Source organism: Streptomyces lusitanus (assembly GCF_042647945.1).
GTDB lineage: Bacteria > Actinomycetota > Actinomycetes > Streptomycetales > Streptomycetaceae > Streptomyces > Streptomyces pseudogriseolus.
Genome location: NZ_JBHRWL010000026.1, coordinates 57070 through 110348, shown reverse-complemented (window position 1 = coordinate 110348; position 53279 = coordinate 57070). Strand labels below are relative to the sequence as shown.

The following is a 53279-nucleotide window of genomic DNA, read 5'->3' as shown; positions in this document are numbered from 1 at the left end:
CACCCCGGGCGCCCTCGGCACGTCCGCGGCGTCCTGCCCCGTCACCGCTTGTGCGCCAGTGCGAGCGTCCGGTGCGCCGCCGTCACCACCGCCGCGTCCACGAACGTGCCGTCGGGCAGCGCCTGCGCGCCCTGCGTGCCGGCCGCCGCCTTGAGGACCGTCTCCGCCTGCTCGATCTCCCGCTCCGTGGGCAGATAGGCCCGCTCGATGACCGGGAGCTGACGCGGATGGATCGCCGCCCTGCCCAGGAAGCCCAGGGCGCGCCCGCGCACGCAGGACGCCTCCAGGCCCTCCAGGTCGCGGATGTCCGGGTGCACGGACTGGGCGGGCGGGGCCAGTCCCGCCGCGCGCGCCGCGACCACCACCCGCGCCCGGCACCAGTCGAGACCGGCGTCCTCACGCATCCCCAGATCGGCCATCAGGTCCGCCTCCCCGAGCGCGATGCCGCGCAGCGCCGGGTGCGCGGTGGCCACGGCGTGGGCGTGCTCGACGCCCAGGGCGGTCTCCAGCAGGGCGTACAGGGGCGGGGAGCCGCCCCGCGCGGAGACGGCCCGGCGCGCGACCCGCACCACGTCGGACGGTGCGGACACCTTCGGCAGCCGCAGCCCCGACAGACCGGGCGCGGGGGCCAGCGCCGCCACGTCGGCCGGCCCCCAGGGCCCGGTGAGGGCGTTGACCCGGACGTGCACCGGCACCGGCTGCGGGTCGCGCAGCAGCTCGGCGGTGGCCGCCCGGGCGTACGCCTTGCGGTCCGGCGCGACCGCGTCCTCCAGGTCGACCACCACCACGTCCGCCCCGGCCGCCAGCGCCTTCGCCACCACGTCGGGGCGGTCGCCGGGGGCGTACAGCCAGGTCAGCGGGACGCTGCTCACAAGGCGCCCTCCGCCCGCAGCTCCGCCAGGTCGGCCGGGGTGAGTCCCAGCTCGGTCAGCACCTCCTCGGTGTCCGCGCCGTGCGGGCGGCCCGCCCAGCGGATCGACCCCGGAGTGGCGGAGAGCCGGAACAGCACGTTCTGCATGCGCAGCGGGCCCAGCTCCGGGTCGTCCACGGTGGTGACGGTGGACAGGGCCTGGTACTGCGGATCCTCCATGACGTCCCGTACGTCCTGGACCGGGGCGACGGCCGCCTCCGCCTTCTCGAACGCGGCCAGCACGTCGGCGCGGGTGTGCCCGGCGATCCAGCCGCCGACCGCCTCGTCGAGCACGTCGGCATGCCGGGCCCGGCCCTCGCCGGTGGCGAACCAGGGCGCGTCGATCAGGTCCGGGCGGCCCACCAGGACCATCACCCGCTCGGCGATCGACTGGGCGGAGGTGGAGACGGCGACCCAGGTGCCGTCGGCAGTGCGGTAGGTGCCGCGCGGGGCGTTGTTCTGCGACCGGTTGCCGGTGCGCGGCTGGACGTACCCGAGCTGGTCGTACCAGGTGGGGTGCGGGCCGAGCACGGCCAGGATCGGCTCGATCAGCGCCATGTCCACGACCTGCCCCTCGCCGGTGCGGTCGCGGGCCGCGAGCGCGGTCATGATCGCGTACGCCGTGGTGAGGCCCGCGATCGAGTCGGCGAGCCCGAAGGGCGGCAGGGTCGGGGGCGCGTCCGGTTCGCCGGTGAGCGCGGCGAAGCCGCTCATCGCCTCGGCGAGGGTGCCGAAGCCCGGCCGGTGCGCGTACGGGCCGAACTGGCCGAAGCCGGTGACCCGCGCCAGCACCAGCCGGGGGTTGGCCGCGGACAGCTCGGGCCAGCCCAGGTCCCACTTCTCCAGGGTGCCGGGGCGGAAGTTCTCCACGACCACGTCGGCGGTGCGCACCAGGCGCAGCAGGGTGGCCCGGCCGCCCGGCGTGGACAGGTCCAGGGTGACGGTGCGCTTGTTGCGGCCGAGCACCTTCCACCACAGGCCGACGCCGTCCTTGGACGGGCCGTGGCCGCGCGAGGGGTCGGGTCTGCGGGGGTGTTCGACCTTGACGACGTCGGCGCCGAAGTCGCCGAGCAGGGTGGCCGCGAGGGGGCCGGCGAAGAGGGTGGCAAGGTCGAGGACGCGCAGGCCGGTCAGCGGGGGAGCGGCAGGATCGGGGGTGGGGGCGGCGGTGGCCGGGTCGGGGGGAGTCATGGGCGGGACGCCTCCAGATGGGTGAGACGGGCCAGGGTGTCGAAGCCGGTGCCGTCGAAGTCGCCGACGGAGGTGGCCAGACGGTTCTTCAGCGGGGCCGTCCAGCGCTCGGGGAGGGCGCGGGGCGTGCCGGCGAGCAGCCCGGCGACGCTGCCGGCGGTGGCGCCGACCGAGTCGGTGTCCCAGCCGCCGGACACCGCGCGGCAGATCGAGGCGGTGAAGTCCCCGTCGGCGTGGGTGAGGGCGGCGGCCAGCAGGGCGGTGTTGGGGACGGCGTGCACCCAGTGGTGGGTGGCGCCGTGGGTCTCGTGCAGCAGGTCGACGACGGTGTCGAAGTCGGTGTGCTCGCGGGCCAGCCGTACGGCGTCGCGGACGGCGCGGGCGAGCCGGGAGCGGGGCGGGACGACGGTGAGTCCCGTGCGCAGACAGGCGTGCGCGTCGCGCTCGCCGCCGGCCGCGGCGGCGATGACGGCGGCGGTGAACATGGCCGCGTAGACGCCGTTGGCGGTGTGGGTGAGGGCGGCGTCCCGGTGGGCCTGCACGGCCGCGGCGCCCGGGTCGCCGGGGTTGGTCCAGCCGTGCACGTCGGCGCGGATCAGGGCGCCGATCCACTCGCGGAACGGGTTGCGGTGGCGGGCGGTCAGCGGCGGTTCGAGTCCGCAGAGCAGGTTGCGGTAGGCGATGCGCTCGGCGGTGAAGGTGCGGCCCGCGGGCAGCTCGTCGAGCCAGACGCGGGCCACGTCCGCGGTGGTGAAGCGGCGGCCGTGGCGGCGCAGCACCAGCAGGGCGAGCAGCGGGTAGTTGAGGTCGTCGTCCTCGGGCATGCCGTCGATGTTCTCGGCGAGCGAGGTGGCGGCGGAGCGCCGGTTCCAGGGGTGCTCGGCCAGCAGCTCGGCGGGGACGCCCCGGGCGGTGAACCAGCCGGCCAGCGGCCAGTTGCCGGCGGCGCGGGCCAGGGCGCGGATGGCGGCGAGGGGCAGCTTCTCCACCGGCTTGCCCAGCAGGCAGCCCGCCGCCCGGCCGAGCCAGGCCGCCTCCAGACGCGCCTCGAACACGGGCCCGTCCCAGGCGGCCGGGGCTCCGGGGGAGACGGGCCACTCCGGGCACAGCGCCTGGATCGCCGCCAGGTCGGAGGGCTCGTCGTCGGCGAGGGTGCTGGGCAGCTCGGCCAGCTCGTCCAGCAGGTCGTTCGCCAGCAGCCGGAGGTAACGGGAGACCGGGCGGGGGGAGGCGCCGGCGGCGAGCGGGGCCGGGGGGCCGCCCGCCGCGTGCCAGCGGGCGGCGACCGCCGACGCCTCCCGGCCGTCGAGCGCGGCCTGGCGCAGCTCGTGGCCGACGAGGTCCTCGGGCTGGACCCAGGTCAGTCGGAGCATCCGGCGCCTCCCAGCCGCGCGAACGCCCGCTCGTGGGCGCGGCGGCGCTCCACGTCCCGGGCGAAGACCTCGCGGGCCACCGCGGTGAGCGCGGCGGCCGGCTCCCACAGGTCGAGACGGCTGGCCTCCGCCACGGTCTTGGCCCACTCCTCGGGCACCGGGGAGCCCAGTGCGCCGGTCACCGCTCCGGCCATCGTGGCGATGGAGTCGCAGTCGCGGCCGTAGTTGACCGCGCCCAGCACCGCATGGCGGAAGTCGCCGCGGGCCGCCACCACCATGCCCAGCGCGACGGGCAGCTCCTCGATCGCGTGCAGCCGGGACGGGCGCCGGGCGCCCAGCGAGGGGGAGCGGTAGTCGGGCCCGACGGTGTCGTACGGGGCGACCGCCTCGCGCAGCGGGCGCAGCGCCGACTCGACGTCGGTGTGGTGCGACGCCTCCTCACAGACCTTCTCGATCGCCTCCCGGGTGCCGTCCTTGGCCAGGGACAGGCACGCGGCGACGACCGAGTCCGGGGTCGCGCCCGGAGTGCAGGCCGCCGCCACGGCCGCCGCGAACACCCCGGCCGCCTCCCTGCCGTACGACGACTGGTGGGCGCCCGCCACGTCCAGGGCCTCGGCGTACGCGGCGGCCGGATGGGCGGCGTTGACCAGGCCGACCGGGGCCATGTACATCGCGGCGCCGCAGTTGACGATGTTGCCCACGCCCGCCTCGCGCGGGTCGACGTGGCCGTAGTGCAGCCGGGCCACCAGCCACTTCTCGGCGAGGAAGATCCGGTGCAGCGGGATCGTCTCCGCCTCAAGCTCCGGGATCCAGCGCGGGTTGGTCATCAGGTCCGGGACCAGGTGGTCGGCGATCGCGTAGGCGTCCAGGTGGTCACGGACCCGCGCGTACACCCGGACCAGCGCGTGGGTCATCAGGGTGTCGTCGGTGACGTGCCCGTCGCCCTTGTGGTACGGCGCGATCGGCCGGGCGGTGCGCCAGTCGTCGCCGTGCCACGGGCCGACGACGCCGTGGACGCGGCCGCCGTGGCGTTCGGCGATCTGCTCGGGGGAGTACCCCTCGACCGGGCCGCCGAGGGCGTCGCCCACGGCCGCGCCCACCAGGGCACCGGTGATCCGCTCGTCCAGAGAAGGGGTGTTTTCGGTGTTTTCAATGTCTTCGCATGTCATGCCGGGATCATCCTCCGGGTGCGGTCGGTTGGGCGGCTTCCAGCAGCCCGGCGAGTTCCACCAGGTCCGTCCCGGTGAGCCGGGGGAGCACGCAGCCGGACAGGGTGCGGCAGCTCTCCCGCCAGGACGCGGGGATCGCGCCGCTGCCGCCCAGCGCGCCGGTGAGGGCGCCGGCCAGCGCCGGGGCGGAGTCCGCGACCCGGGACAGACAGGCCGCCGCCGGGACCGCCTCCGCGATCCGGCCGCGGGCGGCGGTGGTCAGGGCGAGGGCGACCGGCACGGTCTCCGCGGCGGCCACTCCGTAGCTGTAGACGTGGTCGACGATCTGGTGCTCCAGCGGCGGCACCAGCGCGAAGGCGCTGTCGGCGTCCGCGGCGAGCGCCAGGGCGTGCCGTGCGTTGCGGCCGATCTCGGTGTCCTCGGGCAGCTCGGCGCAGGCGGCGGCCGCGCAGGCGTCCGGGTCGGCTCCGGCGAGCGCGAGGGACACGGCGGCGGCCATGGCGCGGGCGCCGTGCACGCCGTCGCCGTCCTGGGTGTAGCGGGCGTCGAACTCGGCGAGGTCGGCGGCGGCCCGCGGGTCGCCCGGGTGCGCCACGGCCAGCACACAGGCCCGGACGCAGGCCGCGTCGTCGAAGTAGTGCGGGTTGTCGTGGCCGGTGGCGGGCGGGCGCAGCCCGGTGGCGAGGTTGCCGAGACCGGCGCGCACGGAGATGCGGGCGCGCAGCGGCAGCACGGCGGACTCCGTCTCGGGGGCCCGCTCGGTGGCGGCGGCGACCTCGGCCGCGATCGCGTTCCAGGTGAGGTCGATGGCGGCGCGGGTACGGCGCTCCCGGCTCAGGTCGCCGAGCACGGTGTCGTCGCCCGCGCGTAGCACCGCCTCGGCGGCGAACGCGGCCCACTCGGCGTCGTCGGAGGGGCCGAGGCGCAGCGGCTCGGGAGGCTGGTTGAGGGCGATGGGGACGGGGAGCGTGGTGGTGGCGTTCTGCTCGGCGAAGGTGTCCAGCTCGCGGGTGAGGCGCCGGGTCCACTCGGGCATACGGGCGGCGCGATGCCGGGCGGCGGGCCAGCCCGCGGCGTCCCCGGCGGCGAGCCCGAGCAGCAGCCCCTCGACGGCCTCGCGGCGCGGACGGGGGGAGAGCGAGGGCGCGGCGGGCGTCCGCGGCACCGGGGCCGCGTCGTCCCGCCGGGGTGCGGGGGCGAGGGCGCCGTCCTGCCCGGGTGCGGGGACGAGCGGGTCGTCCCGCTCAGGTGCTGGGGCGAGAGGGACGTGGGTGGCCGGGGCTGGGGCGAGAGCGTCGTCCTGCCCGGGCGCGGGGGTGAGAGGGTCGTCCCGCTCAGGTGCTGGGGCGAGCGGCTCGGCGGTGGTCGGTGCGGTGGCGAGGGCGTCGTCCTGTCCGGGTGTGGGGGCGAGCGGGCCGCCGGGTGTGGGGGCGAGCGGGCCGCCCCTCCGGGATGCGGGGGCGAGGGCGTCGTCCTGTCCGGGTGCCGGCCCGAGAAGGCCGTCGGGCGCCGGTCCTGGGGCGAGAGCGTCGTCCCGTCCCGGTGCCGGAGTGGGCGGGTCCTCGGCGGCCGGTGCCGGAGTGGGCGGGGCCTCGGCGGCCGGTGCCGGGGCGGGAGGGTCGTCGGTGGTCGGTGCGGGGGTGGTGGAGGTCATGAGGGGGTCTCCGGGGTCAGCAGGTCCGCGATGTCGAGGACGTGGTGGCCGGCCATGGCGGGCAGACAGGTGCCGCGGGCCGGGGTGATGGCCGCGGCCCAGTGCTCAGGGACGGCGGCGACACCCTGGGTCGCCCCGGCCAGCGCGCCCGCCACCGCCGCCGTGGTGTCGGCGTCGCGGCCCATGTTCACGGCGGTCAGCACCGCCTGTTCGAAGTCGCCGTCGGCCGCCGCGTAGGCGCCGAAGGCCAGGGCCACCGCCTCCGGGGCGAGGTCGGTCCAGGGGTAGCCGCCGATCACCACCGCGGCGCGGACCGCCCGTTCGCCGCGGTGGGCGGCGGTCACCGCGCGGCGCAGCGAGCGGGCGGTCCAGGAGTCGTCCGGTACGACCGCGAGCGCCGAGGCCACGACCGTGACCACCGGCGCCCCGGCCATGGCCGCCGCGACGCCCGCCGCGACGGCCCGCCCGCCGTGGATGCCCTCCCCGTCGTGGCTGACCGAGCCGTCGATCGCCGCGAGCCGGGCCGCCTCGTCGGGCCGTCCGGCCGCGTGCACGCCGTAGGGCGCCGCCCGCATGGCCAGTCCGTCGCTCCAGGCGTGCCGGTGCTGGGCGGAGATGGGCGCGGCCAGACCCCGGCGCAGGTTCTCCAGCGTGCCGCGTTCGCTGAACCCGGCGCCGCGGAAGGGGCCTTCGGCGCGGTCCGCGATCCACTCGTGCCAGGCAGCCTCGACGTGCGCGGGGGTGAGCGCGGAGCCGTGCCGGGCGGCCAGCAGGCCCGAGAAGATCGCGTACTCGGTGTCGTCCGTGCCGGCCGGGGGGTCGTTCACATAGCCCGTGATGCGGCCCCACTTCGCGCGGATCTCGGAGGGCTTCATGTTCTCGGCGGGCGCGCCCATCGCGTCGCCGACGGCCAGGCCGAGCAGCGCGCCGCGGGCCCGTTCGCGGAGCCCGAGGGCGTCCCCGGGCGCGGGCGCCGAGGGGATGCGGGCGGTCGATGCCATACGCGGCTCTCCTCTCAGGCGCGCCCCGTGGGGCGCGGGCCCTTTGCGGAACTGTCCCCGGTGCCGTGTGCGCCGCAGCCTGGTGCGCCGGAGCGTCACCCGGACGAGATGCGCGGGGCGGCCGAGCGGACATGCGCGGGGCGGCCGGGCGGACCGGGGCGGGAGACAAAAGCGCTGGTTAGCGCAGCCTTTCCTTGCTGGCGGGGGCTGGAGGCGAGGCGTAGACTGGGTCGCGTCGAAAATTGGAACGAGTCCAAAGAGAGTGGCGCGGGCGTCCGTGGACGAGGGCGCCCGGCAGAGTCCAGGGGGACCAGGCGTGGCCATCATCGAGACCGAGGCGACGCTCCACGAGGCGCACCGCGACAACCACACCCACCGCGACGTCAACGGCGGATGGCTGCGCCCCGCGGTGTTCGGCGCCATGGACGGGCTGGTGTCCAACCTCGCCCTGATGACCGGCGTCGCGGGCGGCGCCGTCGGCCATCAGACGATCGTCCTCAGCGGGCTCGCCGGACTGGCCGCCGGCGCCTTCTCCATGGCGGCCGGCGAGTACACCTCCGTGGCCTCCCAGCGCGAGCTGGTCGAGGCCGAGCTGGACGTCGAGCGCCGGGAGCTGCGCAAGCACCCCAAGGACGAGGAGGCCGAGCTGGCCGCGCTCTACGAGTCGCGCGGCGTCGAGCCCGCCCTGGCCCGCGAGGTGGCCCGGCAGCTCTCCCGCGACCCGGAGCAGGCGCTGGAGATACACGCCCGCGAGGAACTGGGCGTCGACCCCGGCGACCTGCCCTCGCCGGCCGTCGCGGCGGTCTCCAGCTTCGGTTCCTTCGCGCTGGGCGCGCTGCTGCCGGTGCTGCCGTACCTGCTCGGCGCGGGCAGCCTGTGGCCGGCCGTGCTGGTCGCGCTGCTCGGGCTCTTCCTGTGCGGGGCCGTGGTCGCGAGGGTCACGGCGCGCTCCTGGTGGTACAGCGGCCTGCGGCAGCTCGCCCTCGGCGGCGCGGCGGCCGGTGTGACGTACGCCCTGGGATCGCTCTTCGGCACCGCCGTAGGATGACCCCTTGCGGTTATGCGAAGCTTCGCATAAACAATCATTACTTGCTGGTTTCGAAAGTGTGACCAGTGGGCATGAGCCGTACGCGCCGGTGGCAACGAGGCCGGCGGCGTGCCCAGCGGAGGAGGCGAAGAAGCCTCCTCCCGCCCTCGGGCCGACGGACACCGATCTGTCCGGACCGGCCCCCCACCGCTTCCGTCGAGGGGCGCGGAACCCCGCCGCGACCCGCTCGATGTCCGCATGCTGGAACGGATTATCCCGGTTCCCGAGAGTCGTTCCATCATGTAACCTGCACGAAATTTAGCCACACGCAGAGGGCCAACGTCGTCCCTCGGCACTTGCACCAATGCCAATTGACGACGACGGGAGAGCCGATGCGTACGCCGCGCCAGCCGTCCCAGCATTCCTCGAACGACCGCGCGAGCTGGTCGTTCATGGATGCTCGCCCTGCTGCGCAGGGTATGTACGACCCCCGCAACGAGCACGACGCCTGCGGCGTCGGCTTCGTCGCCACCCTCACCGGCGAGGCGTCCCACACCCTGGTCGAGCAGGCCCTCACCGTCCTGCGGAACCTCGAACACCGCGGCGCCACCGGCTCCGAGCCGGACTCCGGCGACGGCGCGGGCATCCTCTCCCAGATCCCGGACGCCTTCTTCCGCGAGGTGGCCGGATTCGATCTGCCCGAGGCGGGCGGCTACGCCGTCGGCATCGCCTTCCTCCCCGAGGAGGGCGCCGGCGAGGCCGTCACCCGCATCGAGGAGATCGCCGCCGCCGAGGAGCTCACCGTGCTCGGCTGGCGCGAGGTGCCGGTCGCGCCCCAGCTGCTCGGCGCCACCGCCCGCTCCACCATGCCGGTCTTCCGCCAGCTCTTCGTCACCGACGGGGTCAGCACAGGCATCGCACTGGACCGCAAGGCGTTCGTGCTGCGCAAGCGCGCCGAGCGCGAGGCGGGCGTCTACTTCCCGTCGCTGTCCGCGCGGACCATCGTCTACAAGGGCATGCTGACCACCGGCCAGCTCGAGCCCTTCTTCCCGGACCTGTCCGACCGCCGCTTCGGCTCCGCGATCGCGCTGGTGCACTCCCGGTTCTCCACGAACACCTTCCCGTCGTGGCCGCTCGCGCACCCGTACCGCTTCGTCGCGCACAACGGTGAGATCAACACCGTCAAGGGCAACCGCAACTGGATGCGCGCCCGCGAGTCCCAGCTGATGTCCGACCTGTTCGGCACCGGCAAGGACCTGGCGCGGATCTTCCCGGTCTGCACCCCCGACGCCTCCGACTCCGCGTCCTTCGACGAGGTGCTGGAGCTGCTGCACCTCGGCGGCCGCTCGCTGCCCCACTCGGTGCTGATGATGATCCCGGAGGCGTGGGAGAACCACGACTCCATGGACCCGGCCCGGCGCGCCTTCTACCAGTACCACTCCACGATGATGGAGCCCTGGGACGGCCCGGCCTGCGTCACCTTCACCGACGGCACCCAGGTCGGCGCCGTGCTCGACCGCAACGGCCTGCGCCCCGGCCGCTACTGGGTCACCGACGACGGCCTGGTCGTCCTCGGCTCCGAGGTCGGCGTGCTCGACCTCGACCCGGCCAAGGTGGTCCGCAAGGGCCGTCTCCAGCCCGGCCGCATGTTCCTCGTGGACACCGCCGAGCACCGCATCATCGAGGACGACGAGATCAAGTCCCGGCTCGCCGCCGAGCACCCCTACGAGGAGTGGCTCGAGGCCGGCGAGATCGAGCTGTCCGACCTGCCCGAGCGTGAGCACATCGTGCACACCCACGCCTCGGTCACCCGCCGCCAGCAGACCTTCGGCTACACCGAGGAGGAGCTGCGCGTCCTCCTCGCGCCGATGGCCAAGACCGGCGCGGAGCCCATCGGCTCCATGGGCACCGACTCGCCGATCGCCGCGCTCAGCGAGCGCCCCCGGCTGCTGTTCGACTACTTCACGCAGCTGTTCGCGCAGGTCACCAACCCGCCGCTGGACGCCATCCGGGAGGAGCTGGTCACCTCCCTGCGCTCCTCGCTGGGCCCGCAGGGCAACCTGCTGGAGCCGACGGCCGCCGCGTGCCGCAGCGTCACCCTGCCCTTCCCGGTGATCGACAACGACGAGCTGGCCAAGCTCATCCACATCAACGCCGACGGCGACATGCCCGGCTTCAAGGCCGCGACCCTCTCCGGCCTGTACCGGGTGGCCGGCGGCGGCGAGGCCCTCGCCGCCCGCATCGACGACATCTGCGCCGAGGCCGACGCCGCCATCGAGAACGGCGCCCGCCTGATCGTCCTGTCCGACCGGCACTCCGACGCCGAGCACGCGCCGATCCCGTCGCTGCTGCTCACCGCGGCCGTCCACCACCACCTCATCCGCACCAAGCAGCGCACCCACGTGGGCCTGCTGGTCGAGGCCGGCGACGTCCGCGAGGTGCACCACGTCGCCCTGCTCATCGGCTACGGCGCCGCCGCGGTCAACCCCTACCTGGCCATGGAGTCCGTCGAGGACCTGGTCCGCGCGGGCACCTTCCTGCCCGGCGCCGAGCCCGAGCAGGCCCTCCGCAACCTCATCCACGCCCTCGGCAAGGGCGTCCTGAAGGTCATGTCCAAGATGGGCATCTCCACGGTCGCCTCCTACCGCGGCGCCCAGGTCTTCGAGGCCGTCGGTCTCGAGGAGTCCTTCGTCGAGAAGTACTTCAACGGCACCACCAGCAAGATCGGCGGCGTCGGCATCGACGTGATCGCCAAGGAGGTCGCCGCCCGCCACGCCAAGGCGTACCCCGCCTCCGGCATCGCCCCGGCGCACCGCGCGCTGGACATCGGCGGCGAGTACCAGTGGCGCCGCGAGGGCGAGCCGCACCTGTTCGACCCGGAGACGGTGTTCCGCCTCCAGCACTCCACGCGCTCCGGCCGCTACGACATCTTCAAGAAGTACACGGAGCGCGTGAACGAGCAGTCCGAGCGGCTGATGACGCTGCGCGGCCTGTTCGGCTTCCAGTCCGGCCGGAAGCCCATCCCGGTGGAGGAGGTCGAGCCGGTCTCCGAGATCGTCAAGCGGTTCTCCACCGGCGCCATGTCGTACGGCTCCATCTCGCAGGAGGCGCACGAGACCCTCGCCATCGCCATGAACCAACTGGGCGGCAAGTCCAACACCGGTGAGGGCGGCGAGGACCCGGAGCGCCTGTACGACCCGGCGCGCCGGTCGTCCATCAAGCAGGTCGCCTCCGGCCGCTTCGGCGTGACGTCCGAGTACCTGGTCAACTCCGACGACATCCAGATCAAGATGGCCCAGGGCGCCAAGCCCGGCGAGGGCGGCCAGCTGCCCGGCCACAAGGTCTACCCGTGGGTGGCGAAGACCCGGCACTCGACGCCGGGCGTGGGGCTCATCTCCCCGCCGCCGCACCACGACATCTACTCCATCGAGGACCTCGCCCAGCTGATCCACGACCTGAAGAACGCCAACCCCCAGGCGCGCATTCACGTCAAGCTGGTCTCCGAGGTCGGCGTCGGCACCGTCGCGGCCGGTGTGTCGAAGGCGCACGCGGACGTCGTGCTGATCTCCGGCCACGACGGCGGCACCGGCGCCTCCCCGCTCACCTCGCTGAAGCACGCGGGCGGCCCCTGGGAGCTCGGCCTCGCCGAGACCCAGCAGACCCTGCTGCTCAACGGCCTGCGCGACCGGATCGTCGTCCAGACCGACGGCCAGCTCAAGACCGGCCGCGACGTCGTCATCGCCGCGCTGCTGGGCGCCGAGGAGTTCGGTTTCGCGACCGCGCCGCTCGTCGTCTCCGGCTGCGTCATGATGCGCGTCTGCCACCTGGACACCTGCCCGGTCGGCATCGCCACCCAGAACCCCGTGCTGCGCGACCGGTTCTCCGGCAAGGCCGAGTACGTGGTGAACTTCTTCCGGTTCATCGCCGAGGAGGTCCGCGAGCTCCTCGCCGAGCTGGGCTTCCGCTCCATCGACGAGGCCGTCGGCCACGCCGAGGTGCTGGACGTGACCCGCGCGGTCAACCACTGGAAGGCGCAGGGCCTGGAGCTCGAGCCCCTGTTCCACGTGCCCGAGCTGCCCGAGGGCGCCGCCCGCCACCAGGTCGTCGCCCAGGACCACGGGCTGGAGAAGGCGCTCGACAACGAGCTGATCAAGCTCGCCGCCGACGCGCTCTCCGCCTCCGGCGCCGAGGACGCCCAGCCGGTGCGCGCCCAGGTCGCCATCCGCAACATCAACCGCACGGTCGGCACCATGCTCGGCCACGAGGTGACGAAGAAGTTCGGCGGCGCGGGCCTGCCCGACGACACCATCGACATCACCTTCACCGGCTCCGCCGGCCAGTCCTTCGGCGCCTTCCTCCCGCGCGGTGTCACGCTGCGCCTGGAGGGCGACGCCAACGACTACGTCGGCAAGGGCCTCTCCGGCGGCCGTGTCGTCGTCCGCCCGGACCGCGGCGCCGACCACCTCGCCGAGTACAGCGTCATCGCGGGCAACACCCTCGCCTACGGCGCCACCGGCGGCGAGATGTTCCTGCGCGGCAAGGTCGGCGAGCGGTTCTGCGTGCGCAACTCCGGCGCGCTGGTCGTCTCCGAGGGCGTGGGCGACCACGGCTGCGAGTACATGACGGGCGGCCAGGCGGTCGTCCTCGGCGAGACCGGGCGCAACTTCGCGGCCGGCATGTCCGGCGGCGTCGCCTACGTCGTCGACCTGGACCGGGACAACGTGAACGCCGGCAACCTCGCCTCCGTCGAGGCGCTGGACGACGCCGACAAGCAGTGGCTGCACGACGTGGTCCGGCGGCACCAGGAGGAGACGGGCTCCACCGTCGCCGAGAAGCTGCTCGCCGACTGGGACACGGCCGTGGAGCGCTTCAGCAAGATCATCCCCAGCACGTACAAGGCAGTGCTCGCCGCCAAGGACGCCGCCGAGCGAGCCGGTCTCTCCGAGACCGAGATCACCGAGAAGATGATGGAGGCGGCGATCAATGGCTGACCCGAAGGGCTTTCTGAACCACGGCCGCGAGGTCGCCGCGTCCCGTCCGGTGGAGGAGCGCAGGAAGGACTGGAACGAGGTCTACGTCCCCGGCTCCCTGCTGCCGATCATCAGCAAGCAGGCCAGCCGCTGCATGGACTGCGGCATCCCGTTCTGCCACAACGGCTGTCCCCTCGGGAACCTCATCCCCGAGTGGAACGACTACGCCTACCGCGAGGACTGGGGCGCGGCGAGCGACCGGCTGCACGCCACCAACAACTTCCCCGAGTTCACCGGGCGGCTGTGCCCCGCCCCGTGCGAGTCGGCGTGCGTGCTCGGCATCAACCAGCCGCCGGTCACCATCAAGAACGTCGAGGTCTCCATCATCGACAAGGCGTGGGAGACCGGTGACGTCGCGCCGCAGATCCCCGAGCGCCTGTCCGGCAAGACCGTCGCCGTCGTCGGCTCGGGCCCCGCGGGCCTGGCCGCCGCCCAGCAGCTGACCCGGGCCGGCCACACCGTCGCCGTCTACGAGCGCGCGGACCGCATCGGAGGGCTCCTCCGGTACGGCATCCCCGAGTTCAAGATGGAGAAGCGGCACATCAACCGCCGCATCGAGCAGATGCGCGCGGAGGGCACCAAGTTCCGCACCGGCGTCGAGATCGGCCGGGACATGCCCGCCACCGCGCTGCGCAAGCGGTACGACGCCGTGGTCCTCGCCGTCGGCGCGACCACCGCGCGTGACCTGCCCGTGCCCGGCCGGGAGCTCAAGGGCATCCACCAGGCCATGGAGTACCTGCCGCTGGCGAACAAGGTGCAGGAGGGCGACTACGTCTCCCCGCCGATCACCGCCGAGGGCAAGCACGTCGTCGTGATCGGCGGCGGCGACACCGGCGCCGACTGCGTGGGCACCGCCCACCGCCAGGGCGCCGCGTCCGTCACCCAGCTGGAGATCATGCCCCGCCCGAACGACGAGCGGGACCCGGTCGCCCAGCCCTGGCCGACGTTCCCCATGCTGTACAAGGTCACCAGCGCGCACGAGGAGGGCGGCGAGCGGATCTACTCCGTCTCCACCACCCACTTCGAGGGCGACGAGGACGGCAACGTCCAGTGGCTGCACATGACCGAGGTGGAGTTCGTCGACGGCAAGCTGACCCAGAAGCCGGGCACCGAGCGCAAGATCCCCGCGCAGCTGGTCACCCTCGCCATGGGCTTCACCGGCACCGACCGGGACAACGGCCTGGTCGAGCAGTTCGGCCTGGAGCTGGACGCGCGCGGCAACATCGCCCGCGACGACGACTTCCAGACCAACGTGCCCGGCGTGTTCGTGGCCGGTGACGCCGGCCGCGGCCAGTCGCTCATCGTGTGGGCGATCGCCGAGGGCCGCTCGGCCGCCCGGGGCTGCGACCGGTACCTGACCGGGGCCAGCGCCCTGCCCGCCCCGATCCGCCCCACGGACCGCGCCCTGGCGGTCTGACACCCCCGAGAACGTGACGCACAACGGCGTGCGGAACACCGCGGCGCCTGCCCGCCAGTCCCCGACCGGACCGACTGGGCAGGCGCCGCACCATGTTCAGGACAGGGTGTAGGAGTCCCCGTACATCTCCCAGGTGAGCGGGGTGTCCAGGTCCAGGTTCCCGGCCTGGAGGAACCGGCGCTGCGCGGTGTCGATCCGGGAGGTGTCGCGGTCCGGGTAGCGGGTGAGCATGGCCTCGCGGCGGACGTCGAGGAAGGCGTCCAGGTACGTCTTCTCCGAGCCGCCGGCGGCGGGCGTCTTCGCCCGCTCCAGGACGCGCTCGCGCAGGGCGTAGAAGCCGTTCTCGTCGGTGCCGGTGCCGTGGAAGACCATCGCGTCGAAGTACACGAACTGGCCCAGGGTGCCCAGGCCGTCCAGCTTGGCGAGGCGGACCGCCGGCTCGAAGTAGACGCGGTCGCGCTCCTCCTCCTGCGCGGCGCGGAACTCCGGCAGCTGGGACTCCGCCTTCCACGCGTCGGTGAAGCCCGGGTCCAGCCCCTCGTGCGAGTCGGTGCCGTCGACCTCGCGCAGGGCGGGCAGATAGCGCGCGAGGCCGTTGCCGGGGTGGCTCTCGGTGTAGTGCTCCACCAGGGTGAGCAGGTCGTGGGTGCCGGTGCAGAAGCCGATGATGCCCGCGGTGTAGCCGCAGTCGTCGTCCCGGTCCTCGATGATCCCGTAGGTGGAGCGCCAGTCGGTGGTGGAGTGCTCGGCGCTCGACACCAGCCGGTGGGCCAGCTCCCGCTTGGCGGGGGCGGCGAGGCCCGGCGGCAGGGAGGCGATGACCTCGTCGTCCTCGTCCCGCTGCCGCTCGTGCTCCTGCTCGGCGCGGTCCTTGACGTCGTCGCGGGAGGACTGGGCGCTGACCGAGGAGGGGGCGGCGGGGGCGTCGGCGGCTCCCGACGGCAGGACGAAGTACACCGCCGTGGCGACCACGGGGACGCCAGCGAGGAAGAGCACACCGGCACGTTTCACTGGGGGATCCCTCCACCTGTCAGTTCCGACACCTTGGCCACCGCCAGGACGGCGAGCAGCACCACCAGCCCCGCGCACGCGCCGGCCTGCACCAGCACGCGGCGCCCGTCGCGCGGCGCCCAGGCGAACGCGAGCGCCACCAGCGCGCCCGTCAGCAGCCCGCCCAGGTGGCCCTGCCACGAGGTGAGGTACGCGGAGACCACCAGCCACAGCAGCAGCCCGGTCATGTAGCGGTTCACCCCGCGCATGTCGGCGCCCACCCGCCGGGACACCACGTAGAAGGCGGCCCCCACCCCGAACAGCGCGCCGGACGCGCCGACCGTGGGGTCCGAAGGCGCGAGCAGCAGCACCAGCACGGAGCCGCCCAGCGCGGACAGCACGTACAGGGCGACGTAGTGGACCCGGCCGAGCATCGGCTCGACCACCCGGCCCAGGTTCCACAGCATCGCCATGTTCATCAGCACGTGCAGGACTCCGAACGTCCCCTCAGTGGGCGGCAGATGCAGGAACGCGCCGGTCAGCAGCCGGTACCACTCGCCGCCCGCGACGCCCTCGGGGGTGAAGTCCGCGGGGTACGGCCGCGTCCACACGTAGTGGCCGCCGTCCGGGCCGAGCAGCCCCGCGCCCACCATCGCGAACCGGTCCACGACCTCCGGCCGGACGACCTCCGTCAGATACGCCAGCGCGTTGAGGGCGATCAGCGCGTACGTCACCACGGGCACCGCGGAGACCCGGCCGCCCACCAGGGTGCGAGCCTGCCGCATCGACCGGGCGCCCTCCCGCACGCAGTCGGGACACTGGTGGCCCACGGCCGCCTCGCGCATGCAGTCGGGGCAGATGTACCGCTCGCAGCGGACGCAGCGCACGTGGCACTCCACCCGCGGATGGCGGTAGCAGGTGGTGACGGCGGACTCGGGCTCCACAGGCCGGCTCCTCGGCGGGGTCGGGACGGAAACGGCCGGCGGGGGACGGCGGCGCACACGACTGCGGCGAACAAAATAGCGAACACCCGAGAAGTGGGCGAATGCCGGGGTGAAATGCCGCCTTTGTGACGGCCGTGAAAGCGGGGCGCCGGAGCCGGACGTCAGGTGTCGCACTCCAGCACGGACCGGCACAGACCGCACCGCGCCCGCACCCGCCCCGCCACCGGCACCCGGATCCGCTGGTGACAGGTGGGACAGGGGAACGACACCCGCAGCGGGCCGCGCCCGTCCGCCGAGAACCGGTACGCCGTCTCCCGCCCCGCCTCCGGCGCCCGCGCGTGCCCCGGCGTGTGCCCCTGCGCGTGCCGCCGGTCCCGCGCGTACCGGCGCCGCCCCGCCCACCCCGCCGCGCGCAGCGGCGGCTGCTCCGCGTCCCGCCGCGCCAGCCCCAGCCCCTCGCGGTACGCCGTGTACGCCTGCGGACTGGTGAACCACACCGACGGGTCCTCGCCGAACAGCAGCGCCCGCTTCGCCAGCACGTACCCGAACTCCTCCGGCGTGAGGTACCCGAGCTTCTGCGACGACGCCCCGTCCTCCCGGAACGCGTCCAGCAGCAGCCACCCCGCGCCCAGGTACGTCGCCGCGGTGTCCGTGAAGATCTCGTTCTCCCGCGTCGACGGGAACGACAGCCCCAGCCGGTGCAGGTACACGTGCGCCACCTCGTGCGCCAGCGCCGCCCCGATGTCCCGCCGATGGTTACGGAACCGGTCGTTCAGCTCGACGAAGTACTCCGGGCCCGCCGCCAGTTCGACGTTCGCCGCATGCGTCATCTCACGGAACCCGACGATCAGCCGCGCGTCCGGCAGCCGGTAGTGCGCCACCATCTCGCGCGCCACCCGCTGCGCCCCCAGATGCAGGTCGTCCACGTCCGCGAACGCCACGTCGGCCGGCGCCACGCTCACCGAGAAGGTCCGCACCGTGTCGTACGACAGCCGCCGGTACAGCGCCGTGACCGACTCCCGCACCGTCCGCAGATGCGGATAACCGTGCTCCACCGGTCCGCCGTTCGCCACGTCGCACCCCCGCCGCGCCTGGACACCGTCCACTGTACGGTCCGTGCCGCCGCGGGCGCCCGCCCGCCGTAGGCTGAACCGTCATGACCACCAGCAACACCGCCGGCCCCGAAGCCGACCCCGCGGTCCTCGACGAACTGACCCGCCTGCGCGACAGCATCGACAACATCGACGCGGCCGTCGTCCACATGCTGGCCGAGCGCTTCAAGTGCACCCAGCAGGTCGGCCGGCTCAAGGCCGAGCACCGGCTGCCGCCCGCCGACCCGGGGCGCGAGGCCCGCCAGATCGCCCGGCTGCGGGCCCTCGCCGAGAGCGCCAAGCTCGACCCGGCGTTCGCGGAGAAGTTCCTGACGTTCATCATCGCCGAGGTGATCCGCCACCACGAGAGCATCGCGGACGACGCCGCGGGCGGCACGGCCTGAGCGGACAGAAGGCGGGCCCGGGACGCGGCGGGGAGTGACAGGGCGGCCCGCGCGGTGCATGCTCGCTGTGCACGCCGTGTCGGCCGCCGAGCACCGTCCGTCAGCGTCCGGGCCCCGCGCCCGGCCCTGACGAGGAAGGACGTGCGCCATGCCGCCCACCGCCCGCATCCTCCTCGTCGACGACCACGAGGACACGCTGTACGCCCTGGAGAGCGCCCTGGCCCCGCTCGGACAGCCGCTGGGCCGGGCCACCAGCGGCGACGAGGCGCTCAAGCAGCTGCTGCGCGGCAACGTCGGCGTGCTCCTGCTCGACGCCCACATGCCCGGCACCGGCGGACTCGACGTGGTGCGCTGGATGCGGCGCCTGGAGCAGACCCGGCACATACCCGTCGTCCTGCTCACCGGCTTCGCCCGCGACCACCGGCTCGGCGCCGCCGCCTACCGCCTCGGCGTGGCCGACCTCGTCACCACCCCCGTCGACCCCTGGGCGCTGCGCACCAAGGTGCGCCACCTCTACGACACCCACCAGCGCGGGCTCGCCCTTCAGGCCGAGGTGCGCGCCCTGCGCGCCCGGCTCGACGCGGCCGGCGCCCCCGCCGTACGCCCCGCGCCGCCCCCGCCGCACGCGCACGTGCCTCCCGCACACCCCCCGGGGGCGCACACCGCGGAGCTCGGCGGGGACCGGACATAGGCCGCGTACCCCATCCTCCTCTGTGCCGGGCAGGAACCATCAGGCAGCATGGCGTGCATGTCCGTACTGACGCGCGACGAAGCGCAGAACCGAGCACAGCTCATCGACGTCCACCGCTACACGATCGCCCTCGACCTGACCGCCGGGGACGAGACGTTCGACTCCCGCACCGTCATCAGGTTCGGCGCCCGCGCGGACGCGGACACCTTCGTCGAGATCAAGCCCGCCGAGCTGCGCTCCGTCACCCTCGACGGACAGCCCCTGGACCCCGCCCTCCTCGACGACGGGCGGCTCCCGCTGAAGAACCTCACCGCCGGCGAGCACGAGCTGCTGGTCGACGCGCGCATGCGCTACTCCCGCACCGGCGAGGGCATGCACCGCTTCACCGACCCCACCGACGGCGAGACCTACGTCTACACCCAGCTGTTCCTCGACGACGTGCAGCGCGTCTTCGCCGCCTTCGACCAGCCCGACCTCAAGGCCGTCTTCGAACTCACCGTCACCGCGCCCGAGCACTGGACGGTCCTCGCCAACGGCGTCACCGAGCACACCGGCGGCGGCGTGTGGCAGGCCGCGCCCACCCCGCCCGTCTCCACCTACCTGGTCGCCGTCGCCGCGGGCCCCTGGCACTCCGTGCGCACCGAGCACCGCGGGCTGCCCTTCGGCCTGCACTGCCGGCGCTCCCTCGCCCCGCACCTCGAGGCCGACGCCGAGGAACTGCTCGACATCACCCGCGCCTGCTTCGACCGCTACCACGAGAAGTTCGAGGAGCCCTACCCCTTCGACTCCTACGACCAGGCCTTCGTGCCCGAGTTCAACGCGGGCGCCATGGAGAACCCGGGCCTGGTCACCTTCCGCGACGAGTTCGTCTACCGCTCCGCCGTCACCGACACCGAGCGGCAGCGGCGCGCCATGGTCGTCGCCCACGAGATGGCCCACATGTGGTTCGGCGACCTCGTCACCCTGCGCTGGTGGGACGACATCTGGCTGAACGAGTCCTTCGCCGAGTACATGGGCTACCAGACCCTCAACGAGGTCATCCCCGCCAACCCTGGCGCACAGCCGCCCCGCTGGCGCGGCGACGGCACCTGGACCGACTTCGGCGTCTCCCGCAAGACCTGGGGCTATGACGCCGACCAGCGGCCCTCCACCCACCCCGTCGCCCCGGAGCACGTCGAGGACACCGCCTCCGCGCTGCTCAACTTCGACGGCATCTCCTACGCCAAGGGCGCCTCCGCGCTGCGCCAGCTCGTCGCCTGGCTCGGCGAGAAGGACTTCCTCGCCGGCATCAACACCCACTTCGAGCGGTACCGCTTCGGCAACGCCGGCCTCGCCGAGTTCATCGACTCCCTGGCCTCCGCCACCGAACGCGACGTGCACGCCTGGGCCGACGCCTGGCTGCGCACCAGCGGCGTCGACACCCTCACCGCCACCGTCGACGCGGTGCCCGGCCGGTGGACGCTCACCCTGGACCGCGAGGGCAGCCGCCCGCACCGGGTGACCGTCGGCGTGTACGACCGCGACCTCAGCGACGGACGCACCCTCACCCTGCGCGAGCGCTACGAGGCCGACGTGCCGCACACCGACGCCCCCGAGCCGCGCCCCGGCACCCGCCCCGCCCTGGTCGTCCCCAACGACCTGGACCTGACCTACGCCAAGATCCGCCTCGACGAGACCTCCCTGGAAACCGTCCTGCGCGGCCTCTCCGGCATCCCCGACGCGCTCACCCGCGCCGTCGTCTGGAACAGCCTGCGCGACATGGTCCGCGACGGCGACCTCGCCCCCTCCGACTTCCTGGCCACCGCCGCCGCCCATCTGCCCGAGGAGACCGACGTCGCCCTGGTCCAGGGCGTCCTCGCCTTCGCCTCGACCGAGGTCGCCGACCACTACCTCGCCCCGGACCGGCGGCCCGCCGCGCTCGCCACCCTCACCGACCTGTGCCGCGCCCTCATCCGCCGCACCGAGGACGGCGACCACCCGGGGCTGCGCCTGGTCGCGGTGCGCCACTGCATCGACGCCGCGGGACGCCCCGAGACCATCGCCGCCTGGCTCGCCGACGGCACCGTCCCCGGCGGCCCCGAACTCGACCCCGAACTGCGCTGGCGGATCCTCGCCCGGCTCGCCGTGCTGGGCGCGGTGGACGAGAGCGCCGTCGCCGAGGAACTGCGCCGCGACCCGAGCGCCACCGGCCAGGAAGGCGCCGCCCGCTGCCGGGCCGCCCTGCCCGGCCCGGACGCCAAGGCCCGCGCCTGGGACGCCATGTTCGGCTCCGACGACCTGTCCAACTACCTGTTCACCGCGACCGCCCAGGGCTTCTGGCAGCCCGAGCAGGCCGACCTCGTCCGCCCCTACGTGGCCCGCTACTTCAAGGACGCGGTGGCCGTCGCCGCGCGCCGCGGCCCCGCCATCGCCACGGCCGCCGGCCGCTGGGCGTTCCCCGCCCACGCCGTAGAGGCCGAAACCCTGAGGCTCGGCGAGAAGACACTGCGCAAGGCCGACCCCGTGCCCGCCCTGCGCCGCCAGTTCACCGACCGCCTCGACGACCTGGCCCGCGCCCTGCGCGTCCAGGAGGCGTAGCCGACGCGCCGGGCCCGCCCGGAGCCGCGCCGCCTCGACGCGCTCCGGGCACCACTCACCGCCGGGCGAGGACCGCGGTCAGGCCGTGTTCGACGCGCTCGTCGAAGGCCTCCGGGGCGAGATGGCCGAGCACGCGGTGGAGGGCGGGACGGGCCGTCTCCGAGACCGCGTCCGCCAGAGCGGCGCCCGGCGCCCGGCCGCCTGCCCTGATCCGCCCCGACGGGCACATCGCCTGGGCCGGCACCGACCGGGACGACGCCACCCTGTGCGCGGCCGCGGACAGGGCCCTCGCCACTGTGCACCGGTAGACGCGACGGCCCCCGAAACGCGCCCGCCCCGCCCGGCGAGCCGTACAGCTCACCGGGCGGGGCGGGACCTGACCTCCCGTACGAAGGAACGGGCGTCAGAACACCGGCGTGCCGTCCCGGGTCAGCCGCCAGTCCTCCGACGCGAAGTCCTTCGGGTCCAGCACGCCCTTGGCCGTCGCCCACTCCGCGATCCGGGTGCGGATCTCCGTCGACTCCGCCCACAGCTCCGGCGCCGACGCCACGTGCGGGAACGCCCCGCCGCCGTTGGCCCGGTAGTTGTTCACCGCGAACACGAACTGCTGCGCGTCGTCCACCGGGGCGCCGTCGAACGTCAGGTTCTTGATCCGCGACCCGGCCGGCTGGGCGATGTCGATGTCGTACCGCACGCCCGACACGTAGTCGTAGTTGTAGTCCGGGCGGCCGTTCGCGTTCGTCAGCTTGTCGACGTCCACCGGGGCGCCGGCCGGGGTCTGGTTGAAGTACTCCGCCGAGTACTCCAGGTACGCCCGCACCTGAGCGCCCGTCATCAGCTTCGCCACCAGCGTGTTGTCGTACACGTAGAGGCTCGACAGGTCCCGGATGGTCACGTCGCCGGCCGGGATCTCGCTGGTCCGGGAGAACGGCGAGGCCTGCGACAGCACCGGCAGCGAGGCGTGCTCCGTGCCCGCCAGCGCCTCCCGGACCACGTCCTCCTGCACCTTGCTGATCAGGTCGATGATCGGCGCGTCCTTGTACCGCGCCTCCACCGTCGTCAGCGTCTCGGTCGCCGTCCCCACCACCTGGTTGACGTACGCCACCACCTGCGCGTGCTCGTCGCCCAGCAGCCGGGTGATCCGCGGGTCGTCCTCCACCGATGCCGCGTCCCGCAGCGACGCCTTGACGGACTCCACCTGCCAGCGGCCCCGCTCGAAGGTCAGCTCGACGTCGAACAGCGTCAGCCGTTCGGCGTAGCACAGCGGCTCCGACAGCACGACCTCCCGGCCGGTCCTCTCGTTCGTCACCCGCAGCTCCGCGATCTCCGTGTGCGCGTGGCCGACCAGGATGGCGTCGATGCCCGGCACCTGCCGCGCCACGTTCGCCGCCGCGTTCTCCACGTGCGGCAGCTGGTCACCGTAGGAGGACGTGCCGGAGGTGCCCGAGTGGGCCGACACCACCACGACGTCCGCGCCCATCGAGCGCAGCTTCGGTACCCACTTCGCCGCCTGCTCCTCCAGGCCCGGGAAGGTGAGCCTGCCCTGCACGTAAGCCTTGTCCCAGATGGCGATGCCCGGGTTGGTCAGCCCCAGCACCGCCACCTTCACCGGCGGCGCGCCCTTCACGCGGAACGTCTTGATGAAGTACGGCGGGAAGGCGGGCCTCAGCGTCTTCGCGTCCAGCGCGTTGGCGCCCAGCAGCGGGAAGTCGCACTGCTCCTCGAACTTCCGCAGCGTCTCGATGCCGTAGTTGAACTCGTGGTTGCCGAGCGCCACCGCGTCGTACCCGATGGCGTTCATCGCCTGCGCCATCGGGTGCACCGGACCGCCCTTGGCGGTGATCGGGTCCACCTTGGCGTAGTAGTACGTCAGCGGGGTGCCCTGGATGGTGTCGCCCGCGTCCAGCAGCAGGGTGTTCTCCCGGCCGCGCTCGGCGCGGATCCGGTTCACCAGGGTGGACACGCGGGCCAGGCCCTGCGCGTTGCCGGCCGGGTCCTGGTACTCGGCGTCCTTGTAGTAGTCCCAGTTGAAGACGTGACCGTGCAGGTCCGTGGTGCCCATCACGGTCAGTGCGTACCGCTTCACCGGCTTCTTCCCCCGTCCCGCGGGCGGCGCGGCCTCGGCCGCCGGGACGGCCACCGTACCCGCCAGCGCCACCCCCGCCCCCGTGACGGCGGACTTCTTCAGGAACTTCCGGCGGTCCAACGGCATGTCAGGCTCTCCTCGTACGACGGCGGCGCACAACGCGCGTAGATTCGCGCGACGATTCTGACCTGAACACGTCGACCTCGAACAGTCCTTCCAGGTTTCGATCCGGTGACCACCCCCCGTCCCGCTCGTCCGAGCGGCCTGGCGCACACTTCAACACTTGTCAATACCCCTTCACCCGCGCGCCGTTGACTCGTCACGCGCCGCCAAATCGCTACCCGCCGGTAAGCCCTAAGGTCGAACCATGCGCCGAGCGAAAATCGTCTGCACCCTGGGTCCCGCGACGGACTCGTACGACCAGATCAAGGCCCTGGTCGACGCCGGAATGGACGTGGCCCGCTTCAACCTCAGCCACGGCGAGCACGCCGAGCACGAGGAGCGGTACCGAAGGGTGCGCAAGGCCGCCGACGAGACCGGCCGCAGCGTGGGACTCCTCGCCGACCTTCAAGGCCCGAAAATCCGTCTGGGCCGCTTCGCCGAGGGCCCCGTACTCCTCGAACGCGGCGACTCCTTCACCATCAGCGTCGAGGACGGCGTCGAGGGCGACCGCCACATGTGCGGCACCACCCACGCCGGCCTCGCCGAGGACGTCACCCCGGGCGAGCGCGTCCTCGTCGACGACGGCCGCGTCACCCTCGAGGTCACCGCCGTCGACGGCCCCCGTGTCCGCACCACCGTCGTCGAGGGCGGGGTGATCTCCGACCACAAGGGCCTCAACCTCCCCGGCGTCGCCGTCTCCGTGCCCGCCCTCTCCAAGAAGGACGAGGACGACCTGCGCTGGGCGCTGCGCACCGGCTTCGACGTCGTCGCCCTCTCCTTCGTCCGCAGCGGACGCGACATCAAGGACGTCCACCGCATCATGGACGAGGAGGGCCGCCGGCTCCCCGTCATCGCCAAGATCGAGAAGCCCCAGGCCGTCGAGGCCCTCGACGAGATCGTCGCCGCCTTCGACGGCATCATGGTGGCCCGCGGCGACCTGGGCGTCGAGATGCCGCTGGAGCAGGTGCCCATCGTCCAGAAGCGCGCCGTCGAGCTGGCCCGGCGCAACGCCAAGCCGGTCATCGTCGCCACCCAGATGCTCGACTCCATGATCGACAACGCCCGGCCCACCCGCGCCGAGGCGTCCGACGTCGCCAACGCCGTCATCGACGGCACCGACGCCGTGATGCTCTCCGGCGAGACCAGCGTCGGCAAGCACGCCGTGGAGACCGTGCGCACCATGGCCCGCATCGTCGAGGCCGCCGAGGAGGACATCCTCGCCCGCGGACTCCCGCCGCTGACCGAGCGCAACAAGCCCCGCACCCAGGGCGGCGCCGTGGCCCGCGCCGCCGCGGAGACGGGCGACTTCCTCGGCGCCCGCTTCCTGGTCGCCTTCACCCAGTCGGGCGACACCGCCCGCCGGCTCTCCCGCTACCGCTCACCGATCCCGCTGCTCGCCTTCACCCAGGACCCGGCCACCCGCTCCCAGCTCAGCCTCACCTGGGGCGTGGAGACCTTCCTGGGGCCGCACGTCGAGTCCACCGACGCCATGGTCGACCAGGTCGACGAGCTGCTGCTGCGGTACGCGCGCTGCGCGAAGGGCGACACCGTGGTCATCACCGCCGGCTCCCCGCCCGGGGTCTCCGGCTCCACCAACCTGGTCCGCGTCCATCACATCGGCGAGGACGACAGTCCTCGGTAGCGCGGCCGGCCGGACGATACGCGAAGAAGCGGATGTTCACCGAAAAGGTGGACATCCGCTGGCAAATGGTGACCTTGGATTCTGAGGAAAAGTACCCCGGGTCGGATTCGAACCGACGCTGGATGGTGTTTGAGACCATTGCCTCTACCGCTGGGCTACCGGGGCGCCCTGCAAAACGAAGGTCGACGGTCACCCGCCGTGCCCCCACCTTACCGCAGCTGGGTACGCTCTTGTCAGCAGTACCGGCCTGCCTCGCAGCAAGGAGCCCACGTTGAGCGCCCCCGAGTCGCCCCAGCCCGCAGACGTGCCCGACGACACGTCGCACGTGCCGCCGATGACGACCCGCGTCGTCATCGCCGAGGACGAGGCACTGATCCGGCTCGATCTCAAAGAGATGCTGGAGGAGGAGGGCTACACGGTCGTCGGCGAGGCCGGCGACGGTGAGCGGGCCGTCGAGCTGGCCCGCGAGCACCGCCCCGACCTGGTGATCCTCGACGTGAAGATGCCCAAGCTGGACGGCATCTCGGCGGCCGAGAAGATCGCCGAGGAGTCCATCGCCCCGGTGCTGATGCTGACCGCCTTCTCGCAGCGCGACCTGGTCGAGCGGGCCCGGGACGCGGGCGCGATGGCGTACCTGGTCAAGCCGTTCAGCAAGAGCGACGTGGTGCCCGCGATCGAGATGGCGGTCTCGCGGTTCACGGAGCTGAAGGAGCTGGAGCGCGAGGTCGCCGACCTCAGCCAGCGCCTGGAGACGCGCAAGCTGGTGGACCGCGCCAAGTCGGTGCTCCAGACGCAGTACGGGCTGAGCGAGCCGGCCGCGTTCCGCTGGATCCAGAAGACCTCGATGGACCGGCGCATGTCGATGCAGCAGGTCGCGCAGGCGGTCATCGACGACGCCGACGAGAAGAAGGCCGCGAAGGGCAACTGACGGCCGGGCGCCGTACGGCCGCCGTACGGACGACGAAGGCCCGCACCCCGGGAGGACGGGGTGCGGGCCTTTCGCCTGCCGGTCAGTCCTCGCCGAGGTAGGCCTTGCGGACCGACTCGTCGTGGAGCAGGTCGCGGCCGGTGCCGGAGAGGACGATGTTGCCGACCTCCATCACATGGCCGTGGTCGGCCAGCGACAGGGCCGCCTGGGCGTTCTGCTCGACGAGCAGGATGGTGGTGCCCTGGGACTTCAGCTCGGCGATGGTCGCCATGATCTTCTGCATCATGATCGGCGACAGACCCATGGAGGGCTCGTCGAGCATGAGCAGCTGCGGCCGGGACATCAGGGCCCTGCCCATGGCGAGCATCTGCTGCTCACCGCCGGAGAGGGTTCCGGCGGCCTGCTTGCGGCGTTCCCCGAGGATGGGGAAGAGGTCGTAGGCGCGCCGGATGTCCTGCTCGATGCCCTGCTTGTCGCTGCGCAGGAAGGCGCCGAGGCGCAGGTTGTCCTCGATCGTCATGCGCGGGAAGATGTGCCGCCCCTCGGGGGAGTGCGCGAGACCCAGCGAGACGATCTTGTGGGCGGGGACCTTCTTCAGCGACTTCCCGTTGAACTTGATCTGGCCGCCGACCGGCTTGAGCAGCCCGGAGAGCGTGCGCAGGGTGGTGGTCTTGCCGGCGCCGTTGGTGCCGATCAGGGTGACCACTTCGCCGGCCTCGACGCTGAACGAGATGCCCTTGACGGCCTGGATCTTGCCGTAGGCGACTTTCAGGTCCTCGACCTCGAGGAGTGCGGTCATCGGTCGTTCTCCTTGCCGGGCGCGGCGTCGGTGGTGGCCTCGGCCTCCGTCTGCGCCTGTGCTTCTGTCTCGGCGTCCGCGGGGGCGTCGGTGTCCGCGGGGGCGTCGGCGTCCGCGTCGGGGGTCCCGGCCGTCTCCTCGGCCGTTTCCTCGGCGGCGGGCTCCGGGGCGCCGGCCGCCTTGGCGGGCGACTGGGGCCGGCCCGCCGCCTCGGCCGCCGCTTCCGCGGCCTCGACCTCGGCGGCCTCCGCGGCCCCGGGGTCGTCGGCCAGCGGCTCGCCGATGTACGCGGCGATGACCCGCTCGTCGCCCTGGACGGTGGCCGGGTCGCCCTCGATCAGCTTCTGGCCCTGCACGAGGACGGCGACGCGGTCGCACAGGTTGAAGATGAACCGCATGTCGTGCTCGATGACGAGGACCGCGGTGCCCTTGTCCCGGATGGCGAAGATGAGTTCCTCCGCCGCCCGGGTCTCCTGCGGGTTCATGCCCGCGGTGGGCTCGTCGAGGAGCAGCAGCCCCGGCTCACTGGCGAGCGCGCGGGCGATCTCCAGCTTGCGCTGCTCTCCGTAGGGGAGGTTGCGCGCGAGCTGCTCGGCCTTCTCGGCGAGGCCGACGAACTCCAGCAGCTCCATGGCGCGGGCGCGGGAGGCGGCCTCGGCCTTGTGGAAGCCGGGCCCGCGCAGCACGGCCGACCAGAAGCCCTCCTTGGTGCGGGTGTGGCGGCCGACGAGCACGTTCTCCAGGACCGTCATGTTGGCGAACAGCCGGATGTTCTGGAACGTGCGGGCGATGCCGGCCGCGGTCACCTTGAAGGACTTGGGCGGCAGGACCTTGTCCTTGTAGCGCACCTCGCCCTCGGTCGGGATGTACAGGCCGGTGAGGCAGTTGAAGAAGGTGGTCTTGCCGGCGCCGTTGGGGCCGATCAGACCGACGATCTCGCCGCTGCGCACGGTCAGGTCGACGTCCCGGACGGCGGTGAGGCCGCCGAACCGCATGGTGACGCCGCGCGCGTCGAGGACGACGGTGCCGGGGGCGGGCGCGCCCGCGGCGGTGTCCTTGGTGGTGGTGTCGGTGGTCATGGTGGTCAGGCCCCCGTCTTGCTCAGGACTGTGGGCGCGTCGGCCTCTTCGTGGAACTCCAGCTGGCGGCGCCGGTTGGGGATGAGGCCCTCGGGACGGAAGCGCATCAGCAGCACGAGCGCGAGTCCGAACGCGAGGAGCTGGTAGTCGCCCAGGAACTGGAGCTTGTTGGGGATCAGGAAGAGCAGCGCCGCACCGATGAGGGGTCCGGCGATGGTGCCCATGCCGCCGAGCACGACCGCGGCCAGCAGGAAGGCGGAGTTGGGCGGGGTGGTGCCGGCGAACAGGTACTGCTCGGGGGTCACGGTGTAGGTGACGTGCGCCTGCACCGTGCCGGCGAGACCGGCCAGGGTGGCGCCCACGGCGAAGGCGATGAGCTTCACCCGGAAGCCGTTGATGCCCATGGCGAGCGCGGCGGTCTCGTCCTCGCGGATGGCGACCCAGGCGCGGCCGATGCGGGAGTCGCCGCTGCGCCGGAAGACGAGGACGACGACGGCCGTGATGAGCAGCATCAGGAAGAAGTAGTTCGCGAACCGGCCGATGGTGAAGCCGGCGATGTCGTGCGCGACGCCCAGGTCGAAGCCGAGGATGTTCAGGTCCGGGATGGACGCGATGCCGTTCGAGCCGTTGGTGAGGTCCGGGCCGGAGGTGCCGTCGGTGTTGTTCACGGCGATACGGAAGATCTCACCGAAGCCGAGGGTCACGATGGCCAGGTAGTCGCCGCGCAGTCGCAGGGTCGGGGCGCCGATCAGCACACCGAAGACCAGCGAGGCCAGGGCGCCGACGAGGACGGCGGCCCAGAAGGGGAAGTGCACGCCGAACGGCGAGCTGGGCGAGCCGGAGACGAGCGCGGCCGCGTAGGCGCCGACACCGAGGAAGGCGACGTAGCCGAGGTCGAGCAGACCGGCGAGGCCGACGACGATGTTCAGGCCCAGGGCGACGGTGGCGAAGATCAGGATGTAGACGCCGAGGGTGGCGTACTGGTCGTCGGTCTGGGTGAAGGGGAACAGCGCCGCCGCGACGAACGCGCCGCACACGGTGATGTTCTGGTGGCGCGCGCTGATCTGGGAGGCGTGGGCGATCAGGCCGGAGCGGTTCAGCGCGCTGAAGCCGAAGCCGGCGGTGATCAGGAAGCCGACGAACTGCTCGTCGTACTCGGTGCCGATGCCGTAGGTGAAGACGACCAGGGCGATCGCCAGGACGGCGACGATGACGAGGATCTCGGCGTAGGACGGCAGCGTGCGCACGGGGCGCGGGGAGCCGGAGGCGAAGGCCGCGCGCAGCACCGCCATGGCGTGCCCGGCGTCGTGCCTGAACTGCTCCCAGCCGCCGGCCTCGGGGTCGATCGGGTCGGGCTCGGGCCGCTCGAAGGGGAGGGCCAGGGCGCCGAGGAGGGCGATCAGCGTGGCGGCGGCGACGACGTAGCCGCCGGGCTCCAGGTTGACGACGCCGCCGAGCTCGACGCTGATCGATATGACGGTGTACCAGGCGGTGGCGAAGGTGCCGAGGACGGCGTACTTCACGGCCGCGTCGGCGCCGGCCGGGGTGAGCCAGCCGAGTCCCTTGACGCCGTAGGAGGCGAGGCAGAACAGGGTGGCGAGGGCGCCGCCGACGAGGACGAGCACCTGGAGGCCGCCCGGGTAGCCGTAGACGGTGAGGTCGCCGGGGTAGGCGGCCGTCCAGGTCCAGGCGAGGAAGGTGGACACGACGGCGAGGACGCTGCCGCCGGTGGCCAGGGCCCGCCCGAGGTCGGCGGGGATGCCGATGAGCCCGGTGGGGGTGTTCGGGCCGGGTGCGGCCACGGTCTTGGCTGCGGTGGTCTGTGTGGTCATCGGTGTCACGCCCTGTCCGCGACGCGCTCGCCGAGCAGGCCCTGTGGCCGGAACAGGAGCACGAGGATGAGGAGGATGAAGGCCCAGACCTCGGCCCAGGACTGGCTGCCGAACTGGTCCAGGCCGGGGATGTCCGCGATGTAGGCGGTGGCCAGGGTCTCGACGACGCCGAGGACCACACCGCCGATCATGGCCCCGTAGATGTTGCCGATGCCACCGAGCACTGCCGCGGTGAAGGCCTTGAGGCCGAGGATGAAGCCCATCTTGAAGTCGATCTGGCCGTACTTCAGACCGCTGGCGACACCGCCGACGGCGGCGAAGACGGCGCCGAGGGCGAACGCGATCACGATGATGCGGTCGGTGTTGACGCCCATCAGCTTCGCGGTGTCCGGGTCCTGCGCGGTGGCCTGCATGCCGCGGCCGGTGCGGGTCCGCATCACGAAGTAGGCGAGGAAGGCCATGCTGACGGGGGCGGCGATGATCAGGAAGATGTCGCCGGTCTGGATCGTGGCGCCGCCGATGGAGAAGGGGCCGCCCTCGATCTGCGGGAAGGCCAGCTTGGACTTGGCCTCGGGGTAGAAGGCCCAGACGGCCTGCTGGAGCGCGAGGGAGAGTCCGATGGCGGTGATCAGCGGGGCCAGACGGGGCGCGCCGCGCAGCGGGCGGTAGGCGAAGCGTTCCGCTCCGATGGCGACCAGCACCGAGGTGATCATGGCGCCGATCAGCATGAGCGGCAGCGCGATCCACATGGAGGTGCCGTCCGGCAAGATGTACAGATGCACGGTGATGGCGCCGAAGGCGCCGACCATGAAGATCTCGCCGTGGGCGAAGTTGATGAGCTGGACAATGCCGTAGACCATTGTGTAGCCGATGGCGACCAGGCCGTACATGGATCCCAGTAGCAGGCCGTTGACCAGCTGCTGCGGCAGTTCGTTCACCGCATGTCCTCCGAGACTTTCGGAACGTTCGACGGATGGGCCGGATGCGAGTCCGCGCGGAGCGCCAGTGGAACAGCGCCCCGCGCGGCTCGGATGAGTGGTGCGGCGGAGATCAGCCGGTGAAGGTGCCCGACTTCACGGTGGCCCAGTCGCTGCCCTTGACGGTGTAGACGGTGAGCTGCTTGTTGGTCGCGTCACCGAACTCGTCGAAGGAGACCTTGCCGGTCACACCGTCGAAGGAGACGTTCTGCATGGCGTCGACGACCTTGGCGCGGGCGTCGTCGGGCAGCTTGCCGTCGTTGTCCTCGACGACCTTCTTGACGGCCTCGATGATGGCCCAGGCGGAGTCGTAGGAGTAGCCGCCGTAGGCCTCGTAGGCCTCCTTGTAGCCCTCGGCCTTGTAGTTCGCGACGAACTCCTTGGCGGACGGCAGCGACTCGACGGGCGCGCCCACGGAGGTGGCGAGGTCGCCGGCGCCGGCCGCGCCGGACAGCTTGATGAAGTCGGCGCTGTAGATGCCGTCACCGCCGACCAGCGGGATCTTCGCGCCGGCTTCCTTGATCTGCTTGCTCAGCGGACCGGCCTGCGGGTACTCACCGCCGTAGTAGACGACGTCGGCGCCGGAGTTCTTCACCTTGGTGGCGACGGCGCTGAAGTCCTTGCTCTCCGGGTTGATGTGCTCGGTGCCCACGACCTGGCCGCCGAGCTCCTTGAACTCCGCGGTGAAGGTGGCGGCCAGACCGGCGCCGTAGGTCTTCTTGTCGTCGATGACGAAGACCTTCTTCTTCTTGGCCTCGTTGAAGACGTACTGCGCGGCGAACGGGCCCTGGATGGCGTCCGTGGTCGCGGTGCGGAAGTACGACTTGTACGGCCGCTCCTTCTTGGTCTGCCAGTTCACGCCCTGGGTGAGGGCGGGGTTGGTGTTCGCCGGGGAGACCTCGACCAGCTTGGCGGTGTCGAACACCTTCTGCATCGACTCGCCGACGGAGGAGTTCAGCGGGCCGACGACGCCGAGCACGTCCTTGTTGGCGACGAGCTTGGTGGCGTTCTGCTGGCCGACGGAGGCCTGGCCCTGGTCGTCGAGCGCCTCGATCTTGAAGGTGACGCCCTCGACGTACTTCTCCTTGTTGGCGATCTTCGTGGCGAGGTCCACGGAGTTCTTGATGCCCAGGCCGAGCGCGGAGAGGTCGCCGGTCAGCGGCGCGTCGACGCCGATGACCACGGTGGTGTCACCGTTGCCCGAGTCCGAGCCGCCGCCGTTGTCGTCGCGTGAGCCGCAGGCGGTGAGGGTGAGTGCACCCGCCGCCAGGGCGGCGGTGATGGCGATGAGCGAACGTTGACGCACGATCCAGTCCTTTCCCCTGACAGCCGCTTCCCGGTGGAAACGGCCGAGTCGAGCGCTGGGCCGAGTGAGAATCAGGCTCCGCGGTGACTGGCCGTGACTCTAAGCGTGTGTGGGGAATGCGGAGGAGACTCTGGCCAAGGCTGTGACGCTCTTGTTATGACACGACGTATTGCAGAGCGGTACTGAGTGGGGGGAAGAGCAGAATTCCCGCCGTTTTGCCCTGTCCGCATGGTGAGAAACCGCAGGAACCGGCAGGGGTGGTTCAGGTGTATCAGGCGTTTTGCTGATTACCGCTTTTCGTAGCCGCAGGCTACCTCCAGGGCCGTGGACAGGTCCCTTGCGTACCGGGCGCCGAGGATGTAGCTGTGTGCCTCCTTTGCGCGCGTGTTACGCAGTGTTACGTCCAGGAAAGGGAGTCCGGCGTTCCGTGGCACTTTTCCGCATTCCGCCACCCGGACGGTCACGGTGATCTTGCGGGACGCCCCACCTTTCACCCGTAAAGGAGTGGCGGGCGTGGAGGCCAGGGACAGGCCGGCGTAGGGCTGGGTAATGGACAGGACGGTCACCGGAGCGTCGGATTCCGTAAGCGCTTGTATAGTGAATTCAATTTCCGGGGAAGTCGTCCCTGCGCCTCTGACCTGCATGTACAGATACCGGAAGGACGTCGTCTGGCTCGGGAAACGGGGTTCGGGCGGTGGCTCGGGGCGCGGGCGCGTGAGGTGGAGGAGCGTCCCGGCCGCGAGTACGGCCACGGCGACGAACGCGGTCGCCGCGGCTGCCCGGTGACGTCTCGACAGGCGTGGCGGAGGCGCGTGGGCCGGGCGCGGGGTGGTGGGCGGCGGGTCCAACGGGCGTGTGTCGCCGTCCGGTTCGACGGGGCCGATCCCGCTCATCGCCACGGCCCCTCGGTGGGCCGGCCGTCGCGGTACCGGGCGGCGCACCTTTCGCGTGCCTGACGCTCCATCAATACGTCCACACTGTGGGGAGTTGTGGTTCCGCTACGGAGGGCGGCGCGGCCCGCGTCCACGACCTCGCGCAGGATGTCGTACTGGCCGCCGGACATCCCCATCGACTGGTAGTCGCCGTACCCGCGGCCGTCGAGCACCTCGCGCGACCAGTGGACGACGATGCTCACGCACAGGTCGGCGTCGGACGTCACCTGAGGCGAGGGGGAGTCGGGGGACGCGGGAGACGCGGACGACGCGGCTGCCGCGTCAGAGGGCGTGCGGGAGTTGTGCGTCGTGCACCCGGTCAGGGTCAGGGCCGCCGCGAGTACGGCCAGGGTCGCCGCCTGTACGGCGAGGAGGGGCGCGCGGAACGCCCCGGTGCTGCGAGAGGTGCCGCCCCGTCCCATGGCACGGAACGCTAGAGCGCCCGTCGGCCGGGGGCAATGGCGGCGACGGGCGCGGTGCTGCGGGGGCGGGGGGGTGGGGGCCCCGGGAAGCTGCCTGGGCCCCCGCCGTCGTCAGCCGGCCGCCTTCTCCGCGTCGCCCGGGCGGACGTCCCGCAGCAGGCAGGTCAGCCGGGCGGTGCACACCCGCTTGTCCGCCTCGTCCGTGATCACGATCTCGTACGTCGCCGTGGACCGCCCCCGGTGCACCGGAGTGGCGACCCCGGTGACCAGGCCGGAACGGACCCCGCGGTGGTGCGTGCAGTTGAGGTCCACCCCCACCGCGATCTTGTTCACCCCGCCGTGCAGCATCGAGCCGACCGAGCCCAGCGTCTCCGCCAGCACGGCCGACGCGCCGCCGTGCAGCAGGCCGTAGGGCTGGGTGTTGCCCTCCACGGGCATCGTCCCGACGACCCGCTCCGCCGACGCCTCCGTGATCTGCACGCCCATGCGCGTGCCCAGATGGCCCGCCGAGAACAGCGCCCGGAGGTCCACGCCGAGCGCCGCGTACTCGTCGATGACCTCCTGCGGGAACTTCACCTGCTGCGGCTCTCCCATGGGCCCGGCTCCTATCGTGCGTCGGTACGTCGGTACGTCTGTGCCCTGAGCGAACGCTCAGTCGGTCGCCGATTGTTCCAGACGCACCACGACCGACTTGCTGGCCGGGGTGTTCGAGACGTCCGCGGTGGCGTCCAGCGGCACCAGCACGTTGGTCTCCGGGTAGTACGCGGCGGCGCAGCCCCGTGCCGTCGGATAGTGCACGACACGGAAACCGGGCGCCCTGCGCTCCACACCGTCCTTCCACTCGCTCACCAGGTCGACGTAGGAGCCGTCCGCAAGCTTCAGCGCCCGGGCGTCGTCGGGGTTGACGAGCACGACGCGGCGCCCGTTCCTGATCCCCCGGTAGCGGTCGTCCAGGCCGTAGATCGTGGTGTTGTACTGGTCGTGCGAGCGCAGCGTCTGGAGCAGCAGCCGGCCCTCGGGCAGGTGCGGGTACTCGACCGGCGCCGCCGTGAAGTTCGCCTTGCCGGTGGCGGTGGGGAAACGGCGCTCGTCGCGCGGGGCGTGCGGGAGCGCGAAGCCGCCCGGGTGCGCCACGCGCGCGTTGAAGTCCTCGAAGCCCGGCACCACGCGCGCGATGCGGTCGCGGACCGTCGCGTAGTCCTTCTCGAACTCCTCCCACGGCACCTCGTCCTCCGCGCCGAGGACACGGCGGGCCAGCCGGCACACGATGGCCGGCTCGGAGAGCAGATGCGGGCTCGCGGGCTCCAGGCGCCCGCGTGAGGCGTGCACCATGCCCATGGAGTCCTCCACCGTCACGAACTGCTCGCCGCTCGCCTGGAGATCGCGCTCGGTGCGGCCCAGCGTCGGCAGGATCAGGGCGCGCGCCCCCGTGACCGCGTGCGAGCGGTTCAGCTTCGTCGACACGTGCACGGTCAGCCGCGCCCGGCGCATCGCCGCCTCGGTGACCTCGGTGTCGGGGGACGCGGAGACGAAGTTGCCGCCCATCGCGAAGAACACCTTCGCCTCGCCGTCGCGCAGCGCGCGGATCGCCCGGACCACGTCGTAGCCGTGCTCCCGGGGCGGCGCGAAGCCGAACTCCCGCTCCAGCGCGTCCAGGAACGCCGGCGCGGGCCGCTCGAAGATGCCCATCGTGCGGTCGCCCTGCACGTTGGAGTGGCCGCGCACCGGGCACACGCCCGCGCCCGGACGGCCGATGTTGCCGCGCAGGAGGAGGAAGTTGACGATCTCGCGGATCATCGGCACCGAGTGCTTGTGCTGGGTGAGGCCCATCGCCCAGCAGACGACGATGCGCTCCGAGTCCAGGACCATGCGCAGGAAGCGTTCGACGTCCTCGCGGGCCAGGCCGGTCGCGGCGAGCGTCTCGTCCCAGTCGGCGGCGCGGGCGGCCTCGGCGAACTCCGTGAAACCGTGGGTGTGTTCGCGGACGAAGTCGGTGTCGACCGCGTTCGGGGTGTCCAGGATCAGCTTGTTCAGCAGACGGAACAGGGCCTGGTCGCCGCCGATGCGGATCTGGAGGAACAGGTCGGTCAGCGCGGTGCCGGCGGTCAGTCCCTTGGGCGTCTGCGGATTCTTGAAGCGCTCCAGGCCCGCCTCGGGGAGCGGGTTGACGCTCACCACGCGCGCGCCGTTCGCCTTGGCCTTCTCCAGGGCGGACAGCATGCGCGGGTGGTTGGTGCCCGGGTTCTGCCCGGCGACCACGATGAGGTCCGCCCGGTACAGGTCCTCCAGCAGCACGCTGCCCTTGCCGACGCCGATCGTCTCCGACAGGGCCGAGCCGGACGACTCGTGGCACATGTTGGAGCAGTCGGGGAGGTTGTTGGTGCCGAGCTTGCGCGCGAAGAGCTGGTAGAGGAACGCGGCCTCGTTGCTGGTGCGGCCCGAGGTGTAGAAGACGGCCTCGTCGGGGGACGACAGCGCGGTCAGCTCCTCGGCGACGATGTCGAAGGCGCGCTCCCAGCTCACCGGCTCGTAGTGGTCGGCGCCCTCCGGGAGGTACATGGGGTGGGTCAGCCTGCCCTGCTGACCCAGCCAGTAGCCGCTGCGGCGGGCGAGGTCGGAGACCGGGTGTGCGGCGAAGAACTCCGGGGTGACCCGGCGCAGCGTGGCCTCCTCGGCGACCGCCTTCGCGCCGTTCTCGCAGAACTCCGCCTTGTGCCGGTGCTCGGGCTCCGGCCAGGCGCAGCCGGGGCAGTCGAAGCCGTCCTTCTGGTTGACGCTGAGCAGCGTCAGCGCTGTGCGCTTCACACCCATCTGCTGGTGGGCCATGCGCAGGGTGTGACCGATCGCGGGGAGCCCGGCGGCTGTCCGCTTCGGCTCGGCCACGGTCGGCGCGTCCTGGACCGGGTCACCCTGGGGAGGCTTCGTTGCCATCGCGCACTCCTGTTCGCGCACACGTGTGAGGTGGATCTCCGATCCTCGCACGCGGGGGTGGAGCTGGGACCGTCCGGTGGGGGCTGAGGTGCGGGTGCCTGCGGCGCAGGGTTGCGGTGCGGTGGGGGTGCGCGTAGCGCCCAGGGTGGGGTGGTGGTGCGGGGCCGCGGCGGGGGTGGACGTCCTCGGTCTGGCGCGAGAGTGCGTACTTGTATGTGACGGGCGCGGACGCGCCAGCCGCTGCGGGCGCCCACCCCCACCCCGCCCCCTCCCCGCCGCGGGCGGCTGCAACGCCGCTAGCCGCGGGCATTCGTGCCGCTGGGGCGATGGGGGTACCTCCCGCTCGAGCGAAGCCGAGAGTGGGGGAGGGTGGGCGCGGCGGCACCTCGTTGGCGCCGAGGTGCGCAAACACCCCCCGGCCCGCACCAGGCACCGGTGCCTGTCCCCCCCGGGGTGGTGGGGCCGGGCCCCGGTGTCAGCGGGGCGTGGCAGGATCGGACACGTGGCAGAGACAGCAGCGAAGAAGACCGACCAGACCCCCGGCGGAAGCCGCCCGCGCCTGATGCTCATGGACGGGCACTCCCTGGCCTACCGCGCGTTCTTCGCGCTGCCCGCGGAGAACTTCACCACCGCGACGGGCCAGCCGACGAACGCGATCTACGGCTTCGCGTCGATGCTCGCCAACACCCTGCGTGACGAGGCGCCCACGCACTTCGCGGTCGCCTTCGACGTGTCCCGCAAGACATGGCGCTCGGAGGAGTTCACCGAGTACAAGGCGAACCGCTCCAAGACCCCCGACGAGTTCAAGGGCCAGGTCGAGCTGATCGGCGAGCTGCTCGACGCGATGAGCGTGCCCCGCTTCGCCGTCGAGGGCTACGAGGCCGACGACGTCATCGCCACGCTCGCCACCCAGGCCGAGGCCGAGGGCTTCGAGGTGCTGATCGTCACCGGCGACCGCGACTCCTTCCAGCTCGTCTCCGACCACACCACGGTGCTGTACCCGACCAAGGGCGTCTCCGAGCTGACCCGCTTCACCCCGGAGAAGGTTTTCGAGAAGTACGGGCTGACGCCCGCGCAGTACCCCGACTTCGCCGCCCTGCGGGGCGACCCGTCGGACAACCTGCCCGGCATCCCCGGCGTCGGCGAGAAGACCGCCGCGAAGTGGATCAACCAGTTCGGCTCCTTCGCCGAGCTGGTCGAGCGGGTCGACGAGGTCAAGGGCAAGGCCGGGCAGAACCTCCGCGACCACCTGGAGTCCGTCAAGCTCAACCGCCGGCTCACCGAGCTTGAGCGCCAGGTCGACCTGCCCAGGGGCGTGCGTGATTTGGACCGCACCGCCTACGACCGCAAGGCCGTGGCGATGATCCTCGACACCCTGGAGATCAGGAACCCGTCGCTGCGCGAGCGGCTGTTCGCCGTCGACCCGGGCGCCGAGGAGGCCGAGACCACCCCGGTCGTCGCCGACGGCGTGGAGATCGACGGCACCGTGCTGGGCACCGGCGAGCTGGCCGGCTGGCTCGCCGAGCACGCCGCGGGACCGCTCGGCGTCGCCGTCGTCGACACCTGGGCGCTCGGCACCGGTTCCGTCGCCGAGATCGCGCTGGCCACGGCGGAGGGACCGGCCGCCTGGTTCGACCCGGCCGAGCTGGACGAGGCCGACGAGCAGGCGCTGCGTGCCTGGCTCGGCGACGCCGCCCGGCCCAAGGTGTTCCACAACGCCAAGCGCGCCATGCGGGTCTTCCCCGAGCACGGCTGGACGGTCGAGGGCGTCACCATGGACACCGCGCTCGCGGCCTACCTGGTCAAGCCCGGCCGCCGCTCCTTCGACCTGGACGCGCTGTCCCTGGAGTACCTGCACCGGGAGCTGGCCCCCGCCGCCGCGCCCGACGGGCAGCTCGCCTTCGGCGCGGACGACGGCGCCCAGGCGCACGCGCTGATGGTGCAGGCGCGAGCTGTTCTGGATCTGGGGGAGGCATTCGAGGGCCGCCTCGCGGACGTCGGCGCCTCCGACCTGCTGCGCGACATGGAGCTGCCCACCTCCGCCCTGCTCGCCCGCATGGAGCGGCACGGCATCGCGGCCGACCGGGCGCACCTGGAGGCCATGGAGCAGATGTTCGCCGGCGCCGTGCAGCAGGCGGTGAAGGAGGCGCACGCGGCGGCGGGGCACGAGTTCAACCTGGGCTCGCCCAAGCAGCTCCAGGAGGTCCTCTTCGGCGAGCTGGCCCTCCCCAAGACGAAGAAGACCAAGACCGGTTACACCACGGACGCCGACGCCCTCGCCTGGCTCGCCGGCCAGACGGACAACGAACTGCCGGTGATCATGCTGCGTCACCGTGAGCAGGCGAAGCTCCGCGTCACCGTCGAGGGCCTGATCAAGACGATCGCCGCGGACGGCCGCATCCACACCACGTTCAACCAGACCGTCGCCGCGACCGGCCGGCTGTCCTCCACGGACCCCAACCTCCAGAACATCCCGGTCCGCACCGACGAGGGCCGCGCCATCCGCCGCGGCTTCGTGGTCGGCGAGGGCTTCGAGTCGCTGCTCACCGCCGACTACAGCCAGATCGAGCTGCGCGTGATGGCGCACCTCTCCGAGGACGCCGGCCTGACCGAGGCGTTCACCTCCGGCGAGGACCTGCACACCACGGCCGCCGCCCAGGTGTTCTCCGTCGACCGGACCGCGGTGGACGCGGAGATGCGCCGCAAGATCAAGGCGATGTCGTACGGCCTGGCCTACGGGCTGTCCGCCTTCGGCCTCTCCCAGCAGCTGAACATCGAGGCGGCGGAGGCGCGTGCCCTGATGGACGCCTACTTCGAGCGGTTCGGCGGCGTCCGCGACTATCTGCGCCGCGTCGTGGACGAGGCGCGGGCGACGGGGTACACGGCGACCCTCTTCGGCCGCCGCCGCTACCTGCCCGACCTCAACAGCGACAACCGCCAGCGCCGCGAGGCGGCGGAGCGGATGGCGCTGAACGCGCCGATCCAGGGCACCGCGGCGGACATCGTCAAGATCGCCATGCTGCACGTCGACCGCGCCCTGCGCGAGGCGGACCTGCGCTCCCGCATGCTGCTCCAGGTCCACGACGAAATCGTGCTGGAGCTGGCCCCCGGCGAGCGCGAGCAGGTCGAGGAGCTCGTCCGGCGCGAGATGGCCTCCGCGGTCGACCTGCGGGTTCCCCTCGGTGTCTCGGTCGGCGTCGGCCCGGACTGGGAGTCGGCGGCCCACTGAGGACGGACCCGGGTGCGGCTCCTGGAGCCACGCCCGGCTTCCGCGTTCCCGTGGCGGGGGCCCGCCGTTCGGTGACCCTCGCGTGAGAGCGTACGCCCAGGTCAACGGCCGTGCAGGAGGGTGTCCCGGTGGGCGTCGGGCCTGCGTGATGTCACTCGCGTGGCCCCCGCAGGGGAGCCCGCGTCCGGGTGGGCGGCGAGCATGCCAGGCATGGGTATACGCATGCTTCACCGCAGAGCGGCACCCCCGCGGGCCGACGCCGACGGACCCACCACCCAGGCGTTTCCGCCGGTCCCGGTCTTCGCGGCCGCCGCAAGTACCGCCCGCATCCCCGGCGGCCTCACGGCCGCCCTCCGCGACACCGCCGCCCGGCTCGGCCGCCGCGTCACCGACGGCCGGTGGAGAGCCGGCCGCATCCCCGCCGCCCCGGACACCGGGACCGGCCGGCCCCCGTGGCTGCTGTGGGCCGAGCTGGCCCGTGCCTACCTCACCCTCGTCCTCACCCTGCTGCCCCGGCCCCGCCCGGTCCGCACGGTCACCGTGTTCGTCGCGGCGAGCGAGACCCTCAGCGTGCGGCCGTACGGTCCGGCTCCCGCGTATCCGCGCGTCCAGGGGCCCGAGCGGCCGGGGCCCGACGCCGCACCCTGACCGCGACGGCGTACACCGGCAGCGCGGCCACCAGCCCCGCGCCCGCGCCGAAACAAACGGTCGGGATCAGCTCGTAGGGCTTGGCCATGTGACCCCAGTAGGCCCACCACCGCACGGCCCGCAGCACCGCCGCCACGACGGCGCACCCGCCGAGCAGCAGGGCGGCCCCCCACCGGTCGCCCGCCGACAGCACCGGCACCCCCGGGGGCACCGCGCCCCCGGGGACCGCACGCCGCAGCGCCCGCGCCGCGAACACCACGAGGACGACCGCGGCCAGCAGCGACGTCCCGTACTGCGCGTACCAGAACACCGGCGAACCGCCGATCTCCTCGCCCAGCACCGGGATCAGCCGCGTCCCCCACCGGTCGTGATGGGTGAACGCGTCCCACACCACGTGCGTCAGGGCCCCCAGCACGGCGGACACGTACCAGCGCGCCACCAGGGACGCCCGGACCCGCGCCCGGGGCGCGCCGCAGCGCGTCAGCGCCGCCACCCGCCCCTGGCGGGGCCGCGGCAACAGGGCCACCAGCGGTTCCCGCACCACCAGCCACAGTCCCACCAGCGCACAGGCGATCAGCACGTCCACGGTGAACACGCCCCACCACGCGTGCGTCACGTCGCCGAACTCCATCGCCCCGGACACGACACTGGCCGCGTAATAGGTCATGTCGGGCGCGAAGCTGCCCGCGACCAGCACCGCCGGGACCAGCGGACCGCGCCCCGTGCCGTCGGTGCGGACGGCAGGCAGCACCGCCGCCGCGTGACTGAGGGTGAAGGGCAACGGGACTCCTCGCGGCAGGGGTTGACCGGGAACGCCCGGAGGGTCGCCCGGCGGGGCCCCGGTGCCGGGCGGATCCCAGTATCCGGCAGGCGGGGCGGTGGTAGTCCGTGACCCTGTGAACCGACCGGACGAGAAGATGGCCAACCGGTGAATACCGGGCATCAACGGGTGTCCGCGCAAGGGAAGTTGTCGTAGGGTCGCGAGGGTCGCCGAGCCGGTCCCGCATCCCGGGGAAACCGGCGGGGCGGGCAGAGCGTCACAACAGGGCGGACACAGCACACGGTGACGGGCGCCGACGGCGCCCACGGGGAGGGGTTCACTCCATGGCGGCGCACATCGGCAGGCGGCTGTGCAAGGGAGCTGCGACCACCGCCGTGGCCGCGGCGGCGGTGGCGGCCCTGTCCGCGTCCCAGGCCCCCGGCGTCACGGCCGACGACCAGGGCAGACAGAGCACCGGCGACGCCACCTCCGCGCCGGACACGGCCGCCGACGACAGCGCGACCGGCAACTCGCCGTACTACACGGACCTGCCGCCCCTCAACAGCCCCAACCCGTCGCCCTCCGCGGGCTCCGGCAGCGGCGCCGACGGGCACGCCGGCGAGGCCGGCATACCCGCGACCGTCCTCGACGCCTACAAGCAGGCCGAGGCGACGCTGCGCGAGAAGAAGCCCGGCTGCAACCTGCCCTGGCAACTCCTCGCCGCCATCGGCAAGGTGGAGTCCGGTCAGGCGCGCGGCGGCCGGGTCACCGCCGACGGCACCACCGTCACGCCGATCCTCGGCCCCGACCTCGACGGCAACGGCTTCGCCCTCATCCGCGACACCGACAACGGCGCCTACGACGGCAACCGGATGTACGACCAGGCCGTCGGCCCCATGCAGTTCATCCCCTCCACCTGGGAGTGGGCCGGCCGCGACGGCAACGGCGACGGCCGCGAGGACCCGAACAACATCTACGACGCCGCCCTCGCCGCCGGCCACTACCTGTGCCGCTTCGGCTGGGACCTGTCCGACCAGGGCGACCTGCGCAAGGCGATCCTCAGCTACAACAACTCGACGGACTACCTGAACACCGTCCTGTCGTGGCTGGAGTTCTACCGCAGGGGCACCCACGAGATCCCCGACGGCACCGGCGCCCTGCCCGAGGACCGCAGCGACGACACGGTGCGCCCCGGCGTGTCCCCGTCCGCACCGGGCGCCACCCCGCCGGCGCGGCCCGGCAAGCCCTCCGGCTCCCGGCCGCCGGCGGGCCCCGCCGCGCCCGGCGACAACGGCTCCGGCACGCCGACCACCCCGCCCGCGCCGAGCACCCCGCCGACGCCCACCGACACCGTGCACCACCTGGAGAACGCCGGCACCGGCACCCTCACCGCCATGGCGGGCCACACCTTCGCCGAGCGCGTCTCCGCCCGCGCGGAGACCGAGGCCGGCAAGGCGGTCGCCAAGGTGCGGATCCGCTTCACGATCGCCGGCGACACGGACACCGTCTTCTCCGGCGGCGAGAGCGTGGCGACCGTCACCACCGACGCGTCCGGCGTCGCGGTGGCGCCCGCGCTGGTGGCGGGGGAGCGGACCGGCGCGTTCACCGTCCAGGCCGCCGTCGTCGGCCGCTCGGTCAAGAGCGCCCCCTACAGGGCCACGGTCACCGAACGCGCCGCCGACGCCCTCGCCCGCGTCGGCGACAAGGAGCTGACCTGCGTCGCGGGCGGCGAGTTCGCCGAGCAGGTCGCGGTCAAGGCCACCTACCGCGGCACGGCCGCCGGGAAGGTCGCCGCCACCGCCACCCTCGTGACGTCCGCCGACGACCCCGCCGTGAACGACAAGGGCCCCTACTTCAAGGACGCCGACGGCAAGGCGGTCCGCACCCTGACCGGCCTCACGACCGACGCGGACGGGCTGCTGACCCTGCCGAAGCTGTACGCGGACGACACCGCCGGCACGTTCCTGCTCCGGATCACCACGGCCGGCGGCGCGACGCTCGACGTCACGCTCACCGTGGAACCGGCCGCCACGCCGACCCCGGACCCGACGCCCGACCCGTCCACGGACCCGGAGCCGTCGGCGGATCCGTCCACCGAGCCGTCGCAGTCCCCCGCCGGCTGAGCCGCGCCCTAACCGCGCAGCCGCGCGTTGGTGTGCCGGGTCGGCCGCGCCGCGGCCGGGTCCTCCGGCCACGGGTGCTTCGGGTAGCGGCCCCGCAGCTCCGCCCGCACCTGCCGGTAGCCCTCGCGCCAGAACGAGGCGAGGTCGGCGGTGACGGCGGCGGGACGGCCCGCCGGGGACAGCAGGTGCACCAGCACCGGCACCCCGGCCACCGTGGGCGACTCCTGCGCGCCGAACATCTCCTGGAGCTTCACCGCCAGCACCGGCTGCTCCGGGTCGGACCAGTCGACGCGGACGGCGGACCCGCTCGGCACGGTGATCCGTTCCGGCGCCAGCTCGTCGAGACGCGCCGCCTCGCCGGACGCCCACGGCAGCAGCCGCGCGAGCGCCTGCCCGGCGTCGATCCGAGCCAGGTCCGCCCGGCGCCGCGCCCGGCTCAGCTCCGGCTCCAGCCACTCGTCCACGCGCGCGTGGAGCGCCGCGTCGGACACGTCCGGCCAGGGCTCGCCCAGCCGGGCGTGCAGGAAGGCCAGCCGCTGCCGCAGGACCCCGGCCCCGGCCGGCCACCGCAGCAGCCCGAACCCCTCCCGGCGCAGCCCGTCCAGCAGCGCGGCGCGCACCAGCGCGGGGTCGGCGTCGGACAGCGGCCGTACGGCCAGCTCGACCGCCCCGAGCCGTTCGACCCGGCGCGCCACGACGTCCCCGTCGGCCCAGTGCACCTCCTCGCGCCGCTCGAGGAGCGTCCCCGCCGCCCGGCGCGCCACGTCCTCGTCGACGGCGGCCCCCAGCAGCACGCGCGCACGACCACGCCCCACGGGCCGGTCGGCCACGGCGACGGCGACCCACTCGGCCCCCCGCAGCGCGGACCCCGTTCCCACCTCGGCGCGCGTGCCGCCCACCATCAGGTACGACCCGCCGTCGGCCTGGGCCACCCGCTCCGGGAACGCCAGCGCCGCGACGAGCCCGACGGCCCGCTCCTCGGCTCCCGCGGCGTCCGGAGACGGCGCCTTGTCGTCACCGCCCGTGTCCCCCTCCGCCTCGGACGCCGCTCCCCGCAGCCTCCGTACCTCCGTGCGCCAGCGGGCCGCGTACCCGTCGCCGCCCCGCCGTGCCGTACGCAGCGCGGCGGACAGGTCGTCGCCGTAGTCGCGCGGGGGCTCCTCGGAGAGCAGGGCGACGATCTCGGACGCGAGCGCGGCGCCCACGCGGGGGGACGCGTCCAGCAGGGCGCGGCCCAGGCGCGGGTGCAGGCCGAGCCGGGTCAGGCGGGCGCCGCGTTCGGTGGGGCGCCCGTCCGGCCGTACCGCGCCGATCGCCGTGAGGACGTCCCGGGCCGCCGCCATCGCGCCGCCCGGCGGCGGGTCCAGCAGCGCCAGACCGGAGGCGTCAGGGTCGCCCCAGCAGGCCGCCTGGAGCGCGAACGCCGTCAGGTCGGCCACCTTGATCTCGGGGGAGGGGTACGCCGGAAGCCGCGCGTCCTCCGCCTCGGCCCAGCAGCGGTACACCGCGCCCGGCGCCTCGCGTCCGGCACGGCCCGCCCGCTGCCGTCCGGCCGCGCGTGACGCCCGTACCGTCGCCAGGGCGCTCAGCCCGCGCGCGTGGTCCACGCGCGGCTCGCGGGCGAGACCCGAGTCCACCACCACCCGCACCCCGGGCACCGTCAGCGAGGACTCCGCGACCGACGTCGCCAGCACCACCCTGCGCCGCTCCCCGGGCGACAGCACCGCGTCCTGCACGGCGGCCGGCGCCCGGCCATGCACCTGGAGCACGTCCACACCGGACAGGCCGCCCAGCATCCCGGCCACCCGGGAGATCTCCCCGACCCCCGGCAGGAACACCAGCACGTCGCCGTCCCGCTCCGCCAGCGCCCGGCGCACCACCGCCGCCACGTGCGTGAGCAGCGCCGGGTCGACCCACATGCCGTGCGGCGGCCGCACCGCGCGCGGAGGCGGCGCCCACACCACGTCGACCGGGTGCGCCGCGCCCCGCGCCTCGACGACGGGCGCGCCGCCCAGCAGCCGCGCCCAGCCCTCCGCGTCCGTCGTCGCCGACGCGGCCACCAGCCGCAGGTCCGGCCGCAGCGTCTCGCGCACGTCCCACAGGAACGCCGCCGCCGTGTCCGCGTCCAGATGCCGCTCGTGGCACTCGTCCAGCACCACCGCGTCCACCCCGGCCAGCTCCTGGTCGCGCTGGAGCCGCTGGAGCAGCACACCGGTCGTGACGACCTCCACGCGCGTGTCCCGCCCCACGGCCCGCTCCCCGCGCACGGTGAAGCCGACCGAGCCGCCCACCCGCTCACCCAGCAGCCACGCCATCCGGCGCGCCGCCGCGCGGGCCGCGATCCGCCGGGGCTCGGCCACCAGCACCCGCCGCGCGGGGCCCGCGCCCCACAGCCCCGCCAGCGCCAGCGGCATCAATGTCGTCTTGCCGGTGCCCGGCGGCGCCACCAGCACCGACGCGCCGTGCGCGGCCAGCGCCCCGGCGAGCGAGGGCAGGGCCTCGCGCACCGGGAGGGACTCCGCCGCCTCGTGACGGATCACGCGCTCAGTCCCGCACGCACACGAAGATCGCCGTGCCGGGGATCAGACCGCCCCGGAGCGGGGACCAGCCGCCCCACTCGGCCGTGTTCCACTCCGGCCACTCCGGTTCCACCAGGTCCACCAGCCGGAAACCGGAGGCGACCACGTCACGCACCCGGTCCCCGAGCGTCCTGTGGTGCTCGACGTACACGGCGTGACCCGTGTCGTCCTGCTCCACGTACGGCGTGCGGTCGAAGTACGACCCGGACACGCTCAGCCCCTCCGGGCCCGGCTCGTCCGGGAACGCCCAGCGGATCGGGTGCGTCACCGAGAACACCAGCCGGCCGCCCGGGCGGAGCACCCGGCGCACCTCGCGCAGCACCAGCCGCGGATCGGCGACGAAGGGCAGCGCCCCGTACGCCGAGCAGGCCAGGTCGAAGGAGGCGTCGGCGAAGGGCAGCGCGCCCGCGTCCGCGCACACCAGGGGGAACGCCCCGCCGATGCGCAGCGCGTGCTGGAGCTGGCGGTGCGAGATGTCCAGCGCCACCGGCCGGGCGCCCTGGGCGGCCAGCCACCGCGAGCACTGCGCCGCGCCGGCGCCCAGCTCGAGGACGTCGCGCCCCTTCAGCTCCTCCGGCGGGCCGAGCAGCTCCGCCTCCACCTCGTCCAGGCCCTCAGGACCCCACACGAAGCGGTCGTCGCCGAGAAAGGTGCCGTGCTCGTTCTGGTACTCGTCGGCGTTGCGGTCCCACCAGCCCCGGTTGGCCCGGGAGCTCTCCGTGACGCCGGCCTCCCGCCGGGTCGCCTCCGGTTCGGGGACTTCGGGCTCTTGGATGATCGGCTCCCTCGTCGTACTCTTCCGTCCAGCCGGGTCCCCCGGTGTGTCGCCGAGGGGTCTTCTTCGCCCCTGCATGGCCTCGGGAGACGGCAGTTGTGCCGGTTATGCGGCGATCCGCCCCGGGTGGGCGGCTTCGCGCATTGACCATGCCCGGCCGCCCCCGTATGCTACAAGTTGCGCTGCGGGCCTGCGCACCTCAGACGTAGCAGGCTGCGCTCGCATCTGTATGTATGTCCCCTCGGTTGTCGAGGCGCCACCGTATTGCTCCGGCGCTTCCTTGGCTGTCCGGCTTCTGCAGAGCGAAACGGGCTCCGGCGTAGCAGTACCTACGACTTCAATGTCCGTACCGGAGCCCTTTCCCACATGACGAGCAGCACCGAGACCACCGCCACCACCCCGCAGGTTGCGGTCAACGACATCGGTAACGAGGAAGCCTTCCTCGCCGCGATCGACGAGACGATCAAGTACTTCAACGACGGCGACATCGTCGACGGCGTCATCGTGAAGGTCGACCGGGACGAGGTCCTGCTCGACATCGGTTACAAGACCGAAGGTGTCATCCCGAGCCGCGAGCTCTCGATCAAGCACGACGTCGACCCCAACGAGGTCGTCGCCGTCGGTGACGAGATCGAGGCCCTGGTCCTCCAGAAGGAGGACAAGGAAGGCCGCCTGATCCTCTCGAAGAAGCGCGCCCAGTACGAGCGTGCCTGGGGCACCATCGAGAAGATCAAGGAAGAGGACGGCATCGTCACAGGTACCGTCATCGAGGTCGTCAAGGGTGGTCTCATCCTCGACATCGGCCTCCGCGGCTTCCTCCCGGCCTCCCTGGTCGAGATGCGCCGCGTCCGCGACCTCCAGCCCTACGTGGGCAAGGAGCTCGAGGCGAAGATCATCGAGCTGGACAAGAACCGCAACAACGTGGTCCTGTCCCGCCGTGCCTGGCTGGAGCAGACCCAGTCCGAGGTCCGCCAGACGTTCCTCACCACCCTCCAGAAGGGTCAGGTGCGTTCCGGCGTCGTCTCCTCGATCGTCAACTTCGGCGCCTTCGTGGACCTGGGCGGCGTGGACGGCCTCGTCCACGTCTCCGAGCTCTCCTGGAAGCACATCGACCACCCCTCCGAGGTCGTCGAGGTCGGCCAGGAGGTCACGGTCGAGGTCCTCGACGTCGACATGGACCGCGAGCGCGTCTCCCTGTCGCTGAAGGCGACCCAGGAAGACCCGTGGCAGCAGTTCGCCCGCACCCACCAGATCGGCCAGGTCGTGCCCGGCAAGGTCACGAAGCTGGTTCCGTTCGGTGCGTTCGTCCGCGTGGACGAGGGCATCGAGGGTCTGGTCCACATCTCCGAGCTGGCCGAGCGCCACGTGGAGATCCCGGAGCAGGTCGTCCAGGTCAACGACGAGATCTTCGTCAAGGTCATCGACATCGACCTCGAGCGCCGTCGCATCAGCCTCTCGCTGAAGCAGGCCAACGAGGCCTTCGGCGCCGACCCGTCGGCGGTCGAGTTCGACCCGACCCTGTACGGCATGGCCGCGTCCTACGACGACCAGGGCAACTACATCTACCCCGAGGGCTTCGACCCCGAGACCAACGACTGGCTCGAGGGCTACGAGAAGCAGCGCGAGGAGTGGGAGCGCCAGTACGCCGAGGCGCAGGCCCGCTTCGAGCAGCACCAGGCGCAGGTCATCAAGTCCCGCGAGGCGGACGCCCAGGCCGCTGCCGAGGGTGGCGAGGCCGCCGCTCCGGCCGCGTCCGGCGGCGGTTCGTACTCCTCCGAGGGCGGCGACCAGTCCGGCGCCCTGGCTTCGGACGAGGCGCTCGCCGCGCTTCGCGAGAAGCTGGCGGGCGGCCAGAGCTGAGCGCTCACCGCTGAGGGCTAGTGGTTGATCCTGAGGGGTCGCACCTTTCGAGGTGCGGCCCCTCGGGCGTTCCCCGCACCCGGGAAGGGGCGCCGGGAATGCCTGTGCTCCGTGCCACGTTGTGGTGGATGAAACACGAGGAGGAGCGGTCACTGTGCTTGATCCGCAGGGTTTGTACGCCTGGGAGCCGAAGGGTCTGAGCGTCGTCGACATGGCGCTGGCCCAGGAGTCGGCCGGACTTGTCATGCTCTACCACTTCGACGGATACATCGACGCGGGGGAGACCGGGGACCAGATCGTCGACCGGCTGCTCGACTCGCTGCCCCACCAGGTCGTCGCCCGGTTCGACCACGACCGGCTCGTCGACTACCGGGCGCGCCGGCCCCTGCTCACCTTCACCCGCGACCGGTGGACGGACTACGAGGTGCCGGCCATCACCGTGCGGCTCGTGCAGGACGCCACCGGAGCCCCCTTCCTGCTGCTCTCCGGGCCCGAGCCGGACGTGGAGTGGGAGCGCTTCGCCGCCGCCGTGCGGCAGATCGTGGAGCGCCTCCAGGTGCGCCTCGCGGTCAACTTCCACGGCATCCCCATGGGCGTCCCGCACACCCGCCCGGTCGGCCTCACCCCGCACGGCAACCGCACCGACCTCGTCCCGTCGAGCAGCAGCCCCTTCGACGAGGCGCAGGTGCCCGGCAGCGCCGAGGCCCTGGTCGAGTACCGGCTGATGCAGGCCGGCCACGACGTCCTGGGCGTCGCGGCGCACGTGCCGCACTACATCGCCCGCTCGCCGTACCCGGACGCGGCGCTGACCGCGCTGGAGGCCGTCACGGCCGCCACCGGACTGGTCCTGCCGGGCGTCGCGCACTCCCTGCGCACCGACGCCCAGCGCACCCAGACCGAGATCGACCGCCAGATCCGCGAGGGCGACGACGAACTCACCGCCCTCGTCCAGGGCCTGGAGCACCAGTACGACGCCGCGGCGGGCGCCGCGACCCGGGGCAACATGCTCGCCGAGCCCGTGGACATCCCGTCGGCGGACGAGATCGGCCGCGAGTTCGAAAGGTTCCTGGCCGAGCGCGAGGGCGACAACTGACGCCCGCCGGACCGCCGGTCACAGCGGAGCCCTAGGCTGCTGTCCATGCTGACAGTGGGCCTGACCGGCGGTATCGGAGCCGGCAAGAGCGAGGTGTCGCGGCTGCTCGTGGAGTGCGGGGCCGTGCTGATCGACGCCGACCGCATCGCACGCGAGGTCGTCGAACCCGGCACGCCCGGGCTCGCCGCCGTCGTGCGGGCGTTCGGCGAGGAGATCCTCGCCGAGGACGGCAGCCTGGACCGGCCCCGACTCGGCGCCCTCGTCTTCGGCGACCCGGAGAAGCTGGCCACGCTCAACTCGATCGTGCACCCCCTGGTCGGCGCCCGGTCGCGCGAGCTGGAGGAGGCCGCGCCCGAGGAAGCCGTCGTCGTCCACGACGTCCCGCTCCTCACCGAGAACGGCCTCGCCCCCCTCTACGACGTCGTGATCGTCGTCGACGCGAGCACCGGGACCCAGCTCGACCGGCTGGTGCGGCTGCGCGGCATGAGCGAGGCGGACGCACGCGCCCGCATGGCCGCCCAGGCCACCCGCGAACAGCGCCGCGCGATCGCCGACATCGTCATCGACAACGACGTGCCCCTCGACGCGCTCGAACGGCGCGTCAAGGAGGTGTGGGCCGACCTGGTGCGCCGCGCACGGGAACCCCGGCCGGAATAGGGGGCGCCGGGCGAGGCGTTGATCCATTCGAGCGAGGGAAGGATTCCGCCGTGCCCCAGACCAGTGGTCCGTCCGGACGTACGCCGGAGACGCATGTCATCGACTTCCGCGCCGCCGAGCACCTGCTCGCCTCCCGCGACCCGCGAGGCGCGGTGAAGCTGCTGGACGGCGTGATCGACGTCCATCCCGAGAACACGGCCGCGCGGCTGCTCCGGGCGCGCGCCTTCTTCGCGGCCGCCCAGCTGCGCCCGGCCGAGCTGGAGTTCTCCCTCGTCCTGGAGCGGGAACCGGACAACGCCTTCGCCCACTACGCGCTCGCCCGCACCTACCAGCGGCAGGGCAGGCCCCATCCCGCCAAGCGGCACTTCCGCCTGGCGGCCGCACTGGACCCGAACCCGGAGTACCTGAAGGCCGCACGCTTCGACGGGTGAGACGGGTGAGACGGTCGGGCGGGTGAGCGGGCGAGAGCCGCCGGGCCGCGCACGGCCGCGGCCTAGCGCCGGTCCGCCGGCGGCTCGTACGGAGGGACGTCGCGGCCCGGCTGGTAGTGCGGGCCCTGGCGGATGTGCCGCACCACGAACACCAGGTCCGTCACGACGAGCAGGAACAGCACCCCGCAGGCCAGCGCCCAGCCGGGATGCCCGGCGAGCGCGAAGCCCACGGTCCCGGCCACCGTCCAGATCACGCCCCACACGCTCAGCCAGAACCGCATGCGCAGGGGACTTCGCGCGGTCCTCGGTTCACTGCCCGTACGCATCGCGATCCTCACCCTGTCGGTCCCGAGCTCCTCGTACTCCGGGTGCCCGATCCTTCCGACCGCACCCCCTGTCACTCGTTCGGGTGGCATCGGCGGGGACGGGAACGGACGTGCGGGCGCGGCCCGTTCGACGGGCATGGAGCAGATGATGCGGGCAGGGTATGCGGGGACGGGACCCGGGGCGATCACCCCGGACGGCTGCGCGGTGGAGCTGTACGCGCGGCTTCCCGTGGGGGACGAGCCGGACGTGATCGCGGGAGCGGTGCCGGCGGGGGCGCGGATCCTGGAGCTGGGCTGCGGGGTGGGGCGGATGACCCACGCGCTGCTGGAGCGCGGCTTCGAGGTGACGGCGGTGGACGAGTCCGCCGAGATGCTGGAGCGGGTGCGCGGGGCACGGACGATATGCGGCCCGGTCGAGCGGCTCGACCTCGGTGAGACCTTCGACGTGGTGCTGCTGGCCTCGTTCCTGGTGCACGCCGGCGACCCGGAGGTGCGCAGGGGCATGCTGCGCACCTGCGCGCGGCACCTGGCGGAGGGCGGCTGCGTGCTGATCCAGCGGGAGGGCGCGGACTACCACACGAACGTGCCGCGCGAGCGCGTGGACCCGGCGGGCTTCACGGTGCGGATCGTCTCCGTGGAGCCGGCCGGCGACGGCGCCGACTCGGTCCACGCGGAGTACGTGTTCCCGGACGCCACCTGGACCCAGACGTTCCGATCCCGCCCGCTGACCCCGGAGCAGTTCGAGACGGCACTCGAGGAGGAGGGTCTGAGAGTGGACCGGTACCTGACGGAGGACGGGATGTGGGTGAGGGCGGTGCCGGTGCCTTGACCCCGGGCGGGTCGGATCGGGGGCCACGGGGCCGGTCACCTCGGCTTGGATACACCGTGCCGATGCTCGGCGGACGCCGGAATTCCGAGCCGCTGCTCAGGAACCCGTGCCTCAAGGCCGGGGCGTGCCTCCCGCGCCCTTGTTCCGGCCTCGGCGTCCGCCGCCGCCCGTCCCGCGGCCGCCCGTGCCGCCCGTGTTGCCCGCGCCCCCGCGGCTGCCCGGTGTGGCGCCCGGGCCTCCGAGGGCGGGCGGGGTCGCGAAGCCGCCGGACGGCCCGGGGCCGCCCAGGGCCCGGAGCCGTTCCAGCTCGCGGCGGTCCCGCTTCGTCGGGCGGCCCGCACCGCGGTCGCGGATGCCGGCCGGGGCGACGGCCTCGCGAGGCGGGGGCGGCGGGGAGTTGTCGATGTAGCACTGGACGGCGACCGGCGCCCCCACCCGCTTGCGGATCAGCCGCTTCACGACGACGACCCGCTCCCGCGTCTCGACCCGCACGCGTACCTCGTCGCCGACCCGCACGGAGTGCGACGGCTTCACCCGCTCGCCGTTCACGCGGACGTGCCCGCCCCGGCATGCGGCGGCCCCCATGGACCGCGTCTTGACCAGCCGCACCGACCAGATCCAGCTGTCGACCCGCACGGTCTCGCCGTTCTGCGGACCCGCAGCCTCAGCGGCGGCCACCGCCGCGGCGGTCTTCGCGTCCACCGGCTCGGGCGTGGCCCCCGCCACCGCCGCCTTCGGCGTGGCCGCCGCGCCGTCGGCACCCTCGTCCGCCATGGCGGTCCTGTCGTTCTGCGCACCCTCCGCAACCATGCTCCCGACCTTAGCCCGCCCGGCCCCCGACCGGACGCCTACCGTGGAGCCATGGACCCCGAAGGCCTCACCCGGCTCGACCGGCGTATCGCCGGCTGCCGTGCCTGTCCGCGCCTGGTCGCCTGGCGTGAGGAGGTCGCCCGTACCAAGCGGGCCGCGTTCGCGGACTGGACGTACTGGGGGAGGCCGGTGCCCGGGTTCGGGCCGCCCGACGCGCGGCTGCTGATCATCGGGCTGGCGCCCGCCGCGCACGGCGGCAACCGCACCGGCCGGATGTTCACCGGGGACCGCTCCGGCGACGTGCTGTACCAGGCGCTGTACGACGTGGGCCTGGCCTCCCGGCCGACCTCCGAGCACGCCGACGACGGGCTGGAGCTGTACGGGGTCCGCGTCACCGCGCCGGTGCACTGCGCCCCGCCCGCCAACAAGCCCACCCCGGGCGAACGGGACGCCTGCCGGCCCTGGCTGGTGCAGGAGCTGCGGCTGCTGCGGCCGACGGTCCGGGCGGCGGTCGTCCTCGGGGCGTTCGGCTGGCAGGCGGCGCTGCCCGCGTTCGCCGAGGCGGGCTGGACCGTGCCCCGCCCCCGGCCCGTC

The 53279-nt window shown here is 73.0% G+C and carries 41 protein-coding genes and 1 tRNA gene (1 of these 42 running past the window's edge); 17 read left to right on the top strand and 25 right to left on the bottom strand.

From position 1 onward, the window contains the following. Positions 1-41 precede the first annotated feature (41 nt). From ACFOSY_RS29505 to ACFOSY_RS29480, 6 genes are read right to left on the bottom strand one after another with little or no spacing between them, the layout of a single operon-like run. Positions 42-872, bottom strand: a complete 831-nt coding sequence (locus ACFOSY_RS29505) for an HpcH/HpaI aldolase/citrate lyase family protein (RefSeq protein ID WP_394312683.1) — start codon at positions 870-872, stop codon at positions 42-44. Continuing rightward, entirely contained in the window at positions 869-2101 is a 1233-nt protein-coding gene (locus tag ACFOSY_RS29500) for a CaiB/BaiF CoA transferase family protein (RefSeq protein ID WP_394312681.1), read from the bottom strand. Before ACFOSY_RS29500 ends, ACFOSY_RS29505 begins: the two co-directional genes overlap by 4 nt. Then, positions 2098-3474 carry an ADP-ribosylglycohydrolase family protein gene (locus ACFOSY_RS29495; RefSeq protein ID WP_394312679.1) on the bottom strand — a complete coding sequence of 459 codons (1377 nt, stop codon included), beginning with the start codon at positions 3472-3474 and terminating at the stop codon, positions 2098-2100. The genes ACFOSY_RS29500 and ACFOSY_RS29495 overlap by 4 nt, the downstream gene beginning before the upstream one ends. Continuing rightward, entirely contained in the window at positions 3462-4643 is a 1182-nt protein-coding gene (locus ACFOSY_RS29490) for an ADP-ribosylglycohydrolase family protein (RefSeq protein WP_394312677.1), read from the bottom strand. The genes ACFOSY_RS29495 and ACFOSY_RS29490 overlap by 13 nt, the downstream gene beginning before the upstream one ends. A gap of 7 nt (positions 4644-4650) precedes the next feature. Continuing rightward, the gene (locus ACFOSY_RS29485) at positions 4651-6297 is read right to left on the bottom strand and encodes an ADP-ribosylglycohydrolase family protein (RefSeq protein WP_394312674.1); all 1647 of its coding nucleotides are present in this window, start codon (positions 6295-6297) and stop codon (positions 4651-4653) included. Continuing rightward, positions 6294-7298, bottom strand: coding sequence for an ADP-ribosylglycohydrolase family protein (locus ACFOSY_RS29480; RefSeq protein WP_394312672.1), 1005 nt, complete (start codon positions 7296-7298; stop codon positions 6294-6296). The genes ACFOSY_RS29485 and ACFOSY_RS29480 overlap by 4 nt, the downstream gene beginning before the upstream one ends. Before the next feature lie 316 nt (positions 7299-7614). Between ACFOSY_RS29480 and ACFOSY_RS29475 the strand changes: the two genes are divergently transcribed. The 3 genes from ACFOSY_RS29475 to ACFOSY_RS29465 all read left to right on the top strand — a co-directional run bounded on the left by ACFOSY_RS29475 (position 7615) and on the right by ACFOSY_RS29465 (position 14772). Then, complete coding sequence (locus ACFOSY_RS29475; RefSeq protein ID WP_394312670.1) at positions 7615-8346, top strand: VIT1/CCC1 transporter family protein; 732 nt, start codon at positions 7615-7617, stop codon at positions 8344-8346. A gap of 371 nt (positions 8347-8717) precedes the next feature. Then, positions 8718-13316 (top strand): glutamate synthase large subunit, encoded by a 4599-nt coding sequence (gltB, locus tag ACFOSY_RS29470; protein WP_394312667.1) that lies wholly within the window; start codon positions 8718-8720, stop codon positions 13314-13316. After that, positions 13309-14772, top strand: a complete 1464-nt coding sequence (locus ACFOSY_RS29465) for a glutamate synthase subunit beta (RefSeq protein WP_031018463.1) — start codon at positions 13309-13311, stop codon at positions 14770-14772. Before gltB ends, ACFOSY_RS29465 begins: the two co-directional genes overlap by 8 nt. Before the next feature lie 96 nt (positions 14773-14868). Here the strand turns inward: ACFOSY_RS29465 and ACFOSY_RS29460 are convergent, their stop codons facing one another. From ACFOSY_RS29460 to ACFOSY_RS29450, 3 genes are all read right to left on the bottom strand, one after another. After that, on the bottom strand, positions 14869-15783 hold the full coding sequence (locus ACFOSY_RS29460; RefSeq protein ID WP_394312664.1) for a chitosanase: 915 nt from the start codon (positions 15781-15783) through the stop codon (positions 14869-14871). Then, on the bottom strand, positions 15780-16706 hold the full coding sequence (locus ACFOSY_RS29455; RefSeq protein ID WP_394312662.1) for a rhomboid family intramembrane serine protease: 927 nt from the start codon (positions 16704-16706) through the stop codon (positions 15780-15782). Before ACFOSY_RS29455 ends, ACFOSY_RS29460 begins: the two co-directional genes overlap by 4 nt. Positions 16707-16867: 161 nt before the next feature. Next, a complete protein-coding gene (locus ACFOSY_RS29450; RefSeq protein WP_394312660.1) occupies positions 16868-17779 on the bottom strand; it encodes a hypothetical protein in 912 nt (303 codons plus the stop codon). Positions 17780-17862: 83 nt separating this feature from the next. On the opposite strand from ACFOSY_RS29450, the gene ACFOSY_RS29445 reads away from it, so the two are divergent. From ACFOSY_RS29445 to pepN, 3 genes are all read left to right on the top strand, one after another. Beyond that, a complete protein-coding gene (locus ACFOSY_RS29445; RefSeq protein ID WP_394312658.1) occupies positions 17863-18201 on the top strand; it encodes a chorismate mutase in 339 nt (112 codons plus the stop codon). 148 nt (positions 18202-18349) lie between these two features. Continuing rightward, positions 18350-18892: a response regulator gene (locus tag ACFOSY_RS29440; RefSeq protein WP_394312656.1), complete on the top strand. Its 543-nt coding sequence runs from the start codon at positions 18350-18352 to the stop codon at positions 18890-18892. 48 nt (positions 18893-18940) lie between these two features. After that, on the top strand, positions 18941-21469 hold the full coding sequence (gene pepN / locus ACFOSY_RS29435) for an aminopeptidase N (protein WP_394312654.1): 2529 nt from the start codon (positions 18941-18943) through the stop codon (positions 21467-21469). A gap of 55 nt (positions 21470-21524) precedes the next feature. Here pepN and ACFOSY_RS29430 read toward each other — a convergent pair whose 3' ends face one another. Next, a complete protein-coding gene (locus tag ACFOSY_RS29430) occupies positions 21525-21764 on the bottom strand; it encodes a hypothetical protein (protein ID WP_394312652.1) in 240 nt (79 codons plus the stop codon). 108 nt (positions 21765-21872) lie between these two features. Further along, entirely contained in the window at positions 21873-23681 is a 1809-nt protein-coding gene (locus ACFOSY_RS29425) for a bifunctional metallophosphatase/5'-nucleotidase (RefSeq protein ID WP_394312650.1), read from the bottom strand. Between the two features lie 241 nt (positions 23682-23922). Here ACFOSY_RS29425 and pyk point away from each other — a divergent pair, with 241 nt between their 5' ends. Continuing rightward, the gene (pyk, locus tag ACFOSY_RS29420; protein ID WP_394312647.1) at positions 23923-25359 is read left to right on the top strand and encodes a pyruvate kinase; all 1437 of its coding nucleotides are present in this window, start codon (positions 23923-23925) and stop codon (positions 25357-25359) included. Between the two features lie 92 nt (positions 25360-25451). Here the strand turns inward: pyk and ACFOSY_RS29415 are convergent. Continuing rightward, positions 25452-25524: transfer RNA gene (locus ACFOSY_RS29415), tRNA-Leu, on the bottom strand. Between the two features lie 106 nt (positions 25525-25630). Between ACFOSY_RS29415 and ACFOSY_RS29410 the strand changes: the two genes are divergently transcribed. After that, on the top strand, positions 25631-26287 hold the full coding sequence (locus ACFOSY_RS29410; protein WP_394312643.1) for an ANTAR domain-containing response regulator: 657 nt from the start codon (positions 25631-25633) through the stop codon (positions 26285-26287). 82 nt (positions 26288-26369) lie between these two features. Here ACFOSY_RS29410 and ACFOSY_RS29405 read toward each other — a convergent pair whose 3' ends face one another. The 8 genes from ACFOSY_RS29405 to ACFOSY_RS29370 all read right to left on the bottom strand — a co-directional run bounded on the left by ACFOSY_RS29405 (position 26370) and on the right by ACFOSY_RS29370 (position 36565). Then, positions 26370-27086 (bottom strand): ABC transporter ATP-binding protein, encoded by a 717-nt coding sequence (locus ACFOSY_RS29405; protein ID WP_369155530.1) that lies wholly within the window; start codon positions 27084-27086, stop codon positions 26370-26372. Beyond that, complete coding sequence (locus ACFOSY_RS29400; protein ID WP_394312639.1) at positions 27083-28165, bottom strand: ABC transporter ATP-binding protein; 1083 nt, start codon at positions 28163-28165, stop codon at positions 27083-27085. The genes ACFOSY_RS29405 and ACFOSY_RS29400 overlap by 4 nt, the downstream gene beginning before the upstream one ends. A 5-nt stretch (positions 28166-28170) precedes the next feature. Next, positions 28171-29997 carry a branched-chain amino acid ABC transporter permease gene (locus ACFOSY_RS29395; RefSeq protein ID WP_394312636.1) on the bottom strand — a complete coding sequence of 609 codons (1827 nt, stop codon included), beginning with the start codon at positions 29995-29997 and terminating at the stop codon, positions 28171-28173. 5 nt (positions 29998-30002) lie between these two features. Continuing rightward, a complete protein-coding gene (locus ACFOSY_RS29390) occupies positions 30003-30935 on the bottom strand; it encodes a branched-chain amino acid ABC transporter permease (protein WP_394312634.1) in 933 nt (310 codons plus the stop codon). 112 nt (positions 30936-31047) lie between these two features. After that, positions 31048-32280 (bottom strand): branched-chain amino acid ABC transporter substrate-binding protein, encoded by a 1233-nt coding sequence (locus ACFOSY_RS29385; RefSeq protein WP_394312631.1) that lies wholly within the window; start codon positions 32278-32280, stop codon positions 31048-31050. 889 nt (positions 32281-33169) lie between these two features. After that, positions 33170-33634, bottom strand: coding sequence for a hypothetical protein (locus ACFOSY_RS29380; RefSeq protein WP_394312629.1), 465 nt, complete (start codon positions 33632-33634; stop codon positions 33170-33172). Positions 33635-33745: 111 nt separating this feature from the next. Continuing rightward, a complete protein-coding gene (locus tag ACFOSY_RS29375; protein ID WP_006135522.1) occupies positions 33746-34228 on the bottom strand; it encodes a PaaI family thioesterase in 483 nt (160 codons plus the stop codon). 57 nt (positions 34229-34285) lie between these two features. Beyond that, a complete protein-coding gene (locus tag ACFOSY_RS29370; protein ID WP_394312626.1) occupies positions 34286-36565 on the bottom strand; it encodes an FdhF/YdeP family oxidoreductase in 2280 nt (759 codons plus the stop codon). A 502-nt stretch (positions 36566-37067) separates the two neighbouring features. Between ACFOSY_RS29370 and polA the strand changes: the two genes are divergently transcribed. Together polA and ACFOSY_RS29360 are read left to right on the top strand one after the other, a co-directional pair. Next, positions 37068-39794 (top strand): DNA polymerase I, encoded by a 2727-nt coding sequence (polA, locus tag ACFOSY_RS29365; RefSeq protein ID WP_394312619.1) that lies wholly within the window; start codon positions 37068-37070, stop codon positions 39792-39794. A 210-nt stretch (positions 39795-40004) separates the two neighbouring features. Further along, on the top strand, positions 40005-40442 hold the full coding sequence (locus ACFOSY_RS29360) for a hypothetical protein (RefSeq protein ID WP_394312617.1): 438 nt from the start codon (positions 40005-40007) through the stop codon (positions 40440-40442). On the opposite strand, the gene ACFOSY_RS29355 is transcribed toward ACFOSY_RS29360, so the two are convergent. Beyond that, positions 40360-41223 (bottom strand): DUF4184 family protein, encoded by an 864-nt coding sequence (locus tag ACFOSY_RS29355; protein WP_394312614.1) that lies wholly within the window; start codon positions 41221-41223, stop codon positions 40360-40362. The two genes, ACFOSY_RS29360 and ACFOSY_RS29355, sit on opposite strands and share 83 nt — an antisense overlap. Before the next feature lie 323 nt (positions 41224-41546). Here ACFOSY_RS29355 and ACFOSY_RS29350 point away from each other — a divergent pair, with 323 nt between their 5' ends. Further along, positions 41547-43325 (top strand): lytic transglycosylase domain-containing protein, encoded by a 1779-nt coding sequence (locus ACFOSY_RS29350; RefSeq protein ID WP_394312612.1) that lies wholly within the window; start codon positions 41547-41549, stop codon positions 43323-43325. A gap of 8 nt (positions 43326-43333) precedes the next feature. On the opposite strand, the gene hrpB is transcribed toward ACFOSY_RS29350, so the two are convergent. Both hrpB and ACFOSY_RS29340 read right to left on the bottom strand, forming a co-directional pair. After that, complete coding sequence (gene hrpB / locus ACFOSY_RS29345; RefSeq protein ID WP_394312609.1) at positions 43334-45865, bottom strand: ATP-dependent helicase HrpB; 2532 nt, start codon at positions 45863-45865, stop codon at positions 43334-43336. A gap of 4 nt (positions 45866-45869) precedes the next feature. Continuing rightward, positions 45870-46757, bottom strand: coding sequence for a class I SAM-dependent methyltransferase (locus ACFOSY_RS29340; RefSeq protein WP_394312608.1), 888 nt, complete (start codon positions 46755-46757; stop codon positions 45870-45872). A gap of 288 nt (positions 46758-47045) precedes the next feature. On the opposite strand from ACFOSY_RS29340, the gene rpsA reads away from it, so the two are divergent. The 4 genes from rpsA (at position 47046) to ACFOSY_RS29320 (ending at position 50720) form a co-directional block, all read left to right on the top strand. Further along, complete coding sequence (rpsA, locus tag ACFOSY_RS29335) at positions 47046-48539, top strand: 30S ribosomal protein S1 (RefSeq protein ID WP_019525323.1); 1494 nt, start codon at positions 47046-47048, stop codon at positions 48537-48539. 154 nt (positions 48540-48693) lie between these two features. Continuing rightward, a complete protein-coding gene (locus ACFOSY_RS29330) occupies positions 48694-49632 on the top strand; it encodes a PAC2 family protein (RefSeq protein ID WP_394312604.1) in 939 nt (312 codons plus the stop codon). Positions 49633-49677: 45 nt separating this feature from the next. Beyond that, positions 49678-50289, top strand: a complete 612-nt coding sequence (gene coaE, locus ACFOSY_RS29325; protein WP_394312602.1) for a dephospho-CoA kinase — start codon at positions 49678-49680, stop codon at positions 50287-50289. A gap of 50 nt (positions 50290-50339) precedes the next feature. Next, complete coding sequence (locus ACFOSY_RS29320; protein ID WP_006135534.1) at positions 50340-50720, top strand: tetratricopeptide repeat protein; 381 nt, start codon at positions 50340-50342, stop codon at positions 50718-50720. Between the two features lie 62 nt (positions 50721-50782). On the opposite strand, the gene ACFOSY_RS29315 is transcribed toward ACFOSY_RS29320, so the two are convergent. Next, positions 50783-51046 (bottom strand): DUF6343 family protein, encoded by a 264-nt coding sequence (locus tag ACFOSY_RS29315; protein WP_394312597.1) that lies wholly within the window; start codon positions 51044-51046, stop codon positions 50783-50785. A gap of 148 nt (positions 51047-51194) precedes the next feature. Here ACFOSY_RS29315 and ACFOSY_RS29310 point away from each other — a divergent pair, with 148 nt between their 5' ends. Then, positions 51195-51875, top strand: coding sequence for a class I SAM-dependent methyltransferase (locus tag ACFOSY_RS29310; protein ID WP_394312594.1), 681 nt, complete (start codon positions 51195-51197; stop codon positions 51873-51875). Between the two features lie 111 nt (positions 51876-51986). On the opposite strand, the gene ACFOSY_RS29305 is transcribed toward ACFOSY_RS29310, so the two are convergent. Next, positions 51987-52685 (bottom strand): RNA-binding S4 domain-containing protein, encoded by a 699-nt coding sequence (locus ACFOSY_RS29305; RefSeq protein WP_394312591.1) that lies wholly within the window; start codon positions 52683-52685, stop codon positions 51987-51989. Positions 52686-52736: 51 nt separating this feature from the next. Here ACFOSY_RS29305 and ACFOSY_RS29300 point away from each other — a divergent pair, with 51 nt between their 5' ends. Next, positions 52737-53279, top strand: the 5' portion of a protein-coding gene (locus ACFOSY_RS29300; RefSeq protein ID WP_394312589.1) for a uracil-DNA glycosylase. Its footprint extends 198 nt past the window's final position; only the first 543 of its 741 coding nucleotides appear in the window; it begins with the start codon at positions 52737-52739; its stop codon lies off the right edge, out of view.

Coding starts and splice junctions, on each gene's coding strand:
- ACFOSY_RS29425 (WP_394312650.1), bottom strand. CDS start 23,681: ATGCCGTTGGACCGCCGGAAGTTCCTGAAGAAGTCCGCCGTCACGGGG.
- pyk (WP_394312647.1), top strand. CDS start 23,923: ATGCGCCGAGCGAAAATCGTCTGCACCCTGGGTCCCGCGACGGACTCG.
- ACFOSY_RS29440 (WP_394312656.1), top strand. CDS start 18,350: ATGCCGCCCACCGCCCGCATCCTCCTCGTCGACGACCACGAGGACACG.
- ACFOSY_RS29485 (WP_394312674.1), bottom strand. CDS start 6,297: ATGACCTCCACCACCCCCGCACCGACCACCGACGACCCTCCCGCCCCG.
- ACFOSY_RS29310 (WP_394312594.1), top strand. CDS start 51,195: ATGCGGGCAGGGTATGCGGGGACGGGACCCGGGGCGATCACCCCGGAC.
- ACFOSY_RS29360 (WP_394312617.1), top strand. CDS start 40,005: ATGGGTATACGCATGCTTCACCGCAGAGCGGCACCCCCGCGGGCCGAC.
- ACFOSY_RS29395 (WP_394312636.1), bottom strand. CDS start 29,997: ATGACCACACAGACCACCGCAGCCAAGACCGTGGCCGCACCCGGCCCG.
- ACFOSY_RS29305 (WP_394312591.1), bottom strand. CDS start 52,685: ATGGTTGCGGAGGGTGCGCAGAACGACAGGACCGCCATGGCGGACGAG.
- ACFOSY_RS29495 (WP_394312679.1), bottom strand. CDS start 3,474: ATGCTCCGACTGACCTGGGTCCAGCCCGAGGACCTCGTCGGCCACGAG.
- ACFOSY_RS29480 (WP_394312672.1), bottom strand. CDS start 7,298: ATGGCATCGACCGCCCGCATCCCCTCGGCGCCCGCGCCCGGGGACGCC.
- ACFOSY_RS29380 (WP_394312629.1), bottom strand. CDS start 33,634: ATGGGACGGGGCGGCACCTCTCGCAGCACCGGGGCGTTCCGCGCGCCC.
- gltB (WP_394312667.1), top strand. CDS start 8,718: ATGCGTACGCCGCGCCAGCCGTCCCAGCATTCCTCGAACGACCGCGCG.
- ACFOSY_RS29445 (WP_394312658.1), top strand. CDS start 17,863: ATGACCACCAGCAACACCGCCGGCCCCGAAGCCGACCCCGCGGTCCTC.
- ACFOSY_RS29315 (WP_394312597.1), bottom strand. CDS start 51,046: ATGCGTACGGGCAGTGAACCGAGGACCGCGCGAAGTCCCCTGCGCATG.
- ACFOSY_RS29400 (WP_394312639.1), bottom strand. CDS start 28,165: ATGACCACCGACACCACCACCAAGGACACCGCCGCGGGCGCGCCCGCC.
- ACFOSY_RS29465 (WP_031018463.1), top strand. CDS start 13,309: ATGGCTGACCCGAAGGGCTTTCTGAACCACGGCCGCGAGGTCGCCGCG.
- pepN (WP_394312654.1), top strand. CDS start 18,941: ATGGCGTGCATGTCCGTACTGACGCGCGACGAAGCGCAGAACCGAGCA.
- ACFOSY_RS29405 (WP_369155530.1), bottom strand. CDS start 27,086: ATGACCGCACTCCTCGAGGTCGAGGACCTGAAAGTCGCCTACGGCAAG.
- ACFOSY_RS29350 (WP_394312612.1), top strand. CDS start 41,547: ATGGCGGCGCACATCGGCAGGCGGCTGTGCAAGGGAGCTGCGACCACC.
- ACFOSY_RS29490 (WP_394312677.1), bottom strand. CDS start 4,643: ATGACATGCGAAGACATTGAAAACACCGAAAACACCCCTTCTCTGGAC.
- ACFOSY_RS29370 (WP_394312626.1), bottom strand. CDS start 36,565: ATGGCAACGAAGCCTCCCCAGGGTGACCCGGTCCAGGACGCGCCGACC.
- ACFOSY_RS29500 (WP_394312681.1), bottom strand. CDS start 2,101: ATGACTCCCCCCGACCCGGCCACCGCCGCCCCCACCCCCGATCCTGCC.
- ACFOSY_RS29375 (WP_006135522.1), bottom strand. CDS start 34,228: ATGGGAGAGCCGCAGCAGGTGAAGTTCCCGCAGGAGGTCATCGACGAG.
- rpsA (WP_019525323.1), top strand. CDS start 47,046: ATGACGAGCAGCACCGAGACCACCGCCACCACCCCGCAGGTTGCGGTC.
- ACFOSY_RS29340 (WP_394312608.1), bottom strand. CDS start 46,757: ATGCAGGGGCGAAGAAGACCCCTCGGCGACACACCGGGGGACCCGGCT.
- coaE (WP_394312602.1), top strand. CDS start 49,678: ATGCTGACAGTGGGCCTGACCGGCGGTATCGGAGCCGGCAAGAGCGAG.